General features: G+C 58.0%; 53 protein-coding genes (2 of these 53 only partly in view). 26 read left to right on the top strand and 27 right to left on the bottom strand.

The features are described from left to right. The 4 genes in view from K1W69_RS20910 to K1W69_RS20895 are tightly spaced (at most 46 nt apart) and all read right to left on the bottom strand, a layout consistent with a single transcriptional unit that may run on beyond the window. Window positions 1-260: the 5' portion of an RNA degradosome polyphosphate kinase gene (locus tag K1W69_RS20910; protein WP_220230383.1), read on the bottom strand. Its footprint begins 1,939 nt before the window's first position; the window shows 260 of its 2,199 coding nt (coding positions 1-260); its start codon is at window positions 258-260; its stop codon lies beyond the left edge, outside the window. A gap of 46 nt (window positions 261-306) precedes the next feature. Beyond that, window positions 307-1,029 (bottom strand): DnaA regulatory inactivator HdaA, encoded by a 723-nt coding sequence (gene hdaA / locus K1W69_RS20905; protein WP_220230382.1) that lies wholly within the window; start codon window positions 1,027-1,029, stop codon window positions 307-309. Further along, a complete protein-coding gene (locus K1W69_RS20900; RefSeq protein WP_220230381.1) occupies window positions 1,019-2,155 on the bottom strand; it encodes an AI-2E family transporter in 1,137 nt (378 codons plus the stop codon). Before K1W69_RS20900 ends, hdaA begins: the two co-directional genes overlap by 11 nt. A 12-nt stretch (window positions 2,156-2,167) precedes the next feature. Continuing rightward, on the bottom strand, window positions 2,168-2,704 hold the full coding sequence (locus tag K1W69_RS20895) for a CDP-alcohol phosphatidyltransferase family protein (protein WP_220230380.1): 537 nt from the start codon (window positions 2,702-2,704) through the stop codon (window positions 2,168-2,170). Window positions 2,705-3,102: 398 nt separating this feature from the next. On the opposite strand from K1W69_RS20895, the gene purM reads away from it, so the two are divergent. The 8 genes from purM (at window position 3,103) to K1W69_RS20855 (ending at window position 11,949) form a co-directional block, all read left to right on the top strand. Further along, the gene (purM, locus tag K1W69_RS20890) at window positions 3,103-4,176 is read left to right on the top strand and encodes a phosphoribosylformylglycinamidine cyclo-ligase (RefSeq protein WP_220230379.1); all 1,074 of its coding nucleotides are present in this window, start codon (window positions 3,103-3,105) and stop codon (window positions 4,174-4,176) included. Next, window positions 4,173-4,856 carry a phosphoribosylglycinamide formyltransferase gene (gene purN, locus K1W69_RS20885; RefSeq protein WP_220230378.1) on the top strand — a complete coding sequence of 228 codons (684 nt, stop codon included), beginning with the start codon at window positions 4,173-4,175 and terminating at the stop codon, window positions 4,854-4,856. Before purM ends, purN begins: the two co-directional genes overlap by 4 nt. Window positions 4,857-4,957: 101 nt before the next feature. Continuing rightward, window positions 4,958-5,677: a phosphonate metabolism transcriptional regulator PhnF gene (gene phnF / locus K1W69_RS20880; protein WP_220230377.1), complete on the top strand. Its 720-nt coding sequence runs from the start codon at window positions 4,958-4,960 to the stop codon at window positions 5,675-5,677. A 114-nt stretch (window positions 5,678-5,791) separates the two neighbouring features. Further along, the gene (locus K1W69_RS20875) at window positions 5,792-6,661 is read left to right on the top strand and encodes an endonuclease/exonuclease/phosphatase family protein (protein WP_220230376.1); all 870 of its coding nucleotides are present in this window, start codon (window positions 5,792-5,794) and stop codon (window positions 6,659-6,661) included. A 120-nt stretch (window positions 6,662-6,781) separates the two neighbouring features. Beyond that, window positions 6,782-8,356, top strand: coding sequence for an ABC transporter substrate-binding protein (locus K1W69_RS20870; protein WP_220230375.1), 1,575 nt, complete (start codon window positions 6,782-6,784; stop codon window positions 8,354-8,356). Further along, window positions 8,356-10,209, top strand: a complete 1,854-nt coding sequence (locus K1W69_RS20865) for a dipeptide ABC transporter ATP-binding protein (RefSeq protein WP_220230374.1) — start codon at window positions 8,356-8,358, stop codon at window positions 10,207-10,209. Before K1W69_RS20870 ends, K1W69_RS20865 begins: the two co-directional genes overlap by 1 nt. Further along, on the top strand, window positions 10,206-11,129 hold the full coding sequence (locus tag K1W69_RS20860; protein ID WP_220230373.1) for an ABC transporter permease: 924 nt from the start codon (window positions 10,206-10,208) through the stop codon (window positions 11,127-11,129). The genes K1W69_RS20865 and K1W69_RS20860 overlap by 4 nt, the downstream gene beginning before the upstream one ends. Window positions 11,130-11,142: 13 nt before the next feature. Next, window positions 11,143-11,949, top strand: a complete 807-nt coding sequence (locus K1W69_RS20855; protein WP_370688282.1) for an ABC transporter permease — start codon at window positions 11,143-11,145, stop codon at window positions 11,947-11,949. 1 nt (window position 11,950) lies between these two features. On the opposite strand, the gene K1W69_RS20850 is transcribed toward K1W69_RS20855, so the two are convergent. Beyond that, complete coding sequence (locus K1W69_RS20850) at window positions 11,951-14,062, bottom strand: molybdopterin-containing oxidoreductase family protein (RefSeq protein WP_220230371.1); 2,112 nt, start codon at window positions 14,060-14,062, stop codon at window positions 11,951-11,953. A 67-nt stretch (window positions 14,063-14,129) separates the two neighbouring features. Between K1W69_RS20850 and K1W69_RS20845 the strand changes: the two genes are divergently transcribed. The 8 genes from K1W69_RS20845 (at window position 14,130) to K1W69_RS20810 (ending at window position 20,749) form a co-directional block, all read left to right on the top strand. Then, entirely contained in the window at window positions 14,130-14,993 is an 864-nt protein-coding gene (locus K1W69_RS20845; RefSeq protein ID WP_220230370.1) for a 23S rRNA (adenine(2030)-N(6))-methyltransferase RlmJ, read from the top strand. A 91-nt stretch (window positions 14,994-15,084) separates the two neighbouring features. Further along, window positions 15,085-15,501: a hypothetical protein gene (locus tag K1W69_RS20840; protein WP_220230369.1), complete on the top strand. Its 417-nt coding sequence runs from the start codon at window positions 15,085-15,087 to the stop codon at window positions 15,499-15,501. A gap of 89 nt (window positions 15,502-15,590) precedes the next feature. Continuing rightward, window positions 15,591-16,187 carry a glutathione S-transferase family protein gene (locus tag K1W69_RS20835; RefSeq protein WP_220230368.1) on the top strand — a complete coding sequence of 199 codons (597 nt, stop codon included), beginning with the start codon at window positions 15,591-15,593 and terminating at the stop codon, window positions 16,185-16,187. A 120-nt stretch (window positions 16,188-16,307) separates the two neighbouring features. Beyond that, window positions 16,308-17,255 carry a calcium/sodium antiporter gene (locus K1W69_RS20830; RefSeq protein ID WP_220230367.1) on the top strand — a complete coding sequence of 316 codons (948 nt, stop codon included), beginning with the start codon at window positions 16,308-16,310 and terminating at the stop codon, window positions 17,253-17,255. 88 nt (window positions 17,256-17,343) lie between these two features. Beyond that, a complete protein-coding gene (gene uvrC / locus K1W69_RS20825) occupies window positions 17,344-19,344 on the top strand; it encodes an excinuclease ABC subunit UvrC (protein ID WP_220230366.1) in 2,001 nt (666 codons plus the stop codon). 96 nt (window positions 19,345-19,440) lie between these two features. After that, complete coding sequence (pgsA, locus tag K1W69_RS20820) at window positions 19,441-20,022, top strand: CDP-diacylglycerol--glycerol-3-phosphate 3-phosphatidyltransferase (RefSeq protein ID WP_220230365.1); 582 nt, start codon at window positions 19,441-19,443, stop codon at window positions 20,020-20,022. Between the two features lie 3 nt (window positions 20,023-20,025). Further along, window positions 20,026-20,280, top strand: a complete 255-nt coding sequence (moaD, locus tag K1W69_RS20815; protein WP_220230364.1) for a molybdopterin converting factor subunit 1 — start codon at window positions 20,026-20,028, stop codon at window positions 20,278-20,280. Window positions 20,281-20,287: 7 nt separating this feature from the next. Continuing rightward, window positions 20,288-20,749 carry a molybdenum cofactor biosynthesis protein MoaE gene (locus tag K1W69_RS20810; protein WP_220230363.1) on the top strand — a complete coding sequence of 154 codons (462 nt, stop codon included), beginning with the start codon at window positions 20,288-20,290 and terminating at the stop codon, window positions 20,747-20,749. Window positions 20,750-20,818: 69 nt separating this feature from the next. Here the strand turns inward: K1W69_RS20810 and ndk are convergent, their stop codons facing one another. Both ndk and K1W69_RS20800 read right to left on the bottom strand, forming a co-directional pair. Then, the gene (ndk, locus tag K1W69_RS20805; RefSeq protein WP_220230362.1) at window positions 20,819-21,241 is read right to left on the bottom strand and encodes a nucleoside-diphosphate kinase; all 423 of its coding nucleotides are present in this window, start codon (window positions 21,239-21,241) and stop codon (window positions 20,819-20,821) included. A 92-nt stretch (window positions 21,242-21,333) separates the two neighbouring features. After that, window positions 21,334-22,026: a glutathione S-transferase family protein gene (locus tag K1W69_RS20800; RefSeq protein ID WP_220230361.1), complete on the bottom strand. Its 693-nt coding sequence runs from the start codon at window positions 22,024-22,026 to the stop codon at window positions 21,334-21,336. A gap of 141 nt (window positions 22,027-22,167) precedes the next feature. On the opposite strand from K1W69_RS20800, the gene K1W69_RS20795 reads away from it, so the two are divergent. Next, window positions 22,168-22,680 (top strand): DinB family protein, encoded by a 513-nt coding sequence (locus K1W69_RS20795; RefSeq protein ID WP_220230360.1) that lies wholly within the window; start codon window positions 22,168-22,170, stop codon window positions 22,678-22,680. A gap of 38 nt (window positions 22,681-22,718) precedes the next feature. Then, window positions 22,719-24,602: an ABC-F family ATP-binding cassette domain-containing protein gene (locus tag K1W69_RS20790; RefSeq protein ID WP_220230359.1), complete on the top strand. Its 1,884-nt coding sequence runs from the start codon at window positions 22,719-22,721 to the stop codon at window positions 24,600-24,602. A gap of 13 nt (window positions 24,603-24,615) precedes the next feature. Here K1W69_RS20790 and K1W69_RS20785 read toward each other — a convergent pair whose 3' ends face one another. Together K1W69_RS20785 and K1W69_RS20780 are read right to left on the bottom strand one after the other, a co-directional pair. Beyond that, window positions 24,616-27,321, bottom strand: a complete 2,706-nt coding sequence (locus tag K1W69_RS20785; protein ID WP_220230358.1) for a DUF2339 domain-containing protein — start codon at window positions 27,319-27,321, stop codon at window positions 24,616-24,618. 41 nt (window positions 27,322-27,362) lie between these two features. Beyond that, complete coding sequence (locus tag K1W69_RS20780) at window positions 27,363-27,956, bottom strand: 2-hydroxychromene-2-carboxylate isomerase (RefSeq protein ID WP_220230357.1); 594 nt, start codon at window positions 27,954-27,956, stop codon at window positions 27,363-27,365. A gap of 315 nt (window positions 27,957-28,271) precedes the next feature. Between K1W69_RS20780 and K1W69_RS20775 the strand changes: the two genes are divergently transcribed. Beyond that, window positions 28,272-29,666 (top strand): L,D-transpeptidase family protein, encoded by a 1,395-nt coding sequence (locus tag K1W69_RS20775; RefSeq protein WP_220230356.1) that lies wholly within the window; start codon window positions 28,272-28,274, stop codon window positions 29,664-29,666. A 16-nt stretch (window positions 29,667-29,682) separates the two neighbouring features. On the opposite strand, the gene K1W69_RS20770 is transcribed toward K1W69_RS20775, so the two are convergent. After that, window positions 29,683-30,132 (bottom strand): DNA polymerase III subunit chi, encoded by a 450-nt coding sequence (locus K1W69_RS20770; RefSeq protein WP_220230355.1) that lies wholly within the window; start codon window positions 30,130-30,132, stop codon window positions 29,683-29,685. Window positions 30,133-30,137: 5 nt separating this feature from the next. Beyond that, complete coding sequence (locus K1W69_RS20765) at window positions 30,138-31,631, bottom strand: leucyl aminopeptidase (RefSeq protein ID WP_220230354.1); 1,494 nt, start codon at window positions 31,629-31,631, stop codon at window positions 30,138-30,140. A 308-nt stretch (window positions 31,632-31,939) separates the two neighbouring features. Between K1W69_RS20765 and lptF the strand changes: the two genes are divergently transcribed. The 6 genes from lptF (at window position 31,940) to rsmA (ending at window position 39,648) form a co-directional block, all read left to right on the top strand. Next, window positions 31,940-33,151 carry an LPS export ABC transporter permease LptF gene (lptF, locus tag K1W69_RS20760; RefSeq protein WP_220230353.1) on the top strand — a complete coding sequence of 404 codons (1,212 nt, stop codon included), beginning with the start codon at window positions 31,940-31,942 and terminating at the stop codon, window positions 33,149-33,151. Further along, on the top strand, window positions 33,148-34,233 hold the full coding sequence (gene lptG / locus K1W69_RS20755; protein WP_220230352.1) for an LPS export ABC transporter permease LptG: 1,086 nt from the start codon (window positions 33,148-33,150) through the stop codon (window positions 34,231-34,233). The genes lptF and lptG overlap by 4 nt, the downstream gene beginning before the upstream one ends. A gap of 32 nt (window positions 34,234-34,265) precedes the next feature. Next, entirely contained in the window at window positions 34,266-36,626 is a 2,361-nt protein-coding gene (locus tag K1W69_RS20750) for an LPS-assembly protein LptD (RefSeq protein ID WP_258571243.1), read from the top strand. Window positions 36,627-36,788: 162 nt separating this feature from the next. Then, window positions 36,789-37,736: a SurA N-terminal domain-containing protein gene (locus K1W69_RS20745; RefSeq protein WP_220230350.1), complete on the top strand. Its 948-nt coding sequence runs from the start codon at window positions 36,789-36,791 to the stop codon at window positions 37,734-37,736. Window positions 37,737-37,775: 39 nt separating this feature from the next. Next, window positions 37,776-38,810, top strand: coding sequence for a 4-hydroxythreonine-4-phosphate dehydrogenase PdxA (gene pdxA / locus K1W69_RS20740; protein WP_220230349.1), 1,035 nt, complete (start codon window positions 37,776-37,778; stop codon window positions 38,808-38,810). Next, complete coding sequence (gene rsmA, locus K1W69_RS20735; protein ID WP_220230348.1) at window positions 38,797-39,648, top strand: 16S rRNA (adenine(1518)-N(6)/adenine(1519)-N(6))-dimethyltransferase RsmA; 852 nt, start codon at window positions 38,797-38,799, stop codon at window positions 39,646-39,648. The genes pdxA and rsmA overlap by 14 nt, the downstream gene beginning before the upstream one ends. Here the strand turns inward: rsmA and K1W69_RS20730 are convergent. From K1W69_RS20730 to K1W69_RS20655, 16 genes are all read right to left on the bottom strand, one after another. Then, window positions 39,621-40,427, bottom strand: a complete 807-nt coding sequence (locus tag K1W69_RS20730) for a sulfotransferase family 2 domain-containing protein (RefSeq protein WP_220230347.1) — start codon at window positions 40,425-40,427, stop codon at window positions 39,621-39,623. The genes rsmA and K1W69_RS20730 overlap by 28 nt on opposite strands. A 384-nt stretch (window positions 40,428-40,811) precedes the next feature. Continuing rightward, window positions 40,812-41,423, bottom strand: coding sequence for a guanylate kinase (gene gmk / locus K1W69_RS20725; RefSeq protein WP_220230596.1), 612 nt, complete (start codon window positions 41,421-41,423; stop codon window positions 40,812-40,814). 49 nt (window positions 41,424-41,472) lie between these two features. Further along, entirely contained in the window at window positions 41,473-42,360 is an 888-nt protein-coding gene (locus tag K1W69_RS20720) for a YicC/YloC family endoribonuclease (RefSeq protein ID WP_220230346.1), read from the bottom strand. A gap of 275 nt (window positions 42,361-42,635) precedes the next feature. Continuing rightward, window positions 42,636-43,802: an endolytic transglycosylase MltG gene (mltG, locus tag K1W69_RS20715; protein ID WP_220230345.1), complete on the bottom strand. Its 1,167-nt coding sequence runs from the start codon at window positions 43,800-43,802 to the stop codon at window positions 42,636-42,638. 93 nt (window positions 43,803-43,895) lie between these two features. Then, window positions 43,896-45,158: a beta-ketoacyl-ACP synthase II gene (gene fabF, locus K1W69_RS20710; protein WP_220230344.1), complete on the bottom strand. Its 1,263-nt coding sequence runs from the start codon at window positions 45,156-45,158 to the stop codon at window positions 43,896-43,898. A gap of 183 nt (window positions 45,159-45,341) precedes the next feature. Further along, window positions 45,342-45,578 (bottom strand): acyl carrier protein, encoded by a 237-nt coding sequence (locus tag K1W69_RS20705; protein WP_220230343.1) that lies wholly within the window; start codon window positions 45,576-45,578, stop codon window positions 45,342-45,344. Between the two features lie 263 nt (window positions 45,579-45,841). Continuing rightward, entirely contained in the window at window positions 45,842-46,579 is a 738-nt protein-coding gene (fabG, locus tag K1W69_RS20700) for a 3-oxoacyl-[acyl-carrier-protein] reductase (RefSeq protein ID WP_220230342.1), read from the bottom strand. A gap of 20 nt (window positions 46,580-46,599) precedes the next feature. Then, window positions 46,600-47,535 carry an ACP S-malonyltransferase gene (gene fabD / locus K1W69_RS20695; protein ID WP_220230341.1) on the bottom strand — a complete coding sequence of 312 codons (936 nt, stop codon included), beginning with the start codon at window positions 47,533-47,535 and terminating at the stop codon, window positions 46,600-46,602. Between the two features lie 86 nt (window positions 47,536-47,621). Then, window positions 47,622-48,728 carry a type I glutamate--ammonia ligase gene (locus tag K1W69_RS20690; protein ID WP_220230340.1) on the bottom strand — a complete coding sequence of 369 codons (1,107 nt, stop codon included), beginning with the start codon at window positions 48,726-48,728 and terminating at the stop codon, window positions 47,622-47,624. Window positions 48,729-49,095: 367 nt separating this feature from the next. Continuing rightward, the gene (locus K1W69_RS20685; protein ID WP_220230339.1) at window positions 49,096-50,241 is read right to left on the bottom strand and encodes an iron-containing alcohol dehydrogenase; all 1,146 of its coding nucleotides are present in this window, start codon (window positions 50,239-50,241) and stop codon (window positions 49,096-49,098) included. A 3-nt stretch (window positions 50,242-50,244) separates the two neighbouring features. After that, window positions 50,245-51,624: an aldehyde dehydrogenase family protein gene (locus tag K1W69_RS20680; RefSeq protein ID WP_220230338.1), complete on the bottom strand. Its 1,380-nt coding sequence runs from the start codon at window positions 51,622-51,624 to the stop codon at window positions 50,245-50,247. 1 nt (window position 51,625) lies between these two features. Next, window positions 51,626-52,996 (bottom strand): glutamine synthetase family protein, encoded by a 1,371-nt coding sequence (locus K1W69_RS20675; protein ID WP_220230337.1) that lies wholly within the window; start codon window positions 52,994-52,996, stop codon window positions 51,626-51,628. A gap of 90 nt (window positions 52,997-53,086) precedes the next feature. Beyond that, a complete protein-coding gene (locus tag K1W69_RS20670) occupies window positions 53,087-54,136 on the bottom strand; it encodes a TRAP transporter substrate-binding protein (protein ID WP_220230336.1) in 1,050 nt (349 codons plus the stop codon). A 98-nt stretch (window positions 54,137-54,234) separates the two neighbouring features. Beyond that, on the bottom strand, window positions 54,235-55,557 hold the full coding sequence (locus K1W69_RS20665) for a TRAP transporter large permease (RefSeq protein WP_220230335.1): 1,323 nt from the start codon (window positions 55,555-55,557) through the stop codon (window positions 54,235-54,237). After that, the gene (locus tag K1W69_RS20660) at window positions 55,557-56,063 is read right to left on the bottom strand and encodes a TRAP transporter small permease subunit (RefSeq protein WP_220230334.1); all 507 of its coding nucleotides are present in this window, start codon (window positions 56,061-56,063) and stop codon (window positions 55,557-55,559) included. Before K1W69_RS20660 ends, K1W69_RS20665 begins: the two co-directional genes overlap by 1 nt. Further along, window positions 56,063-56,869: an N-formylglutamate amidohydrolase gene (locus tag K1W69_RS20655; protein ID WP_258571242.1), complete on the bottom strand. Its 807-nt coding sequence runs from the start codon at window positions 56,867-56,869 to the stop codon at window positions 56,063-56,065. Before K1W69_RS20655 ends, K1W69_RS20660 begins: the two co-directional genes overlap by 1 nt. A gap of 139 nt (window positions 56,870-57,008) precedes the next feature. Between K1W69_RS20655 and K1W69_RS20650 the strand changes: the two genes are divergently transcribed. Then, on the top strand, window positions 57,009-57,671 hold the 5' portion of the coding sequence (locus K1W69_RS20650) for a MurR/RpiR family transcriptional regulator (RefSeq protein WP_258571241.1). 204 nt of this gene lie beyond the right edge of the window; only the first 663 of its 867 coding nucleotides appear in the window; its start codon is at window positions 57,009-57,011; its stop codon lies off the right edge, out of view.

Here is a 57,671-nt window from a genome sequence, read left to right as displayed (position 1 = left end):
AGAATCCCCTCGCGAATCTGGGCTTCGAGGCCGGCGACGCGCACCATGAAGAACTCGTCGAGATTGGCGGCGGAGATTGAAAGGAACCGCACCCGCTCCAGAAGCGGATGTCCGCTGTTCTGGGTTTCCTCGAGCACACGGCGATTGAACTGCAACCAGGACAGTTCCCTGTTGATGAACCGCTCTGGACTCTGCATCAGGGACTCGACATCGGCTTCTGCGGATGTGTCGATACCGGCTTGCGTCGGTTTGTCGTCCATATCCTAGCTCCGGGCGGGGATTCCTGATCCGCGCTGCACTATCGGACTATAACACGTCTTCATGATGATCCCGATCTTCCAGTTCCTGCAACACGTCCGCGGCGATGCGTCGGTTTATCCTGCTGCCCCGCGAGAGCGCAAGATTGTCCATCCGGTGCACGATCAGTTGAGCAGCGTCAAGTGACCTTTCCATTCTGTTCACAAGGTACGAGACCACCTTTTCATCCACGCCCAATTGCCTGTCGGCGAACAGCTTGACGATGACTCGAGCGAGGAGTTCGTCGTCAGGTTCTCCGATCTCGACAACGGTTGCGGCTTTCAGTCGCGATCTCAGGTCAGGAAGGTCCAACGGCCATCCGGCAGGCCAGATGCGCGACGTGACAAGCAGCGATGTCCGATGCTGCAACACGGTGTTGATCAGGTGGAAAAGCAGCGTCTGGTCGAAGCCGGTACGGTCTATGTCCTCGATCAGCACCGGTCCGCTTTCCGCCGACTTCAGGTTGTTCTCTTCGCCCGATCTCACCGTGATTTCGACGGCGCACGCCCGATCCCGCCAGATATTGGCGAGATGCGTCTTGCCCGAGCCTGTCGGGCCAGCGAGGATCGTGACCGGTGAAGGCCAGGCAGGCCAGTCGTCAATCAGCCGGATGGCCTGGCTGACAGGATCCGAAACGACAAGATCATCGCGCGACGTGCTGGCGTCGTGGGCGAACCCCAGGGGCAGTTGGTCGTTCGGCCGATCGGCGGATGTATGGTCGCTACGGCTCATCGCCCTGTCTTTCCGTCACCGGCACGGTGAGTTCGACATCCTTGTCCTGTCCACCTTCGTAGAGATCGCTTTGCAGATACCGTTTCAGTGCGAAACGAACCAGAACAGCCGTCGCAGCTGCCGCAGGCACGGCGATCATCAGCCCAACGAACCCGAACAGCGAACCGAAGGCGAAGAGCGCAAACATGAGCCAAACCGGGTGGAGGTTGACGCTCTTGCCGACGAGTTTCGGCTGCAGAATATTGCCTTCCAGAAACTGTCCGGAGAAGAAAACCAGGAGCACAATCCCAATCGAGACGTAGTCCGGCCAGAACTGGACGACAGCGACGCCGGCTGCAAGCAATAGACCAACGAACGAGCCGACATAGGGAATGAAGCTTATGACGCCGGCGAACAAGCCGATCAGAAGGCCGAAATTCAGCCCTGCGAGCGTCAGGCCAATACCGTAATACAGTCCGAGAATGATACAGACGCTGCCTTGGCCGCGCACGAAACCGGCGATCGCCTTGTTCATGTCGCGGAGAATTTCACGCACGTCGTCAAGATGATTGCGCGGTATCCAGCTATCGACCGTATCAACCATCCTGTCCCAATCGAGAAGCAGGTAGAAAGCAACGACTGGGGTGACGACCAGCAGGGACGCAATGTTGATCAGCGCCATGCCCGAATTCCAGATCTGCAGCAGGATCTCTCCCACGAAGCCGGCGCCCTGAGACAACAGGGCGCCGACCGATGATTTCAGATCCGGCAGCTCCATCCCGATCCAGTTTTTCACCCATCCAAGTTCGGCCGGGGAAATCAGTTGCTGCAATCTTGAAAGATACTCGGGCAGACCGGCGATGAACTGGTTGGCCTGACTGACCAGCAGTGGAATGACAACGATGATCGCGACGACGAAGAGCACAACAAAGGCAGCAAGGATCAAGAGCGTCGCGACAAGGCGCGACAAGCCCAACTTTTCCAGTCGATCCGCCACCGGATCAAGAAAATAGGCGAGCGCCATTCCGGCCACGAAGGGGAGCAGTATATCGCTGAATACGTAAAGAAAGAGCCCGAACGCCAACAGGACGCACAGCCAGAACACAATCTGCCAGCGCAAGGAGGTCCTGAATGTCTCGGTCGTCATAGGTTCGCTCCGTCACTCCACATCTGTCATATGATGAATCCAGACGCGGAGATAGGCTCCGGCGGATAAAATGGTCAGAAGCGTTACGACATAGACAAGAATTGTCTGCAGGTCGCCAAAGCGAACCTCGAAGGCAAGCTCCGCTAGAACGATGGCTGCGAGTGCGATCTGAAAAGCCGTGTTGGCTTTGGAAACCAGCAATGGATTAACCGTGATCGGATGCGTCATCAGGCTGGACAGAACGACGGCGATCATGATCAGCACATCGCGCGACACCACCAGAACCACCAGCCAGTGCGGCAGGTAGTTGAGGATCGCCAGCATGATGAAGACGCTGATCAGAAGCAATTTGTCGGCGATCGGATCGAGATAGCTTCCCAGTTCCGATTGCTGATTGAACTGCCGGGCAATGAATCCATCTATTCCGTCGGACAATCCTGCCAGGACGAAGATGACGAAGGCCGGCACCATCTCGCCCTGCAGAAGCGCATAGATGACGCCCGGGACCATGAGGAAACGGCAAAAGGTGATGATATTGGGAATGGTCATCGGATCAGAATACTCTGTGGAACCGGCGACGCCTGGCTCCTCTCCTCCATGAGAATCGTCATCGTCCTCGACATGACTTAGGGCCTATTCCGGTGGATTATAAGACTGATCTTCCTCCGGAACACGATCCCCCGTGAAATGCGCCGGCGAAATTATATGCGTTTCGCCGTCATGAACCGAGTCGGAGGTTTGCAATGTGGCTCTGTATGCCTGTTCATGCTTTGCATTCGACTAAAAAAACACGGCAAAACAATGTTTTACGGGTGGCTTCGAAAATACCGGCATTTGCTTGGTCGAGCGCCACGTCGGGATGCTAATGTTGGAATAGGACGATTGGCGTCTTGCACGATGATCCGCGCCGTGCAATCTCGCCGAAAAGCGACTACCCGGACAGGAACATGACGGACGCCAGAAAGAACAGCCTCACCTACAGCGACGCCGGTGTCGACATCGACGCCGGCAATTCGCTGGTTGAACGTATCAAACCGCTTGTGCGCTCAACAAGGCGTCCCGGAGCAGACGGCGAAATCGGCGGATTTGGCGGCCTGTTCGATCTCAAGGCCGCAGGCTTCGAGGACCCTGTCCTTGTCGCCGCAAATGACGGCGTCGGCACGAAACTGAGGATCGCCATCGAAAGCGGCAGGCTGGACACAGTCGGGATCGACCTGGTCGCCATGTGTGTCAATGACTTGATCGTGCAAGGCGCCGAACCGCTGTTCTTTCTTGACTATCTTTCGACCGGCAAGCTGGATCCGGAAGAAGGCGAAGCTATCGTCGCAGGCATTGCCGACGGATGCCGCCAGGCGGGCTGCGCGCTGATTGGCGGAGAAACCGCCGAAATGCCAGGGATGTATGCGGACAAGGATTTTGATCTGGCCGGTTTCGCCGTCGGCGCGGCCGAGCGCGGCCGGCTGCTCCCGTCGGGCGCAGTCCAGTCAGGCGACGTCATACTGGGCCTGGCGTCTTCCGGCGTGCATTCGAATGGATTTTCGCTTGTCCGCAAGATTGTCGAAATAGCGGGACTGTCCTGGGACGACCCAGCGCCTTTTGCACCGGACATCAGCCTGTCGGAAGCGCTGCTGACCCCGACGCGCATATATGTCAGATCCCTGTTGGAAACGCTGCGCTTCACCGATCGCATCAAGGCGCTGGCGCACATCACCGGGGGTGGCTTCCCGGAAAACATTCCGCGTGTTGTGCCGGCCGGCCTCGCCGCCGAAATCGATCTCGAAGCCCTCGCGCCTCCACCCGTGTTCTCCTGGCTTTCTTCTACCGGCGGAATCGAACCTGCTGAAATGTTGCGCACCTTCAATTGCGGCGTCGGCATGATCGCAATCGCCGCTCCTGAAGACGTCGCCGCGTTGACGGCTTCGCTCGGAACCAACGGCGAAACGGCCCAACAGATCGGTGTGATTGTCGAACGCGATCCGTCCGAACCCGGCGTGCGTTATCGAGGCGCGCTGGGTCTATGACCGGAAAGTCCGTCAAGCGGGTCGCCGTATTCATTTCGGGCCGCGGCAGCAATCTGGGAGCGCTGATCGCTGCCAGCGCGGCACAGGATTGTCCCTACCGGATCGTCGCCGTCCTTTCGGATAACCCGGAAGCAGGCGGTCTGGCTCTGGCGGCGCGAGAAAACATCGAGACATTCGCCATACCGCGCTCCGGTTTCGGATCGCGCAGCGCACACGAAGCGGCCGTGCTCGATGCTCTGAGTTCCATCGAACCTGACATTATTTGCCTCGCTGGATATATGCGCCTCCTCTCCGCCGAATTTGTCGGACAGTGGAAGGGGCGCATCCTGAATATCCACCCTTCCCTCTTGCCGAATCTGCCTGGGCTCGAAACACACAAACGCGCGCTTTCACTCGGCATGCGGATCCACGGATGCACCGTGCATTTCGTCAATGAGGGGATGGATGACGGCCCGATCATTGGACAAGCCGCCGTTGTGGTGCGACCGGACGACGACGAGAATGCGCTCGCAGCACGGGTTCTAAAGGCGGAACATCGGCTATACCCGGAAATGCTCCGGCTGGCGGCCACCGACCGGATCCGAATGAGCAGCGGCGGCGAAACAATTTTTGACGACGCCTCTGCGCCGGATTGCGACGATGTCGTCCTGATCTCGCCCATTGAAGGCACGAAGCGATGAACTTCAGCTGAGCCGCTCACACGCATCACCACGGCCCTGGCTGTCATGGATATGTTAAGAAACCAGATTACTGCTCATTCATCCGAATGAATGGGCGGGCGATGTTGCGAGACAAATGGAAAACGGTAAGGGCCGCTATCGACGAAGATATCGCCAGTGGCAAATTCGTCCAGGGCGACCGCATCCCAACCGAAACCGAGTTGGCTGAAATATATTGCGCCGGCCGTCACTCGGTCAGACGCGCCGTCGCCGAACTGGCCAAAGAAGGCAAGCTCAGCGTCGAACAGGGCCGTGGCACCTATGTCGAAGCGGTTCCGCGCATCGTCTACGCTATTGGTAAACGCACACGCGTACACCGCAATCTCCTGCCACAGGGCATCAAGGTTACCGGAGAACTTCTCGATGCCGAGATGACCGATCCAAGCGATGGGCTCCGACAAGTATTACGGCTTGAGGACGGCGAGCCAGCCATCTCATCGCGACGCATCACCTATGCGGACGGCTTGCCTATCGGCTTTGGCGTCGCATGGCGATCGTCCATCCGTTTTCCTGATTTCGTCGAGCGGCAGAGCCTTCTCCTGTCGGCAACCGAGACCTACAAAACCTATGGCATCACCGACTATTTCAGGGCCGAAACCACCATAGAAAGTCGCCCGGCCCAGCCAGAAGAGGCCGAGTTATTGCGGCAGCATCCTGATATGCCGGTGATGATCCTGCACTCGGTCGATACGCTGATCGACGGAACTCCGATCTGTTACTCCGAGACGGTCTGGTCCACGGCCCGGGTCAGGTTCACCATTTCGGCGACCAACGACGATTAAGACGCCAGGTCGCGACAGTTCTACACCGGTCGCCGACCGGACTTCATCAGAAACCGTCACTGACTTAACCGCGCCTCGACTGGAGAAGCGGCGCCCCAAAGACAAGGAGTCAACATGCTCTGCGCGACCTACAACATCCAGTATGGCAAGGGTAAAGACGACCGCTACGATCTAGAGCGTATCGTAGCTGAATTGGGAAATCCGGACCTCATCGCCCTCCAGGAGGTGGATACGTTTGTTGATCGCTCGGGCATGATCGACCAGGCAGCGGAGATCGCCGCGCTGCTACCGCACATGTATTGGGTCTATGGCCCTGGTGTCGACGCTGACGCCTCCACCTTCGTCGAAGGTCGCGTCGTCAATCGCCGGCGACAATTCGGAAACATGGTGATCTCACGCTGGCCGATCCTTGCATCAGCCAACCACCTCCTTCCGAAGACGGCCTTGCATGGCCAGGTGCACTCCCGTCGGGCAATGCTCGAAACCGTGATAAAGACACCCATTGGTCCGCTGCGCTTCGCCTCGGTGCATTTCGATCATATCGGGCCGCAAACAAGACTGCCGCAAATCGAAGCGGCGAAAAAGATACTGCTCGATGGACCGGCGACCGGTGCAACCTGGGGCGGTCCCTTCGACGCGGGATGGTTCGACAATCCAGCCCCTCCAATGCCGGATGACATCATCCTGATGGGCGACTTCAATTTTTCGCCCGATAGCGTGGAATATGACCTCTTTATCGGCGAGATGACCGAACACCACGGCCGTGTCGGCGAACTGAGGGGTTTCGTGGACGCCTGGGTGGCCGCAGGTCATGCAGAAGAGCACGGCGTCACCATATCCTTCAACAGCTTCGGAAAACGGATCGACCATTGCTTCGCCACACCAAGGCTCGCGAGGATGGTCAGACGCGCCTGGATAGACAATGACGCGCAAGGGTCTGACCACCAGCCGGTCTTCTTCGAATTCGCTGACACAACCGCGTAAAGGAAACTTCATGCAGGTGTCACGCCTCTGTTATGTCTCGAGACAAACATCCGGATGTTTCCAGTTCGCGTCTGATCAGCGAACTCCATTCTCTCCTCTTCACGCCCATTAGGAGCTCCGATGTCTCACCTTATCCGTCCTACGCGCCGCGGCTTTATGACCGGCGCGGCCGCTCTCGCCGGCGCCGCCACATTGCGCTTCCCGACCCCTGCCCTGGCCCAGTCCGATCGCCCCGATCTGGTTATCGCCGTGCAGGGTCTCGTCGACAACCTCGAACCGATCGCGGCCATTTCGAATGTCGGCATGCGCGTCGTCAACGCCATGTATGACACGCTTCTCTACCGCAACTTTCTTGCCAATCCCGATGGTTCGGGCGCGGTGATCGAACCCGGTCTTGCGACCAACGTTGAGCGCCTTAACGACCATACCGTTCGCGTTACGCTGCGCGACGACGTGGTTTTCCACAATGGCGAGCCGATGACCGCTCAGGACGTGGCCTTCTCGTTCGGCTACGACCGGATGTTCGGCCCCGAACCGCTCACCCCGCGCGCCGCCTATTTCCGACCCGATCTCGCTGAAGTCAGCGTCATTGACGACTCGACGGTCGAGTTCGTTACCAACGGACCAGACTACGCAATGGAAAAACGGCTCGCATCCTGGATCGGCTGGGTAGTGCCTGAAGGGTATTTCAGAGACAAGGGGCTCGATGGTTTCGGCACCGCGCCCATCGGCACCGGCCCCTACAAGTTGAAGGAATTTCTGCGCGGCGACCGCGTCGTGCTGGAAGCCAATGACGACTACTGGCGTGGCCGCCCGACCGCCCGCACGGTGACCTTTGTCGTTGTCCCCGAAACCGCGACCCGCGTTGCTGGTCTGATTTCTGGCGAATACCACATCGCCTGTGCGCTGAATCCGGACAATATTCCGCTTTTGCAACGCTACGAGGAAGTCGAGGGCCGCGGCGCACAAATCGAAAACACCCATCTCGTGGTTCACAATCAGGTCGACAATGTTCTGGCTGACAAGCGAGTCCGCCGCGCGATGCACAAGTGTATCGATCGCGACGCCCTCAATACCGCTCTGTGGGCTGGCCTCGCCGGCGTGACCAACGGCTTTCAGCTTCCAATGCAGGGAGAGGCATACGATCCGGGTCGCGCGCCGTACCGGCAGGATATCGAGGGCGCTAAAGCGCTGCTCGCAGAAGCCGGATACTCGGGCGAACCGATCACCTATCGCACGCTCAACGACTATTACGTCAATTCCGTCGCCGCCGCCCAGGCCATGCAGCAATGGTGGCAGGAAGCCGGTCTCAATGTCGAAATCGAGATCAAGGAAAACTGGGGACAGGTCACCGGCGACGGTCTGATGAGCCGCAACTGGTCGAACGGTTTCCCGCTGACCGACCCAGTCACACCGCTGACGACCGACTGGCACGAAGGCTCCAACGTTCAGAAAAACTACGGATGGAAGGCGCCGGAGGAATTCAACGCCTTGCTCGGTAAAATCCGTTCGATGCCGAACAGTCCGGAACGCAGCGCCGCGTTCCAGCGCGCACTGGATATTTTCGACGATGAAGCGCCCGGCACGCCGCTTTATCGGCCGTACGAACTCTACGGCATTCAGTCCTCGATTGGCTGGAGCCCCGTCACGTTCGAATGGATGGAGCTGCGGCCGCATAATCTTGCGTTCGATTGATGCAGATCCCAACGCTATCGTCAGCGGCCTTAACGGCCGCTGACACACCTCAACTCTCAATCGAAGGGCTATCCGTTGCGCACCGGTCTGCGCCCCAGACCCAGCAGGTTTCGGACGTATCTCTCATATTGCCGGCCGGCGGCGCGCTCGGCATAGTGGGTGAATCCGGATCGGGAAAGAGCCTCACCTGTCTGTCGATCATGGATCTGTTGCCTGGCGCGCTAAAACAAAGCGCGGGAGTGGTTCGGCTGCACGGAAAGCCGCTTGCGCCCGGTCGCAAGGGCATACGCGGCCGGCGCATCGCAATGATATTCCAGGACCCGGGCGCAACGATGAACCCCTTGCGGCGGATCGGGCCCTTTCTTTCCGGTCTTGTCAAGCTGCACCGTGGGCTGACAGGGGCCGCCGCCGAAGCGGAAGCCGTGCGCCTTCTCGACTCCGTGCGCATGCCGGCGGCGCGAGCGCGTCTGCGCGCCTATCCGCACGAACTCTCCGGCGGGCAGAACCAGCGCGTGATGATCGCTGGCGCTCTGGCTGGTGACCCTGAAATCCTGCTCGCCGATGAGCCAACCACGGCGCTGGACGTAACGACCCAGGCGCAAATCCTCGACCTTCTGGCAGAACTGAGAGCCGAACGCGGCATGGGCCTCGTGCTCGTCAGTCACGATTTCGGCGTCATCGCGGAAGCCGCCGACCATGTCGCCGTCATGCGCGCTGGCCGCGTGGTTGAGAAAGCGCCGGCCGACCGCCTGTTTTCGTTTCCGCAACACCCTTATACGGCTTCTCTGCTTGCATCCATACCTCCGGAACTGGGTCGCGCATCAGCTTTAACGTCGCGCAAAAATCCGCCGTGCAATCGCCCATCGAACGCGACGAAGGCAATCGGCCTTAAGGCGCGCGGCCTTTCCCGTCTATTCGAAGCCCGCGGCCGCGTCCGAGTCCACGCACTCAATGGCATTGACCTGACCGTACAACCGGGCGAAATGCTGGGGGTCGTCGGGGAATCGGGATGCGGCAAATCCACCTTCGGCCGACTGCTCGTCGGCTTGGACAAACCGAGCTCTGGCGACATTCGCGCTGGTGGAAAGCCACTCGTTATTGAAGACGGCGAAGCCTTCCGCAACTCGCGCCGTCAGCTACAAATGGTCTGGCAGGACCCCTTGTCCGTGCTCAATCCCCGTTTGTCGATCGGGCATCAGATCATTGAGGTTTTGCAGACGCATCGAATCACAGACGATACACAAAGTCGGATGCTTGAATTGCTCCAGGCGGTCAATCTGAAAGCAGAGCATGCGTCGCGATACGCCCATCAGCTTTCCGGAGGCCAGCGGCAACGCGCCGTCATCGCTCGAGCGCTCGCGGTAGAACCGCAGATCGTTGTGTTTGACGAACCCGTTTCCGCCCTCGACCTTTCCGTGCAGGCGCAGGTCATCGAAATGATCGCCGATATTCGCGATCGCTTCAACCTTACCGGTATATTCATCAGCCACGACATTCGGGTTGTCCGCTACGTCTCGGATCGTATTGCGGTCATGTATCTCGGACGGATTGTGGAAATCGGGCCAGCAGACGACATATACCACGCTCCGAAGCATCCCTATACGCAGGCCTTGCTTTCCGCTGTCCTCAGCACTGATCCGAAGCGTCGCAAATCCAGGAGTATTCTGCGCGGCGATCCGCCCGACCCAGCCCAAATGCCATCCGGTTGCCCCTTCCACCCACGCTGCCCCAGGGCCGCGGCCCGATGCAGGGTCGAGACGCCGGCGCTTCAGGCAGGAGCGGACAGCCGTTTCACGGCATGCCATGCGGTAGATGTCGAAACATCTGGCCGGCATTGGGAGGCCGCAGCGTGATCCGTTTCATCTTCATCCGCACGATACGCGCGATCCTGACTGCATTGACCGTCGTGACCACAACTTTCGTTGTTCTGCGCGTGACCGGCGACCCTGTCCAGTCATTGCTGCCGGTAGAGACAACGCCGCCCGAAATCATCGAACTTTATCGGCGCATGTGGAACCTCGACCAGCCGCTCTGGCAGCAATATGTCGGCTATTGGCAGGGCATATTCCACGGCACGATGGGACGGTCGTTCGTCGATGGACGAGATGTGGTCGGCATTATTGCCGAACGCATTCCGATCACGCTTGAATTGATGGGCTGGACCTTCGTTGCGATGCTGGCGATTGGCCTTCCTGCAGGCATTGCCGCCGCCCTGAACCGTGGAAGCTGGATTGACCGGCTGGTCATGGCCGCAGCAGTCGCAGGGCACGCGCTGCCCGGCTACGTTATGGGCATCCTTATGATCTGGCTGTTCGCCGTCGAATTGCGCTGGCTGCCCTCCTCCGGTTACGGCACGCCGCAGCATCTGATCATGCCCGTCATAACGCTCGCGACCGCCTACGGCGCCGTCATCGCCCGTTTCACCAGGGCTGCAGTGCTGGAAGTATTAGGCCAGCCGCATGTTCTGGCAGCGAGATCCCAGGGCTGGGCCGGACACACCATCATGCGCCGAGAAGTACTTCCGAACGCTGCGATACCGCTCGTCACGATAATCGGCCTTTTTCTTGGCGGGCTGATCGGCGGTTCGGTGATCGTCGAATGGATCTTCGCCTGGCCGGGCATCGGCCGCCTGCTCGTCACATCGGTCGCCGGCCGCGATCTCGCAATTGTCCAGGCGCTCGTCTTGCTTTTCTCCGCCACAATGATTTTCGCAAACCTTATGGTCGACCTCGCATATGCATTTCTCAATCCGGCAATCCGCGTCCGCGGTTAGGCAAAGTTCTCCGGTGCTAGTCGCCGCATGCGTCTGGCTCGGACTTATGGTCTTTGTCGCTGTTTTCGCGCCATGGATTGCGCCCTACGGCTATGCCGAACAGGATCTGCTCCTGCGCCTGCAGCCGCCGAGTTTTGCAGGCGGTCCGCCAGGACACTGGCTGGGTACTGACCATCTCGGTCGGGATGTCTTCAGCCGGGCGATCTATTCTATCCGAATATCCATGGCGGTCGCCTTCTTCGGAGCGTTGATAGGGGCAGTTGTCGGTACTTCGCTCGGCGCGCTCGCAGCTCACAGACGCGGCCTCGTCGAGGAAATCGTGATGGGGCTGGTCGATGTCCAGGCAGCGCTGCCTTTCCTGATCTTCGCCCTTCTTGTGATCGCGTTTTTCGGCAACGATCTTTTTCTGTTCGTTCTCGTTGTCGGCTTTCAGGGCTGGGAGCGTTACGCAAGGCTGGCGCGCGGCCTTGTTCTGGACGCAAAGACGCGTGGCTACGCCGCAGCGGCCCGTTCCATGGGGTTACCTCTTTGGAGGGTCTATTTCGTTCATATCGGGCCCAATATCGCTGGCGCCATGGCCGTCCAGTTCACTCTGAACCTGCCAGAGACAATCATTCTGGAGGCAGGCCTGTCATTCCTGGGACTGGGCATACAGCCGCCGCTGACGTCGCTTGGCCTCATGCTCAATGACAGCCGCAACTACATCTTGTTGCACTGGTGGCTGCCTGCAGTGCCCGGCGCGTTGATTTTCATCACGGCGCTGTCAATGAGCCTCATCGGCGACGGACTGCGCGATTGGCTCGACCGCTCCCAGAGATAGCTCAGTTGCCCGTCTTGCGAAGCCACACGTGGTTATCGTGGAAGGCCGCGCCGCCGTAGGGCGCAATGCAGTCGGCGCCGGTCAACACGTTGATTCCCTCGCCGTCCAGGAAGCTCTTGTTCGGCCACAGACCTTCGGAAATCAGCACCCCTTGCTTCAATCCCTCGGTCACCTTTGCATGAAGCCGGACTTCTCCACGCTCGTTTCCAAGCGTGACGATGTCGCCGTCAGAAATTCCCAGCTCTTCGGCGTCATGGGGTTCGACAAGAACTTCGGGCCGCCCCTCCCGCTTCCGCGATGACGGCGTTTCAGAAAAGGTCGAGTTCAGGAAGGAGCGAGCCGGCGACGTCGCCAGTCGAAACGGAAACGCATCGCTGGTTTCCTCGATCGTCTCGAAATGATCGGGAAATTCGGGCAGGTCCCGATAGGGTCCGAGCGCTCCGAGAGACTTCGGCGGCCGGTTGGGGGCCGGCGAACCGGACCAGTCCGGACGGAAACGGAATTTGCCGTCCGGCCAGTTGAAGCCGTTGAGGTAATGCGACATCTCGAAATCCGGCTGGCAATCGAGCCAGTGCTCCCGTTCCAGGGTTGCGAGATCGCTCCGGTCGCTGGCGCGCAGCATGTTGTCGATCAGTTCATTCGCCGTCTTGTGGAAAGCCGGATCCGCATCCACGCCAAGACGACGCGCCAGACCGTTGAGGACATCGAGATTCGGGCGCGGGCCTTCCGGCGGATCCACCAGTTTCGGACCGAGGACGATGTGCTGGTTTCCGCCCGACTTGTAGATATCGTCATGTTCCAGAAACATTGTCGCCGGCAACACCACATCAGCCATATCGGCGGTTTCCGTCATGAATTGTTCGTGGACGAACGTGAAAAGATCTTCGCGCGCAAAGCCGCGTCGGACCAGACGCTGTTCCGGCGCGACATTCACCGGGTTGGTGTTCTGGATAAGCAACGCCGTCACCGGCGGGCCATGTCGCAGCGCCTCGGGGTCTCCCGTCAGCACCCGGCCGATCTGGGACTGGTCGAGATAACGCACACTGTCATCCCGCATACCAAGTCCTGTGACTTCGGCGGTGTTCAAGCCGTATATTCCGCCATTGTTATGAAAGGCGCCACCGCCTTCGTGCTTCCAGGCGCCGGTAACGGACGCAATGCACATGGCGGCGTGCATGTTCACGGTGCCGTTGCGCTGGCGCGTGAAACCGTAACCCAGTCGCAAATAGGTGCGCGGCGTTTCGCCAACCAGTCGCGCGAAGGCTTCAATCTCCTCTGCGGCCAGCCCGGTGATAGCCGAAGCCCAGACAGGATCGCGGGTTTTCAGATGCGCCTCAAGGCCGGCCGGATCATCCGTGTACCGCTCCAGGTAGTCCCGATCGGCAAGGCCGTCCCTGAAAAGGACATGCATGACGGCGCAAGCCAGAGCGCCGTCCGTGCCAGGACGCAGGATCAGCTTCATGTCCGCCTGCTGTGCGGTAGCATTGTCGTAGATGTCGATGACGACGATTTTCGCGCCGCGCTTCTTGCGAGCGCGCGTTGCGTGGGTCATTACATTGACCTGCGTCGCGACCGCATTCGTGCCCCAAATCACCACGCAATCCGATTTCGCCATCTCCCTCGGGTCAGGTCCGGCAAGAAGCCCTGTGCCCAACACGATGCCCGTCCAGGCAGCATTGGTGCAAATGCTGTCGAACTGCCCGGAATATTTGGCGGCGTGCCTCAGGCGGTGGATTGAATCGCGCTGCACCAGCCCCATGGTTCCGGCGAAATAATATGGCCATACGGTTTCGGAGCCGTGTGTCTGTGCGGCGCGAATGAATTGTTCGGCGACCAGGTCCAGAGCGTCGTCCCACTCCATCTCCTGCCACTCGCCAGTTCCCTTTTCGCCCTTTCGCCGCATCGGTTTGAGCAACCGGTCGGGGTGGTAGAGCCGTTCCGCGTAGCGCGCAACCTTGGCGCAGATGACCCCGGCGGTATAGGTCTGCTCCCGATCGCCGCGCAGACGGGTCACCGTGTTGCCGTCCGCAATATCGACCTCGAGGGCGCATGTTGAGGGACAGTCGTGCGGACAGGCAGAATATCCGGTCCTCATCTGTGCATGTTCATTCATGGATATTATTTTCTTCCGATCGGATCGCTCCTATAGACTACTGGTCACTGACCAACGAGGCAATGACGTGAACTACCGGCATATCTATCACGCGGGCAATTTTGCGGATGTATTGAAGCACAGCGTCCTTGTTCGCATCATTCTCTACCTGCAAAGAAAGGACCGCGCATTCCGGATGATCGACACCCATGCCGGCCCGGGGCTCTACGATCTCGGCAGCGAGCAGGCAGGAAAGACCGATGAATGGCGGTCAGGAATCGGCAGGCTTCTGGATTTCACTTTCGACAGGCGGATGGCGGATCTGCTGTCTCCTTATCTTTCGGCTGTCCGCAAGTGCAATCCGGACGGAGAAATGACATGGTATCCCGGTTCGCCGAAGCTTGCGCGACTGCTACTGCGTCAGCAGGACAGGCTCTCGGCAATTGAACTGCATCCGCAGGACGCGAAGCTACTGACAAGACTGTTCGACGGGGATTTCCAGGTTCGTGTGACGCAACTGGACGGCTGGCTGGCGCTTGGCTCGCATGTGCCGCCGAAGGAAAAGCGCGGGCTCGTGCTCGTCGATCCGCCATTTGAAATTCCGGGCGAGTTCGATCGGATGGCCGACGGCCTGGCGCGAGCGCACCGCCGCTGGCCGGGCGGCGTCTACTGTCTGTGGTATCCGGTCAAGCAAACCGCGGAAATCGATGCTTTCCACAAGAAGCTGAAGACGCTCGACATTCCGAAAATACTGTGCGCGAGCATGCAGGTCGGCAATCCCAAAGACCATGCGGGGCTCGCAGGCAGCGGCCTCATTGTCGTCAATCCGCCTTATGTGCTTGAAGAGGAACTCGCGGTCATGCTTCCCGCGCTGACGCGATGTCTTGCGCAGTCGGAGGCGGCGTCACATGAACTCTTCTGGATTGCATCCGAAGCGGCAATGGAATTTTAAGCTCGTCATGTTTTGCTTCAGTCTTGACGGTCGTCACCGTCTCGACCATCTTCTGATGCATTCTCATTTCCACATTCGGGGGACCTGTCGTATGTCTCTGAAACGCCTTCTGCTCGCCGCCGTTACCCTTGCGTCCGTTTCCACGGGCCTGCTGCCGCTGACCGTTTCTTCCGCCAGGGCGGAGATCGCTTGCGAAAGCTCGCTCGTCCTATGGTCAGTTTCCCGCAAATTTCACACCTATGATCGCAATGTCATCAAATCAGGCTTGCGTATCGAGGAGCTTTATGACGCCCATCCGGTCTACTCGACCAATCACACAAGCGATACGCTGATACCGCGGCAATATTGCAAGGCGCGCGCGATGATGAGCGACGGCCGAGATCGCACCGTCTGGTACGTCATCGAATACGGGCAGGGCTTCGCCGGCGTCAGCTACCGGGTCGATTCGTGCATTCCGGGTTTCGACCCATGGCATGTTTACGGCGCCGACTGCTTTACCGTCAGATAATCAAGAAAAAACTGCGACCGGGATCGACCGTCGTCCTGTCGCCGACGGGTGGTTGTTGACGCCATCCCAACCAGAACAGGAAACGCCACATGAAAATTCTCTATTCCCCTACTTCACCCTATTCCTCAAAGGTGCGGATGGCGGCCAATTATTGCGATTTGGCGTTCACGGAAGAACTGGTGGACGTCTATTCCGATCCCAGCCAGTTGCTTGAGGTCAATCCCCTCGGCAAGATTCCGACGCTCCTCGAAGAGGATGGCGTCGCCGTGTATGACAGCCGCGCCATCATGCAGTATCTGGATCGCAAGAGCGGCCGCAAGCTGTTCCCGCGCAACCCCGCCAAGCGCTCCGAAGCCGAAAAACTGGAAGCGCTTTGCGACGGTGTCATGGATGCATTGCTGGCGATTCGTTTCGAGCCGATGTTCCATGCGCCCGAGAAAATCGAACAGGCCTGGATCGACAGGCAATGGTCGAAAGTGGTCCGTGCTCTGGACCACCTCAACGCAAATCTGCCGAGAACGTCGAAGAACCTGCATGGCGGCCATTTCGCCCTGGCTGCTCTGGTCGCCTATCTCGGTCTTCGCTTCGAGGGCGAATGGGAGCGCGGCCGCTCCAAACTGAAAAACTGGCCAGACAAATTCAGCCGCTTCTTTCCCGAGTTCGAGAAACTGAAACCGCAGGTTTGAAGATGCTGCGGCCAATTCGGCCGCGCATTCATTGAGTTTTCAAGCTTCGTACCTATATCCGGGGTGCTCAGCCCTTTCACAACAAACTCATCAGCAAACCGAGCAGAAAACAGTCAGTCGATGTTCAGCATACTTATTCTTGTCGCCGGACTCGCACTGCTCATTTTCGCCGGGGACCTGCTCGTGCGCGGGGCCGTGGCCTTTGCCGAAAAGATCGGAATCAGCCCTCTCATCATTGGGCTGACGATCGTCGCTTTCGGAACATCGGCGCCGGAACTCTTCGTCTCTCTCAAGGCTGCCATGAATGGCATTTACGGCATCGCTATCGGCAATGTGGTTGGCTCGAACATTACCAATGTGTTGCTGGTGCTTGGCATCCCCGCGCTAATCATGCCCGTCGCCTGCCGTGAAAAAGGCCTTGGCTTCAGCCTTGTCATGATGTCGGCCATGACCATCGTGCTGATGATCATGATGGCGATGGGGCGGCTCGGACATATCGATGGTTTGATATTGCTGGCCATGCTCGGCGTTTTTCTCGCCTGGCAGTTCAAGCGGGCGCATTCCGATATGAACAACCACGAGATGGTTGAAGACTATCATTCGGAACTCCAGAAATTGCCGGTCGAGAATTCCCGCATTGCGGCCTACACGCTGTCCGGTCTGATCGGCTTGCCCATCGGCGCGTCGCTGACCGTGCACGGAGCCGTCGATATCGCCCAGTGGATGGGCGTGTCCGACACTGTGATCGGTCTGACCATCGTTGCTATCGGCACATCCCTGCCCGAACTTGTCACCACCTTCATGGCGGCGTGGCGGCGCAGCGGCGCGGTCGCCATCGGCAATGTCGTCGGCTCCAACATCTTCAACGTCGGCGCGATTCTCGGCATTACCAGCCTGGTCCACCCGTTGCGGGTGCCAGTGAGGATCGTCTATCTGGACATGTGGATACTCGCCCTCTCCACTATCCTGCTCCTCGCGCTGGCTTTCATTTCCAGACCGATTGGCAAGCTGGGAGGCATGGCCCTTGTCGCCGCCTACTGTCTCTACTTCGCGGTCATCCTGTATTGAAGCGGAAGCGAATGGCGGTTTGACAGCCCTGCGGTGACGGACCACATACTGGCCGGAAAATGGCCGAAGGCCGATTCGAGACAGTGGAATGACGCCTGAAGAAGACACGGCCGCAGAAAGCGGACCAAACGAACAGATATCCGACGAACCGGCAATCAACGCGACGACCTGGGAAGGCGCCGGCGCGCTCGCCTCCGATCTTGCCGGGCCTGAGCGCATTCAGGAATTCGTCAAGATCCTTCCCAATGCGCCAGGCGTTTATCGCATGCTCAACGGCGATGGCGACATACTTTACGTCGGCAAGGCGCGGAGCCTGAAGAAGCGCGTTTCAAACTACGCGCAGGGTCGCGGCCACACCAATCGAATCTCCAGTATGGTGCGCGACACAGCGAACATGGAGTTTATCACCACCCGCACGGAAACCGAGGCGCTGCTTCTTGAAGCGAACCTGATCAAGCGGTTCAAACCCCGCTACAATGTGCTTCTGCGCGACGACAAATCATTTCCCTACATCTTGCTGACCGGCGATCACGAAGCCGCCGGCATTTACAAACATCGCGGCGCCCGCTCACGTCAGGGCTCCTATTTCGGGCCTTTTGCTTCGGCCCAGGCGGTTGACCGAACCATCAATGCGCTGCAGCGGGCGTTCCTCATCCGCACATGCACGAATGCGATGTATGAGACCCGGACGCGGCCCTGTCTCCTCTACCAGATCAAGCGTTGCTCGGCGCCCTGCACGGGCGAAATCGATCTCGAATCCTATCGAAAGCTCGTGGACGAGGCGACGGATTTTCTTTCGGGCAAGAGCCAGAAGGTGAAGGGCACCCTGGGCGAAGCGATGCAGCAAGCTTCCGAAGAACTCGATTTCGAGCGCGCGGCGGTTTATCGCGACCGGTTGGCGGCTCTATCGCATGTTCAAAGCCACCAGGGCATCAATCCGCAGACGGTGGAGGAGGCCGATGTTTTCGCTATCCACCAGGATGGCGGCCTCAACTGCATCCAGGTCTTTTTCTTCCGCACCGGACAGAACTGGGGCAACCGCGCCTATTTTCCGAAGGCCGACCCCGCGCTTCCGATGGAGGAGGTGCTCGGCGCCTTCCTCGCGCAGTTCTACGACGACAAGCCCTGTCCGAAACAGATCCTCGTGTCGCACGCCATTCCGGAAAGCGATTTGCTGGTCGAGGCACTGTCAATGCGCGCGGGCCGCAAGGTCTCGATCTCCGTACCGCATCGCGGAGAAAAACGCGATCTCGTACAGCAGGTGGCCACCAACGCCCGTGAAGCCCATGGTAGACGACTTTCTGAAACATCCACGCAAGGCAATCTTCTGAAGGCGATGGCGAGCACCTTCGGTCTCGCCCGTCCGCCGAGCCGCATCGAGGTCTACGACAATTCCCACATCATGGGCGCCAACGCCGTCGGCGGCATGATAGTCGCCGGCGCGGAAGGATTTGCGAAGAACCAGTACCGCAAGTTCAACATCAAGTCCGAAGAGATCACGCCCGGCGATGATTTCGGGATGATGCGGGAGGTTCTTCACCGGCGCATCGCCCGCCTGATCAAGGAACATGAAAGACCGCAAACGAAAGATGCGGACGACGACTCGCACGACGTTGCAGAAATTCCGGCGTGGCCCGACGTTTTGCTGATCGACGGCGGCCAAGGGCAACTCTCCGCTGTTCAGGGCATTCTGGAGGAACTCGGCGTTAGCGATGAGATCACCGCAATCGGCGTCGCAAAGGGCGTTGATCGCGAAGCTGGTCGGGAACGTTTCTTCATGAAGGGACGCCAGGCCTTCTCGCTGCCGCCGAGAGATCCGGTTCTGTATTTCATTCAGCGCATGCGCGACGAGGCGCACCGCTATGCAATCGGCGCGCATCGCGCTCGACGGAGCAAGGAGATTACGCGCAACCCGCTCGACGAGATCGCAGGAATCGGCCCGGCGAGAAAACGCTCTCTGCTGCACCATTTCGGCACGGCGAAAGCCGTCTCGCGCGCAGGCGTCGAGGATCTGGTGGCGGTTGAAGGGATTTCGCAGGCCACGGCTCAGATGATTTACGATCATTTTCATGAGGATCGCCGCAATTAAGGCAATCTTCGCTTTATAGAAATCATTTGATCGTCGGTGTTGACGCGAAGCGCGGCGCCCTATTTTTATGACGGTGACATTCTCCCGGATTTCTCCATGGCGTCCCATACGTATAAATTACCTAATCTGCTTACCTACGGTCGCATTCTCGCCGTTCCTTTGATCGTGCTGTGTTTCTTCATGGAAGGTCGGCTGCATGGCTCCGACTTCGCGCGCTGGAGCGCGCTTGCGTTGTATCTGATCGCTTCGATCACCGATTTCTTTGACGGATATCTCGCCCGTGTCTGGAACCAGACGTCGCCAATCGGCCGTATGCTCGATCCCATTGCCGACAAGCTGCTGGTCTCATCGATTCTTCTGCTTCTGGCTGCGGACGGGACTATTGCCGGATGGACCATCTGGGCTGCGATCATCATTCTCTGCCGGGAAATCCTGGTGTCCGGCTTGCGCGAATATCTGGCGGAACTGAAGGTTTCGGTTCCCGTGACCTGGATCGCCAAATGGAAAACCACACTCCAGATGATCGCGATCGGCTTCCTCCTGGCGGGCCCTGCTGGAGACAAGATCATCCCCTATGTGACCGAGACCGGCATTGCACTGCTCTGGATCGCCGCGATCATCACCATGTATACCGGATACGATTATTTCCAGGCAGGCCTGAAACATGTGGTGGACTAGACGATGGTGAAACTTGTCTATTTCGCGTGGGTTCGCGAGCGCATCGGCAAGAGTGAGGAAGAGATCGTTCTGCCGGACAGCGTAACAACAATCGACGACCTTCTCGACCACCTGAAGCAACGCGGCGAGGAATATCGCAACGCGCTTGAGCATTCCGACGTGATCCGGGTCGCCCTTGATCACCGGCACAGCCAGCATGACGCCGCAATCGGCGGCGCCAGCGAGATCGCGCTTTTTCCGCCCATGACCGGTGGGTAACCCTGTCATGAAACCGACGATACGGGTTCAGTCAGAAGATTTCGACATTGCTGCGGAAATCCAGGCCCTGACGGCCGGAAACCCTGACGTCGGCGCCGTCGTGACATTTACCGGCGTATGCCGCGACGAGGCCGGCCGGCTGGCTGCGCTCGAACTCGAACATTATCCCGGCATGGCGGAGCAGGAAATCAGCCGCATCGCGACACGGGCGGACGGGCGGTGGCCGCTGACGGGTCTCGCCGCGATCCACCGCTTTGGCCGAATCCGTCCAGGCGAGAATATCGTTCTGGTGGTCGCCGCGTCCAAACATCGTCAAGCCGCATTCGAGGCTGCCAGTTTCATGATGGATTTCATGAAGAGCCGCGCCCCGTTCTGGAAGAAAGAGATATTTCTCGACGGAACAGACGGCGGCTGGGTCGACGCGCGTTCCACGGACGAAGACGCGCTGGATCGCTGGTCGCAGAAGTAAAAAAGGGACAAAGAAAAACCGCCTGACCGAGGTCAGACGGTGATTCATCAATTCTTCGCAAGCAGATGATCAGCCGACGATTTCGGTGCCCGAGAACCAGTATGAGATCTCTTCGGCTGCGGTTTCCGGCGCATCCGAGCCGTGGACCGAATTTTCGCCGATCGAAAGGGCATAGGTCTTACGGATCGTACCTTCGGCGGCGTCTGCCGGATTAGTCGCGCCCATGACTTCGCGGTTCTTTGCAATCGCATTTTCACCTTCGAGAACCTGGACGATGGTCGGACCTGAAGACATGAACTCGGTCAACTCACCAAAGAAGGGGCGCTCCTTGTGCACGGCGTAGAAGCCTTCAGCTTCGCGCAGGCTCATCCAGACGCGCTTTGAGGCTACGACGCGAAGACCTGCCTCTTCGAGCATCTTCGTTATCGCGCCTGTGAGGTTGCGCTTTGTCGCGTCGGGTTTGATCATCGAAAATGTGCGTTCGATCGCCATGTCTTTTCCTTGCAAATGTTGGCTGAGATTTGCGCGCTCTATAGCGGCGCGCCGGCGACAAGACAAGGCCCGGCGCGCTCGCGCGGCAGATTTCAGGCGGCAGCGGGCACAGACCGTCCAAGACCGTCATAGAGGTCGAGCAGCGACTGAAACCAGTCGTTAACGGGATCATCCGTATCGAGCAACTCTACCGGAGAGCAGATGCGCGACCATTGGAACGCGCCAAAGACGATATAGTCGCAAAAGAGCGGGCTTTCGCCGCCGATGAAAGGTTGGCGCTTCAGCATCAACCTTAGTGGATCCAGTCGTCCCTTCAGGCTGTCGAAGCGCTCTTGTGTCGCCTGCCTGCACTCTTCGAGCGACATGCCAAAACGCTCTTCCCTGCTCTGCCTGAAATAGGTCTGGTCGTCCGGCGCAAGCATCTGGTGTATCTCTTGCACGATATGTCCGATGATCACGGCGTTAATCTGCGTCGCTGTCCACGCTTCCACGAAGCGCGCCATGGACTTGCCGCCCTCGCCGCCGAACAGGGACGGACGATCAGGATAAGCCTCGTCGAGATACAGAGCGATGTCGAAGGAATCGACGACAACTCGTTCTCCGTCGCGGATAATCGGCACAGTCTTGCCGGCTCCACCCTCGACCTTTGGGACGCCGGTAAACGGTACCGGCTCACGTCGATAATCCAGCCCTTTGTGGGCCAGAGACATAAGCGTCTTCCAACAATGCGGACTGAATGGCCGGGACGCATCGCCGCCAACAAGTTCGTACACTATGATCGTCATCAGCACCTCCATTTAGACGGGTCGCGGCATTCTGCTGTTTTTCGATATCATTTCAATTCTCATGGCCATGCCGTCTTTGCAGTCATTCGCGGTTGCGGTATGAGTGCGGCCCAATTCGATACAGCAACGGAATGCGCGGACATGAAAGAACATTATGAAATGTTTGCAGCCTACAACAGATGGGCCAACGACCGAATCTGCGCAGCTATCGACGGCGTGTCGGACGAAGACTATGTTCGGGATTGCGGCGCATTCTTCAAGTCCCTGCATGGAACTCTGAATCATCTAATGGTCGCCGACCGGATCTGGATGCAGCGCTTCACCCAGGAAGGCGACGCGCCGAAGAGTCTTGACGCCATTCTGTTCGATGATTTTGACACGCTGCGGCAAGCGCGCATCCTGGAAGACAGACGCATCATCTCCTGGATCGCTTCGCTGGATGAAGAAGCGCTCAAAGGCGATTTCACCTACACGCCGGTATCGAACCCTGTGGAGGCGACACAGCGGCTGGCCCCCACCCTCGCGCATTTCTTCAATCACCAGACCCATCACCGCGGACATTTGCACATGACCCTCTCGGTGCTCGGTCACGAACCACCGCCGCTTGATCTCATCTATTACCAGCGGACCGAGGAAGGGGCGCGCTTCAAGTAATAGCGTCCCCACTTAACCGCGCAAATCTCGAAACTGCAATGCTGACAATTACCGACCTGTCCGTACGTATAGCTGGCCGACTGCTGATCGACCAGGCCTCCGTAACGCTGCCCACCGGCTCGAAAGCCGGACTGGTGGGCCGTAACGGTACCGGGAAATCTACGCTCTTCCGCGTCATATCCGGCGACCTCGCCTCGGAAACAGGCTCGGTTTCCATTCCGAAAAACTGCCGGATTGGCCAGGTGGCCCAGGAAGCGCCGGGGACGGAACAGCCTCTCATCGAGATCGTGCTCAGCGCAGATACGGAACGGCTTGCGCTGATGCGCGAGGCGGAAATAGCGACCGACCCGCACCGGATCGCCGAAATCCATACGCGGCTGGTCGATATCGACGCCCATTCGGCTGAAGCACGAGCCGCCAGCATTCTCGCCGGCCTCGGTTTCGACGAAGCGGCGCAACAAAGACCCGCTTCCAGTTTTTCCGGCGGCTGGCGCATGCGCGTTGCCCTCGCCTCGGTGCTGTTCGCTGAACCCGATCTCCTGCTGCTCGATGAGCCAACCAACTATCTGGACCTCGAGGGAACTCTCTGGCTGGAAGATTATGTGCGGCGATATCCGCACACGGTGCTGATTATCAGCCATGACCGGGACCTGCTCAACAATGCCGTGAACTCCATCGTCCATCTGGAACAGAAGAAGCTTGTCTTCTACCGCGGGCCTTACGACCAGTTCGAGCGCCAGCGCGCCGAAGCCCGTGAACTGCAGACGAAGATGCGGGCGAAGGTTGAGGCAAAACGCAAGCACATGGAATCTTTCGTCGAGCGTTTCCGCTACAAGGCGTCGAAGGCCAGGCAGGCGCAATCGCGTTTGAAGGCGCTGGAACGCATGGGAACTGTCGCCGCCGTCATTGAGGAGCATACTCAGGGGTTCAGCTTTCCGGAGCCAGACAAACAGGCGTCGTCTCCGATCATTCTCCTGGAACGGGCGTCGGTCGGCTACGAGACAGGGAAACCGATACTGGCCGGCCTTGATCTGCGAATCGATCATGACGACCGCATCGCCCTTCTTGGCGCCAACGGAAACGGCAAATCCACATTTGCAAAGCTGATTTCCGATCGTCTGGACCTCGACACAGGCTCCATGGTGCGCGCGCCCAACCTGAAAGTCGGTTACTTCGCGCAGCATCAGCTCGACGATCTTGTGCCGTCGGAAAGCGCGGTCGATCATGTCCGCGCCCGGATGCCAGACGCGCCGGAAGCGAAAGTGCGCGCCCGGGTCTCGCAGATGGGGCTTTCAACGGAGAAGATGGGAACGGCGGCTCGCGACCTGTCCGGAGGCGAAAAGGCGCGCCTGCTCATGGGGCTCGCCGCCTTCGATCATCCAAATCTCATTATTCTCGATGAACCAACCAACCATCTCGATATCGACAGCCGCACGGCACTTGTCGAAGCGCTGAACGACTATGACGGCGCAGTCATTGTGATTTCGCACGACCGCCATTTGCTCGAAGCGACCGTTGATCGGCTATGGCTGGTCAATCACGGAACGGTGCGCCCCTATGAAGGCGATCTCGACGACTACCGCACGCTGATCCTCAAAGGTGATAAGACAGATACCGACCCGGAGATTTCCGACCCCGGTTTGTCCAAATCGGAGCAGCGCAAGGCTGCGGCGGATCGCCGGAAGCAGTTGGCGCCGTTGCGGAGAAAGATCAAGGAAATCGAATCCTTGACCGAAAGACTTGAGATCCAGATTCAGAAACTCGACGCCGAGCTTGCCGAACCGACGATCTATGACCGGTCGCCCGGCCTCGCAGCCGACAAGGCGCGAGAGCGCAATCAGGCGCAGCGCAGCCTTTCCAGGGCGGAGGAGGAATGGCTGGAGCTTTCAGCCGAGTATGATGAGGCGATGGCGGCCGAATGACCGCAGCGCCGCCCTATTCGGAACTCCGCAACAGGCGTTGATAGACAAGGCCGATGCCGACCAGCACGACGCCCAGACCAATGAATGACAGGGCCCGGAGGAATCCGGTCAGGGCCGCCATATCGAACAGGAACACTTTCGCGATAACAGCGACAATGATGACCCCGGAAATGATGCGTAGATAGCGCATGCCTGTGGCGAGCCCGGCAAGCAACGTGATGATGCCGATGAGCAGCCAGGCGGCAGAGTACATATATAACTCGCCGTCGCCAGTCTCTCCCACCGTGAGCCGGCCCGGATGGAAACCGTGTCGGATCGTCAGAGAAATCCACGCGAAGAAAAGCACACCAGACAGTGCGACTGCGGATCGGCTGTAATAGGGATGGCGTCGACCAAGACTGAAGAAGCCCAATGCGCCGTATGGAAGCGCCGTCAGCAAATAAGCGAACAACAGCACATTGAAGAACAGACTCTGGCCGATCCATTCACCTGTAACAAGCGGATTGTAGACGAAGAGCAACCCCAGACCGGCGATCGCCATGCCAACGGCGCCCAGGACTTCCGAAAGACGCTGAAGGGTAACGCTCGCGGCTGTGCGCGGCAGGCGTAGCAGCGCCAGCGCCATGCCGCCGCCAATCACCGCGAGCATGGCGGCTTCGGCGAGTGTATCGATTGCTGTGAAAAGGCTGTCCGGGTCGATCGCATGCAACCCGAGAAGCGCCAGCGTCACGGTGACAGCGAGCGTAGCGATCGCCTCCATGATTTCGAGCCAGATATCGCGACCGCGAAGCCCTATAAGATAGGCTGTCGCGACAAAGCCGGCCGCCGGCGCGCCGTAGCCGAGCAACAGCCAGTTGAAGACCGGTGTCGCGCCAAGATCGTCTCCCACGATCGCCGGATCCCAGGCAACCCGAGCCGCCCACAACGCCGCCGCCAAAATGGAGACCACCCGCAGCGAAACCAGCGGATAACGGACATAGACGACAGCAACAATCAGCGCCATCAGACCAAGCGCAACGGTTAGCGCCCCGCGATCGAGCATCATGCACAGACCAAGCGTAAAGGCGGAGAGAGAGGCTATGAGCCACACCGCGATCGCTCCGTCACGTCCATACGTCTCCGCAGGCAATCGTCGCTTCAGAAAGTCAGCAAGCCCGAAAAGCGCAACGCTCAGCACGATTGCAAGCAGGCCAAAGCGGAAGGAAATCTGCAGGACGTCCATTCGCGCATAGGCGACGGCGACGACGAGAACCGGCAGAAATGCCCCGCCGATGGCGACGGGTATTCTCGCCGTCGAAAACAGAGAGCCCCGCATACCCATAAGGACGGCAAGTATCCCCAGCCCTGCTCCAAGCAAGGCGTAGGTGGACAAGAGTTTCTGCTGGAAGCCCGGCAGCATATCAAGCGCCGGCGCGGCGTCCGGCGCCGGCTGCAGACGCCATTCTGTCAGGCTTTCAAGCGCAATGTCCCAACCGCTATATCCGAGAGCCACGATCACAACCGCTACTGGGGCGACGTAGCGTGAGGCCGTCCATTCCTGCGCTACCAACATCGGCGCGCCAAGCATGAGGACAAGTATCACTACATTGAGCGTATCGGCGTGGTCCGGCGTCAGCCCGAGCAGCGGCAGCAAAGCAAGAGACAGGAGCGGCCACGCCGCGTGATCGGGGCTGGTGATCGCGTCGACCGAACGATCATAAAGGCTGACGACGAATACAAAGCATATAATCGCCCACGAAATGACGGCGTAGGCGGCTACCACCGGCCGATAACCGTCCTCCGCAGAAAACAGCAGAACCATGCCCCAGAACACCATGCCGAGCGCGGCGACGATCGCCATCCAGCGCCAGAATTTCAGGCGGGCGACGCCGAACGCCGAGATCGAGACCGCCAGCGCATAGGCGGACAGTCCGATTGTGCTTGGATTGTCGGTCGCGACCAGGAAAGGAACCAGAAAGCTTGCGAGAATACCGAACCCCGCCAGCAATGGACCGTGCAGCAAGGCGGCCGCCATGGTCAGCAGCGTGACGGTCGTCAGGCCAGCGAATGCGATGAAGGGAGACAGAAAACCGTACAAGGCATAGGCCGCGAAGATGGTCGCGAAGGCGGCGAGCGTTCCGACGGCAGTCAGGATTGAAGGAATGTTGGCTGACTCAAATCGGGCGAAAGACCACTGATTGCCGGCCCGACGCGTCCACTCGCCTGCTCCCGCCATGGCGATGGCGAACAATGCTCCAAGAAGCACTCGGGCGCCGGGCCCCAAAAGCCCCTGCTCTATCGAGTATCTAACGAGGAAGACGCCGCCGAGCGCCAAGGCAATTCCGCCGATCCAAACGGCCCATTTCGCTCCGAAGATTTCTTCGAAGTTCCTGTCTGGCTTCGTCTCCTGAGCGGCAGACGGTGCGTCGGGCGGTTTCTCAGGCTTCGATTCCTCCGCCGTATGGACACTGGCCTCCTGCGGCTGGGGGATGAATTCCTCCGGCTCGGGCTCCAAGGCATCGTTGGTGTGGCTATCGGTTGGCGGCTTGGCTGCTCTTTCTGCCGCGACCCGCGCCAAGGCGCCTTGTCCGACGTCCGGCAGCGCGCCGAACTGGGCTTTGAATGCGTCGAACTCGCGCCGCAAAGTCCGCACGCGGAAGAAGGCGACTGTACCGAGTATCGGACCGATCAGGACAAAGGCGAGAACGATGAAAATCGGTACGACATAATCCAAATCCATCGGTCATTACCCTTTCAGCGTTCCGCGAGACCTTTCCGATGTTATCTGGCGGCGGCTTCCACGACCCAGTCGAGACGATCCTGCCCCCAGTGCATCTCACCGTCGACAAAGAAAGTCGGCGCTCCGAAGGCGCCGCGCTCAGCCGCTTCCTGGGTATTTATCCGCAATTCGTCCTTGATCGCCTGGTCCTGCGCCAGATTGGCGATTTCCTGGGCCGGAAGGTCAACCTTCTCCATAAGCTCCATGACGACTTCGGGACGTCCGAGGTCGCCGCCCTCCGCCCAGGAAGCATCGAACATCACGTCCATGTATGATTTCACGTAATCCGGATTGAGCTTTTCAGCTGCAATCACACCGCGCATGGCCAGAATTGTATTGAGCGGAAAGGCCGGATTGACGGAAAACGGTATGCCAAATTTCTCGGCCGTCCGACTGAGATCTTCGAACATCCAGCGCCCCTTGGCCGGGACATGGGCGGGCGTTGTGTTCCCGACTGCCTTGAACAGACCGCCGAGCAGCATCGGCTTCCACACGATGTGTCCGCCCGCTTTCTCCAGCATTGCCGGAAGTCGTTTATAGGCCAAATAGGACGCGCTGCTTACGAAGTCGTAATAGAACTCAACCGGCTTGCTCATTATGATTTGCCTCCCCTGTAACAAGCGCCTGCGATGGGCGTTCGGACAGGTTTATGGAATGTTTGAAGGCAAAGCAATGCGAAGATAACGGCAGGAACAAGACCTAAACGGCCGAGAAACATAAGCTTACTAGAAACCTCAATTCACGCGAAGTTGAGATACATCTGGCATAAGTTTTTCCTGTTATTCGCTTGATTTACTGAAAACTAATGCAACTATTCTAATAAGGTTATGTTCGGCCTTGCAAAGACGGGGCAATGCGCGCCGGTCGAGGTAGTCTGTTTTGGTGGATGCGGTTTTTTGTAGGGGGTTGCCGTGAGAATTGATTTTTTTGTCCGAGGCGTGGCGCTCGCACCAGTCGCGGGAATGATGGCGTATCTTTCCGTTGGTGTTCACGAATCCTGGGCGAATGCTCGCTCGGGAATCGAAAAAGACGTCATCGAATGGTCTCATCCCGACAATCGTTCCGACGAACCTATCCTTTTGATCGTTTCGTTGGACAAGCAGACGATCAGGGTCTTCTCGGGCGACAAGCTTGTGAAAACCTCGAACGTCTCTTCCGGAAAAGACGGTCACCGGACGCCTACGGGCGTATTCAGCATTCTGGAAAAACGCCGTCATCACAAGTCGAACATCTACAGCCAGGCGCCAATGCCCTACATGCAGCGCCTGACATGGTCCGGCGTCGCGCTTCACGAGTCTGACAGCGTTCCCGATCAGCCTGCGTCACATGGCTGCGTGCGACTGCCGGGAAAATTTGCACGTCAGCTCTTCGGTTACACGGATATTGGAGCGCATGTCGTTATCGTCGGTGAAGAGAAATCACCTTTTCCAATCACGCACGACAATCTCTTCTATCCGCCCGTCGAACCTGCGGCCGAGGTTGCTGGAGATCCGCAGGAAAAAGCGAATATGTCCTCGCTGGTCGAACAGGCTTCCCTTCATATGATCGGTTCAGAGGCAAACGCGCATTTTGAGGCCGACGTTGGTTCGGACTATTCGCTGAGATCCGGCATCGACGTCAGGGATCCCGGCGAGGCGGCGCAAAGGGAACCGGAATTCGCGCAAGAAGATCCCGATCCTGTGCGAATTCTTATTACCCGGCGAACCGGACGCGAACTCGTACGCGACATCCAGGTGATGCTCAATGAATTGGGCTTCAATGCGGGAAAGGAAGACGGCTGGATGGGACCTGCTACCAGTCGCGCCATCATCCGCTTTGAAAAGAGCCAGGAACTCGATGCGACCGGAACGCTTTCCATGGATATAGCAAGGAAACTGCACGAAGCCTCGGGCCGCGGCTCTTTCAAGAGCGGCCACGTCTATGTCCGCCGCAACTTCAAATCAGTGTTCGACGCTCCGGTAGATATAACCGAACCGGAAAGACCGTTGGGCGCGCATTTTCTGACCGCCCTTGCCGAAACACCGGGCGACGACATGATATATTGGCAAAGCCTCTCCCTTCCCGACCAGCCGAAAAAGTCGATTTTGTCCGAGATCGTCTTTTCCGAGGATGGTAAAACATCCGTGTCGTCGGATACCGCGGAAGCGCTAGACCGTATCGTCATGCCGCCGACAATTCGTGAGCAGATCAACGGCATGATCGTCGCCGGCTCGTCACTGGCGATATCCGATGAGGGCCTCAGTCGCGAAACGACAGACCGCGGCACGGACTTCGTCCTCGTCACGCGCCCACCGGAAGCGAATTAAAGCGAGAGGCCGCCGCTTAGGCTTTGCGCTCCCAGCGCCTGTCCGGGGTTTGCTGCCAGTAGGTCAAATCATGGCCTGCGCCCTTCAGCTGCTTCCATTGCCCGCGGGCAGCCTCAAGTTGTTCCTGGTCGTGGCCATCGAACATGAAAACGGCCCGGTCGTAAGAAACGAGATCCGGCGGTTCCGCGCCGTCGACCAGAAACCGCACACTTGCGTTGTTGGCGTTGGAATGGCTGTTGCACAGCAGCACCGGCTGCATATTCGCGTGTTCCGCTGATTCGACGCCATGCGGCAGAAAACTGTCGTCTCGCCAGGTCCAGAGGAGTTGGTCGAGCGCATCCCGCCTTTCATCCGATCCCGTCTGAACGACAACGCGCCAACCGCGCCCGAGACTCTTCTCGAGCAGCGGCGGCAGGGCTTCCTCCAGGCGGGACTCCGTCAGATGATAGAAAAGCAGTTCCGCCAAATGTTCTAGCTTTCGTAATTGGCTCTTACCAGTTCATCCAGAAGCCGCACGCCATAGCCAGATCCCCAGGAGCGGTTGATCTCCGTATTGGGCGATCCCATGGCGGTGCCGGCGACATCAAGATGAGCCCAGGGAACATCGTTGACAAAACGCTGAAGGAACTGCGCGGCGGTAATCGCTCCTGCCGAGCGCCCTCCGGTATTCTTCATGTCGGCAAACTTGGAATCGATGAGTTTATCGTAATCGGGGCCGAGCGGCATGCGCCAGACACGCTCCTCCGTCGACAAACCTGCCTGCGTCAACCGCTCGCTCAATTCGTCGTTGTTGGAGAACAGACCTGCATGATGGTGGCCGAGCGCCACAATGACGGCGCCGGTCAAGGTCGCGAGATTGATCATGAATTCCGGCTTGAAGCGATCCTGACAGTACCACAGCGCGTCGCACAGGACGAGCCGGCCTTCGGCGTCCGTATTGATGATTTCGATGGTCTGGCCGGACATCGAGGTAACTATGTCGCCTGGTCTCTGCGCGTTTCCATCCGGCATGTTCTCGACCAGTCCGAGAATGCCGATGGCATTGGTTTTCGCCTTGCGCGCGGCAAGCGCATGCATCAGACCGATCACGGCTGCGGCGCCGCCCATGTCGCCCTTCATGTCCTCCATGCCGGCGCCGGGTTTGAGCGAAATACCGCCCGTATCGAACACAACGCCCTTGCCGATAAAGGCGATGGGTTTTTGCTTTTCCTTGCCGCCCTTCCACTGCATGATTGCAAGCCGCGGCGGTCGAACGGAGCCTTGGGCGACGCCGAGCAGCGCAGCCATGCCAAGCTTTTTCATTTCCTTTTCGGTGAGGATTTCAACCTCGACGCCGAGTTCTGCCAACGCCGCGGCCTTGTCCGCGAATTCGACCGGCCCAAGGATATTCGGCGGCTCGTTGACCAGGTTTCTGGCGAGCGCCACGCCCTGTTCGATCGCCTTGAGGTCTTCAAAGGCCTTCTTTGCGACGGAAGCGGCCCGCGTGACGATCGTCACCGAATATTTCTTCGGCGACTTGTCTTTCCCGTTGCCCTTCTTTCGTGTCTTGTAGACGTCGAAATTATAGGCGCGAAGCAACATGCCCATGGCCATGTTCGCGACGACCTCGCCCGAAATGTCCATATCCGGCATGTCGGTGTAGACCGTCACCTTCTCACTGTTCCTGAACTGGGCGAACGCCACGCCGCCCAGCTTCAGCCAGTCGTGGCTCTCCACCTTTCCCGGATCTCCAATTCCAAGGAGGCTGAAACGGTCGGCTTTGCTGGCTTCCGGCGCCATGACCTCCAGCGTCGCCAGGGGTTTGCCCTCAAAGGCGGAGATGGTCATCGCCTTCTTCGAAACGTCGGCCGGATCCACTTCGCTGGCGTTTGTGACAAGTCCGCCCCCTTTTGCACAGAGCATAACCGCCAGTCCGCCATTGAGCTTTGCCGATTTCGAGAAGGTGATATTCACTTGCTTGGTCATAATTTCTCCAATGATGGTTCGCTCATGAATATATTCCGAACCACGTAGACCGCAACGAGCGCCGGGATCGATTTGTCATGTTGTTGACGTTTTCACAGACAATAAGCAAGGCCTGCACGCCCGACCGTGTCACACAGGCGCCACACAGGAGCCAATTCCGTGTGCACAATTGCATGAAATACAAGAAATCCGGAGTTTTGGGCTTAACCATTTGTTTACTATGTGTATTGGTCGCTCATTAGGTATAGTTCCCTATAGTGGCGATGATCTGAGAAAAGAGAAGCGGCGGGATCCGGAAGCCGGACTGCATGAATCTGATTGAACGCTATATATTCCGCAGGGTCCTACTGCTGACAGTCGCCACCCTCCTCGTCACCACGGCGATCGCTATGATCACGCAGGTTCTGATCCATGTGAACCTGATGAGTTCGACCGGTCAGTCGCTAATGACCTTTCTTCGGCTTGCAGGTTTGCTGATTCCGTCCATGCTGGTTGTGGTCACGCCGTTCGCATTGATGCTCGGCGCTTCGCAGACGCTCAGCACAATGAACGGTGACTCCGAGTTGCCGGTAATAGAGGCGTCCGGCGGCTCCAGGATGCTGACTGCAAAACCGATCCTGATACTCGCCATGCTGATGTCTCTGGCTTCGCTTGCGACCAGCCTCTATGCCGAGCCTTGGGCCAACCGAAATCTCAGGAACCTTCTGGTCGAGGCGCGGACAGATCTGCTCTCGGTCGCTGTCCAGTCGGGCATATTTCACAAGCTGCAGAACAACCTGTACGTCCATGTGGCCGACAAGCTAGCCGGCGGGTCGCTTGGCGGCATCTTCCTCTCAGACGAGAGAGATCCGGCGACAGAACTGGTCTACTACGCGAAATACGGCGCCTTCATCGAAAGCGAAGGCAAGAACTTCCTGGTGATGTCGGACGGTGAACTGCACAGGAAAATCAAGGCAGACGGCAACGTGTCAGTCATCAAGTTCGCCACATACGCCTTTGATCTCAGTCTGATCGGCGACAGTCAGTCCAGCGCCGCCTTCTACTATCCCAAGGAACGGACCACGGCGTATCTGTTCAATCCCGATCCCAACGACGCGATTTATCAGAGAAGGCCGCAGAACTATTATTCGGAAATAAACAGACGGTTCTCGGAATGGCTCTATCCGGTTCTCTTTGCCCTGATCACGATCTATTTTCTCGGCAAGGCGCATTCCCACAGGAGCGAACAGATCTGGAGCATGATCTTCGCCGCGGCGATCGGCTTCTTCCTGCGTGGGTTGGGATATTTTGTCACAGACAAATCCGGCAGGGATGTCATCTACATGATCCTTTGCTACGCGATTCCGGCGGGGGGCATCGTGACCTTCGGATCCCTGATCCTGACCAACATAACCTTTCGCACACCGCAATTCCTCATTGACGGCGCAACCAGCCTTGCGGCGTTTGCGATGCGGATCGCGCGTCCCCTGCTCGTCCGGTTTCGGCTCATCGACAGCTATGGCGGGAGGAGCGCGTCATGATGGGCCTCACGCTTTGGCGTTATCTCTTTCGACGCTACCTTGTCGTAACCGGCTGGTTCGTTCTTGGAATGGTCGCTTTGATCTTCCTCGTTGATTTCACAGAATTCGCCAGCCGCATATCGGGACATGAAAATTACACCATCGGCCTTGGCATAAAGCTTTCGATTCTAAGGCTACCCGGAATCATCCAGGTCACGGCGCCTTTCGTCATTCTGTTCTCTGCAATGACGCTGCTTCTGATGCTCAATAGACGCTACGAACTGGTCGTCGCCCGCTCGACCGGCGTATCAGCCTGGCAGTTTCTATCGCCGCTGTGCGTGGCGAGCCTGCTCATCGGCGTGTTTCTGATCACCGCAATCAACCCGCTTTCCGCAAGGGCCCTTGCGATCGTGCACGGATACGAGGTTTCCCTCGGCATGCAGCGCGGAACAGTCGGCGAAATCGAACGCACGCCGTGGCTGCGTCAGCGCACCAATGAGGGCGTCACGATCATAGGAGCTGAAACCATTGCAGAGCGCGGCCTGCTGCTGGGCGGCGCAAAGTTCATTCGGTTCAACGAGGCAGGCGATATTATTGAGAGACTGGACGCCGAGACGGCTGAACTTCAGGATGGTCAATGGGTCCTGTCCAACGTCAAACGCGTCTCAGGTCCGGGGCCGGCGGAAATCAAGAGCGCCGTAATCCAAACCAATCTCAATCCAAGAGCCGTGGAAGAATCACTTGCCGCGCCCGAAGCTGTTTCCTTCTTCGAACTGCCCGACAAAATCGAGGTGGCGCGCTCATTCGGTCTGGGCGCGAATGCATTCGCCATGCAGTATCAATCCCTGCTTGCGCTACCATTACTTCTCGTTGCAATGACCCTGATCGCCGCAACCGTTTCACTCAAATTTATACGGTTCGGACAATCGGTCGGGATCATTTTGGCTGGCATCTTGGCCGGGTTTCTGCTTTATGTCGTATCTGTTCTGGCGAAAGCTTTCGGAACGGCGGGGACAGTGCCACCTTTTGTTGCAGCATGGCTGCCTGTTATCGTTGCGATGGCGCTTGGAGTAACAGTTCTTCTCCACAAGGAGGATGGGTAGTGGATTTGTCGAGAAGCCGCGAAAGGAAGAGTATGCGTATCGTCGGCTTGGTTACCGCGCTGTCCGCTATTCTGGGGGGCTCGGTCGCAATACATCCGGCTATCGCGCAGAGTCCACCCAATTCCGGTTCCGGTCTCAACATCAATGTGTCTCCCGACGCCCGTCTTATCCTGACGGCCAATGAACTCGTCTACGACTACGACAATCAGATCATTACTGCTTCGGGCAATGTCCAGATCGACTACGACAAATACAAGATGGTCGCCCGACGACTGGTCTACGATCAGAATTCCGGACGACTGAAAGCTTATGGCGATATCGAACTGATCGAGCCGAGCGGCAATGTCATCTACGCCCAGGAACTCGACGTCACGGATGATTTCGCCGACGGGTTTGTCAATGCGCTGCGAATCGAAACTCCCGACGACACGTATATCGTGGCAGACAGCGCACAGAGGATCGGCGGCGATCAGGCTGTCTTCAACAACGGCGTCTACACTGCTTGCGAAGTGTGCCAAGACAAGCCGAAAAGCGACAAGGCGCCCTTGTGGCAGGTCAAGGCGCGGCGAGTTATCCAGAATGGCCAGACACAGACGATCACCCTGCAGCACGCACGGTTCGAACTGTTCGGAATGCCTATCGCCTATATTCCAACGCTGCAGGTGCCTGATCACACAGTCGAACGCAAATCCGGATTTCTCACGCCAAATTTCCAGTTCAGCAGTGAACTCGGTTTCGGGCTAACTGTCCCCTATTTTCTGGTGACGGGACCGCGAAGCGACGTCACCATCCAGGTAACCGGCTATACACAGCAGGGTTTCCTGGGCCAGGCAGAGTTTCGAAGGCAATTCGACAATGGCGCGCATGTGCTGACGGCTGCCGGAATCTATCAGCTCAACAGCGGAGCCTTTGAAGAGGGAACCGTTGACGCTGAGAATGACGCGCGCGGCATGATTGCTTCAAAGGGCGACTTCCGAATCAATCCACGTTGGATTTTTGGATGGAACGTCATGCTCCAGAGCGACAAGAGCTTCTCGAACACATACGGGATCGAGGGTTATCGTAACCGCACTGTGCCGTCCACTGTGTATCTGACGGGGCTTGAAGGGCGAAACTTCTTTGATTTGCGCGCCTTCTACTACGACGTTCAGTCGATAAATCCGCAGAACATAGCGGAAGAGCAGCAGCCGATTGTTCACCCTTCGCTCGACTACCACAAGACATTCGATCAGCCTATGGCAGGCGGGGAGCTTAGCTTCGACGCCAATATTCTGAGCCTGACGCGCCGCGAAGCAGAAGAATATCCCTTCTATGACGCCTATCGCGGCGTGAAAGGAACAAATACGCGTCTGACAACCGAACTCGACTGGCGCCGGACGTTCTACACCGATATCGGTCTTCTGCTTACGCCCATCCTCGGTCTGCGCGGCGACGTAAATTTTCTCGATGTTGACCCGCCGCTGACCTACCCTGGCCCGTTCGTCAACTCCAACACCGTCGGCCGCTACATGGCGACCGCCGGTCTTGAGGCGCGCTATCCAATTCTGTTCTCGACGGAGCACAGCTCGCATATCGTGGAGCCAATTGCACAGATTTTCGTGCGGCCCGACGAGCAATATGCAGGCGGCCTGCCGAACGAGGACGCGCAAAGCTTTATTTTTGACGCCACGAACCTGTTTGAACAGGACAAGTTCTCCGGGTATGACCGCATAGAAGGCGGAACAAGGGCCAATCTCGGCATTCGTTACACAGGAACGTTTGACAACGGCATGTCGCTGCGCGGCGTGTTTGGTCAATCCTTCCAGCTTGCCGGCCTGAACTCCTTCGCAACCGACGACCTCGTGAATGTCGGCTCCTCTTCCGGCCTTGAAACGGCGCGTTCCGACTATGTCGGCGGAATCGGACTTGATCTGCCGAACGGTCTCACATTCACTACTCAGGGGCGTTTCGACGAAGCCGATTTCAGCCTTCAGCGCGTCGACGTTGGTGGATCCTATTCTGGACGCAATTTCAGCACGGCTATCTCCTACACCTCGGTTGTCCCGCAACCTGGTTACGGTACGGACACCTATCGTCATGAATTCAAGGGAGCTGCGTCGATGCGGTTCGCCGAAAATTGGCGGGCCTTCGGCGCCATCGAATGGGATCTCGAAAACGATATCATCACCAACAATACCTTGGGCTTCGGCTATGACGACGAATGCACGGCCATTTCACTGGCCTATACTCAGACGCGTGATGATAACGAAGCGGTCGACTGGAGCATTGGAGTAAAAATCAGCCTGAGAACGCTGGGTGACTTCAATTTCGGCAGAGGAGAAGATGTCGGCTATGACAGCAAACTGTGGGACAATGACGACATCGGTTCGTCTCCGTTCACCACGGTCTACTGACGGAAAAATCGCAAAACCGGTAGTCCGAGCAACGCCGCCGGGCGTTTAAATTTGAACATTTTGGACCTTCATGTGTCTTTATTGTGCCAAAACGTTGTGTAATTGACACATAATACCGGATCACGCGTACACTGACACACCAGATTAAACAGGAAACGGACAATGACAATCGGTCTCAAAAGGGAGATATCGGCCGGAGGGATTCGCCTGGCGCTCCTCATCGCCGTAGTTGCGGCGTCGCTTTTCCATGGCGGAACCGCAATCGCCAACAAGATCGCAATCGTGGTGAATGACAGGGTTATTACGACGCTAGATCTGCAGCGTCGGTCAAAGCTCCTGCAATTGCAGAGGCAAAAGGGCAATTTGAAAGAAAAAGCCAAGGAGCAGATGATCGAACAGGCGCTCAAATTGAGCGAGGCCGATCGGCTTGGTTACAACATCAGCGACGCGCAGGTTAATGCAGCATTCACCCGTTTCGCCAAGGGCAACAAGATGTCCGACAAGCAGATGGAAAAGGCTCTCGACCAAACCGGTGTTGGAGCGGACCATTTCAAGGAATTTATCAAGACCCAAATGACCTGGCCTAAATTGGTCGAGGCAAGATTCTCTACTTCCGGGGGGCGTATGTCGACGGAAGAACTGGTCAAGAATATGCTTGAGCGTGGAGGCGAAAAACCCACCACAACCGAATATATCCTTCAACAGGTCATTTTTGTTGTTCCGCAATCCAAGCGCAGCGCCATCCTGAACCGGCGGAAGAAAGAGGCTTCCAATATGCGCAGCCGGTTTGTGGGGTGCGATTCGAGCCATGAGTTCGCCAAGGGTCTACTGGATGTTTCTGTGCGCGACCTTGGGCGCGTCATGCAGCCGGAATTGCCGAAGAACTGGAAAGCTGCGGTCGAAAAGACACCGGAAGGCGGCACAACTCCGGTTCAGGTGACAGAACAGGGCGTGGAATTCATCGCCGTGTGCCGCGCGAGACAAGTGTCCGACGACCTTGCCGCCGAGATGGTGTTTCGCAGCGAAAAACAGGATAGTGGCGAGAGCAACGCCAACAGCGAGAAGTTCCTGAAGGAGTTGCAGGAAAAGGCGCGCATATCCTATCACTGACCGGTGACCCGACGGCCCCGTTCAATCGGGTGAGGATCGATGAAAGCGACATCCCTGCCCCTTGTCGTTACAATGGGCGATCCCGCCGGGATCGGACCTGACATAACGATCGATCTATGGCGTCGCCGCGCGCAGCTCGACCTGCCGCCTTTTGCCGTACTCGGCTCTCCCACATTGTTGGCGGAGCGCGCAAAACTGCTGAATGCGGAAATTGCAGTTAGCGAAATAGACCAGGTGTCCGACGTTCTGTCGCAGGCCGAGGCGTTGCCAGTACTGCCTCTCGAAAATCAAGTTTTAGCTAAACCCGGCAAACCTGACCGAAACAATGCAGAAGCAATTCTGGAAGCGATCCGGCGCGCCGTTGATCTGACGATGTCCGGCAAGGCCGCAGCGATTGTCACCAACCCGATAGCCAAGGCGATCCTCTACGACGCCGGATTTGGATTTCCCGGCCATACGGAATACCTGGCGGAACTCGCAAAACAGCACACAGACGAAGCGCATATGCCAGTGATGATGCTGGCCGGCCCAGATCTGAATGTCGTACCGGTGACCATTCATATCCCGCTACGAAAAGTGCCAGAGCAATTGACGACCGATCTTATCGTCGAGACAGGCCTGACAACGTCGTGCGATCTGGAATCCCGCTTTGGAATATCCAAACCGCGCATCGCCGTCGCCGGTCTCAATCCGCATGCCGGAGAATCCGGATCGTTCGGATCCGAGGATCTCGCGATCATCGCACCTGCCATAGCGGAAATGCGCGCCCAGGGCGTGAATGCATTCGGCCCCCTTCCCGCTGACACTATGTTTCATGCAGAGGCGCGGCGCGACTATGACGCTGCGCTCTGCATGTATCATGATCAGGCGCTTATTCCGGCCAAGGCGCTGGCGTTCAACGATACCGTCAACACGACGCTGGGGCTGCCGTTCATCCGAACCTCTCCCGATCATGGAACGGCTTTCGATATTGCCGGCTCCGGCAAGGCGCATTCGGGTAGCCTTCTTGCAGCCATGAAACTTGCCGCCCGCATGGCGGCGCACCAGCGAAAGCAGCGCCATGTCGGCGATTGACGATCTGCCGCCGCTGCGCGACGTCATAGCGCGTCACGGGCTCGACGCGCGCAAATCTCTTGGTCAGAACTTTCTGCTCGATCTCAATCTGACGGCGAAAATCGCCCGAGCAGCCGGCCCACTTGAAGGTCGCACGGTCATTGAGGTCGGTCCTGGCCCCGGCGGCCTGACGCGCGCCTTGCTTGCCGAAGGCGCCGACCGTGTGATCGCGATCGAAAGGGACAGCCGCTGTCTTCCAGCGCTTGCCGAGATTGCGAACCGCTATCCCGGCCGACTGCGCGTCATTGAAGGCGATGCGCTGGAATTTCGGCAGCAGGACCTCGATGCCTGCAAGGTAAAGATCGTCGCGAACCTGCCTTACAATATCGGCACTCGCCTGCTTGTCGACTGGCTAACCGCCGAGCCCTGGCCGCCATACTATGAGTCGCTCACGCTGATGTTCCAACGCGAAGTGGCGCAGCGTATCATCGCCGAAGCCGGCGCAAGCGCTTATGGCAGGCTGTCGGTGCTTGCCAGCTGGCGTTGTCAGACCCGCCTGCTTTTCGACGTCCCCGCCCAGGCTTTTACGCCGCCACCGAAAGTCACCTCGTCCATAGTCCAGCTTCATCCAAGGGACAAACCGCTGCAATGCGATGTCTCTGCGCTGGAACGGGTAACGCAGGCTGCTTTCGGTCAGCGGCGCAAGATGCTTCGCCAAAGCCTGAAAGCGCTTGGCGGAGAGACGCTTCTTACGCAATCCGGCATCGATCCGCAAAGGAGAGCCGAAACCCTATCGGTGGAGGAATTCTGCACTCTTGCGTCTGCCACAGGTCAAGCTTGCAAAGTCCATCTTTCCTGAGTCTGCAAAGCGTTCTGATATATTACCGCATCTTCTTTGTAATATTGATCAATGAATGATATTATTTCTGTAGGCATTTCATTTATATATATTTTATGATCGAACTCTGTGTACATTATATTTGTTGCTATTTTTTTAATAAATAATGGTATTATTTTTGATCTTCGAATTTTTACATATATCTTGTCGTTTTTATCTGCCAATGACTTCCGAAGACCGAACCTTTTTATACGTGTTTGATTGACTGGGGCTCCTATCTTCAGCTTCCGATGAACACTGTCTCCGATCCCGGCGACTAGAAGGTCAAGGCGGTGCAAAGGCAGTACGACGTCAACTACCCGCTTGTCGTCAAGATCCAGGTATCGGGATTGCTTCTCAAAATGTATCCTCTCTGGATCGCAGAATCCGTTCAAAGTTTGCAGATAGTTACAGACCTTTTCGCATTGCCGGATAACATCCCTACTAGCCATTGTCGTAATGTCGGTTCCGGAAAACATTCTTTGATTTTGAGACAGAGCGGAGAAAAAGCGTTCTCGTGGATCACGCACCAGAGCGAACGCTTTGTATTGTTCAATCTTTGAGAATTCCTTGGCGAAATGTTCTCTTAAAACTTCCAGAGGAATATGTGCGTAATCGAGTCTTCCCAACGCTGGATGCTCATGTATGCCCACGATGGGCAAATCTGTCTCATTATAGCTGCTTATGACATGTTTAACGGTGCTACCTCCGCATTTGGGTATGTGAACAAATGCAAAGCCGTAAGTGTCACTGATGATCATTTTTGATATTTTTCCCGGGGTTTCTTACAACTGTTTTTGCTGGGCGCCCAAGAATCCGTCAGCCTGGATTTGTGTCCCGCAAAAACGCATATCTTGTGCTAAATCCTGACACTCATTGAAGCAATAGCGTTGTCGGATTTAGTATGGCCGAACGCTCCTAATAAGCCCGCAAAGTAGATCAAAAACGTATCCAGCGTTGATCAACACATGTCTGGAAGTTTTTCGCTAAATGAGTTTTGCAACCAAATGTTTCCGGACACGCCGAATGGCATGGAAACAACGGCCGCCGCCATGCTCAGCCGCATTTATTACTGCAAATACGGCAATTATTACTGCAAAGAATAAATACAGGCGCTCGACGTTTAACGTCCCAAACTGCAGGGCTCAGCTGGGCTTTTCTTCAAGAAGCCCGGAAACAAAATCGAACAGTCCTGGCCGACGATCTCGGCGCAGACGTTCAGCCTGGACAATCGCCTTCACCGAGGAATAGGCCTGGTCGAGATCGTCATTGACCACCACGAAATCATAGTCCATCCAGTGACGTATTTCCTCGCACGCATTGGCGAGACGTCTTTCGATCACTTCATCCGTATCCTCGGCGCGCCTCTTCAGCCGCGAACGCAATTCGCCAAGCGAGGGCGGCAGGATAAAGATGGAAACCACGTCAGCCGCCATCTTGTCCAGCAATTGTTGAGCGCCCTGCCAATCGATGTCGAAGAGCATGTCGCGGCCTGCGGCCAACGCAATTTCAGCCGGTTCCCGAGGAGTTCCGTAGAAGTTTCCGTGAACTTCCGCCCATTCGAGCAACGCGTCCGTGTCCCGCATTCTCGCAAATTCCGATTCAGAGACAAAACGGTAATGGACGCCGTCTATCTCGCTGCCGCGTCGCTGACGCGTGGTAACGCTGATGGACAGCTTCAAATCGGCATCGTGTTCGAGAAGAGTGCGGGCAATCGTCGATTTGCCAGCGCCGGAGGGGGAGGAAAGGACAAGCATCAAACCACGACGCTTGATACCGGTGCTGCTCCGATCGGTTGTCACAGCGCTACTCCAGATTCTGAATTTGCTCGCGAAACTGATCAATGATCACCTTCAGTTCCAGCCCGATCGCAGTGACTGACGCGGCGTTGGACTTGGAGCAGATCGTGTTGGCTTCGCGGTTGAACTCTTGCGCCAGGAAATCGAGCTTGCGCCCTACAGGTCCTGTCTCCTCAAGCAGGCGCCTGCAGGCCTCGACATGAGCGTAAAGCCGGTCGATCTCCTCACGAAGATCAGCCTTCGATGCAAGCATAGCCGCTTCCTGGTGAATGCGGTTCATATCGAGTTCGGCGCCGCTATTCAGCAGAAGCGACACCTGTTCCGCCAGCCTCTTGCCAATCGCCGCCTGAGTTCGCGACGGATCTTCGTCTACACGAACCGCAAGCGAATGAATTTCGGTGACCTTTGCTTCCACATATGCGGCGATTTTCCCGCCCTCGGCAAGCCGCGCCGCCCGCAGATCGCTGATTGCGAGGTTTAGCCCCTCGAGGATTGCGCCCTGCTCCGCTGCGAGAGTTTCTGAATCGAGATCGGGTTCCTTGAGTTCGAGCACGCCGCGAATATTGAGAAGACCGTCCCAACGCGGCGGCGCAGCCTCTATCCTGTCGCCCAGGCTCTCAATCATCCTGACGATGGCGTCTAACGCTTCCTGATTGATGACAGCCTGAACAGCCTGACCTTCACGCGTGAGCGTCAAAGTCGCCTGAATATTCCCGCGCTGGAACCCGTTCTTCAACGCTTCACGAACCATCGGCTCCAGCCGATCATAGCCGACGGGAAGGCGTATTCGGCAATCCAGCCCCTTACCATTGACGGACCGCACCTCCCAGGACCAGCGGAGCGTTCCACAGACGCCTTCCTGTCGGGCGAAGCCGGTCATCGATTGTATCGTCATGGCTCTACCAGTTATGCGGCGCTTCAGAGCCAGCGCCGGCGCCTGCATTCCGAATCGTTATTCTTTATTTCTCCGAGGCCACTTTACGAGGTTCGGGAGGCAAGCAACAGCTACGCACCCCTTCAGCAGCGGCTAAAACCCCAGCTTTCATAAAGAATTCCCACCACACGCGGAGCCCTTAAGAGGTACCGAACAGAGACGAACTGCAGGCTAAAAGATCCTGCACCGCGGGACAGCCGGCGTTTTGCTTGAACGCCGGGACGGAGGGAATGCAATTACTGCCCATCTCCGGCGGTCGCTTCCGCTTCTTTCGCCTGCTCGGCTTCAATCCGGCGCCAGCGCCTGACATTTGCATTGTGTTGTTCAAGCGTTTCAGAGAATGCATGCCCGCCCGAGCCGTCCGCCACGAAGTAGAGATTGCCCGTCTTCGACGGGTTCGCGACAGCCTCAAGCGCAGCCCTGCCGGGATTTGCGATCGGCGTCGGCGGCAGACCATTGATCTGATAAGTGTTGTAGGGCGTTACTTTTTCTATATCCGACTGATAGATCGGCCTGTCGGATGGCTTTCCGGCTCCGCCGAAGATGCCATAGATTATCGTCGGGTCGGATTGCAGGCGCATGCCGCGATCAAGCCTGTTCAGGAATACTGACGCCACCATTGAACGCTCATCCGCGCGGCCCGTCTCTTTCTCGACGATAGAAGCGAGCGTCACGAATTCTTCCTTTGTGCTGATCGGCAGGTCATCGCTGCGCCGGCTCCAGATTTCGTCGATCAGCGCCGTCTGGGACTTGTGCATCTGCTCAAGAACCTCGCGACGGGTGGTGCCGCGGGTGAACTTGTATGTTTCTGGGCGCAGATAGCCTTCGGGCGGCAGTTCTTTCGGAAGATCGCCGGTCAACTGGCTGTTTTCACTGAGCCTCTGAATGATTTGTTGAACCGTCAGGCCTTCGGGAACTGTGACGCTATACAGAATGGATTTGCCGGACCGGAGGAGATCCATGATTTCCCGCATCGAAGACCCGGCCTTGATCTGATACTCGCCAGCCTTCAGGGAATCGTCCGGCATGTATGTCCGCACTCCGAGCTGGAAAATCAGTGAATTGGAGATGATGTCGCGTCGCGCCAAAAGATCGGCGATCTCCTTGACGCTTGAACCCTGACGGACAAGGAACTCTGTATTCCGGCCGAGCGGGCCGCTTTCATCAAATTTCAGCTTGCCATAATAGACCGCAATCGCCGCGCCGATCAGCAGCACGACGACAAGGGTCATCAGAAAGTTCAGGAAAACGACGAACTGGCTACGCGCGCGCCTGGAACGTTTCGGCGGCTGTGGCGCTTCTTCCGGCTTCAACGACTGGCTTGCGGTGCGTGGAAGGACTGGTCCGCCGTCAATTGTGGGCCCATAGCCGGCGCCTCGTCCTGAACTTCTGCCGTCGTTCACCTTGAAACCTCTAAATTGGGAATCACCACACTGTTACAGCACGCAATAAAATACAGGATTGTGGCAATTGATGGCTGATCCGCACGTCGTTTGTTAACCTGCATAACGCCGTAACACAAGCGAGGCGTTGGTGCCGCCGAAGCCGAAAGAATTCGACAAAGCAACATTGATCTCGCGTTTCCGCGCGACCTTCGGAACGAGATCGATCTCGGTCTCAACCGCCGGATTGTCGAGATTCAGCGTCGGAGGCGCGATATTGTCCCGTATCGCCAGTGTGCAGAAAATCGCCTCGACCGCGCCCGCCGCGCCCAGCAGATGTCCAATGGCCGATTTTGTCGACGACATGGAAATGCCGGAGGCCGCCTTGCCCACAACGCGCTCGACCGCTCCAAGTTCGATCGTGTCAGCCATTGTCGACGTACCATGGGCGTTTATGTAGTCGATGTCGGAGGCTTCTATGCCGGCGCGCTTCAACGCGCTCGACATGCACCGATAGGCGCCCTCGCCGTCCTCGGCCGGCGCGGTGATGTGAAATGCGTCGCCTGAAAGGCCGTAGCCGATGACTTCCGCATAGATCTTTGCGCCGCGCGCCTTTGCGTGCTCCAGCTCCTCGAGTACGACGACGCCAGCGCCCTCGCCCATTACGAAACCGTCCCTGTCGATATCGTAAGGCCGCGAGGCGCGCTGTGGTTCATCGTTGTAATCGGTAGATAGCGCCTTGCAAGCGGCGAATCCGGCAAGCGCGATACGGCAGATGGGCGATTCCGCCCCGCCCGCCACCATCACGTCGGCGTCACCGAGCGCGATCAGTCGGCTGGCATCGCCGATCGCGTGCGCGCCCGTAGAACACGCGGTGACCACCGAATGGTTCGGCCCGCGCAGCTTGTGCTTGATGGAAACCTGACCAGAGGCGAGGTTGATCAGCCGACCTGGAATGAAGAATGGAGAGACCCGGCGCGGCCCCCTGTCGCGTAGTGTGTAGCCGGCTTCAATAATGCCCTGAAGGCCGCCGATCCCGGAGCCGATCAGCACGCCCGTTGCAATCTGATCATCGTCCGATTGCGGAAACCAGTCGGCGTCGGCAAGTGCCTGGTCCGCCGCCGCCATCGCATAAACGATGAACGGATCGACCTTTCGCTGCTCCTTCGGCTCCATATATTTGTCGGGATCATAAGTGCCGTTCGAACCGTCGCCCTTGGGGATCGAACAAGCAATCTTCGCCGGCAGGTCGTCAACCTCGAACGCTTCAATCTTCGCGGCAGCGTTTTCGGAGGCCAGGAGCCTGCGCCAGCTGACCTCCGTGCCATCGCCAAGAGGGGAAACCATTCCGGTTCCCGTAATTACAACACGACGCATGTGTTGCCCTCCCTATGTCTTACATTACGCTCTGATGAACGCGTATCAGCCGCGGCGCGGCGCCAGTTATTACGGCTGACAAGACAATACAGCCCGGAAAAACCGGGCTGTGGCGCAAAGCCTTCAGATCATGATCAAATTTTCGGATTTGACTTGCTGTCAGGCTGTGCACCGCCGATCCGGTTAATTTTGGGACTTCTCGATATACTTGATCGCGTCGCCAACAGTCAGGATAGTGTCGGCGGCGTCGTCCGGAATTTCGACACCGAACTCTTCTTCGAAAGCCATGACCAGTTCAACAGTATCCAGGGAATCGGCGCCAAGATCATCGATGAAGCTTGCCCCTTCCGTCACTTTCTCGGCGTCAACGCCAAGATGCTCGACTACAATATTCTTAACGCGTTCTGCGGTATCGCTCATGTCGGTATCCTCGACCCCTATACGTTTTGCTATGCCTTGGATAGCGGCATGCATTCACTCATTCAAGCTCAAAGCACCTTATAATTCGGCGCATGAGCACCGTCAAAATACAAGCCTTTGATTTCCCCAGAAATCCGGGATATCGCCCGCGCCGTTACGGGCGCAAACAACACTGGATGCGGCCCTTAACACGGTTTCTTCCGGGCGCAAAGCCCAAACTGAAACCTTTCATGCGCAGGCAGCGATCGCGGCGTCGCGTCATATCATATCATCGCCATGCCGCCATTGATGTGCAGCGTCTGCCCGGTGATGTAGCTTGCCTCGTTCGACGCAAGGAACAGGACTCCAGCCGCCACTTCGGCGCCGTCGCCGATGCGCCTCATGGGAATTGCTCCCATGATTGCGTCTTTCTGTTTGTCATTCAGTTTGTCGGTCATCGCCGACTGGATGAACCCCGGCGCCACGCAATTGACGGTGATGTTGCGCGGAGCAATTTCCTGCGCTAGCGACTTGGAAAAGCCGATCAGCCCCGCCTTTGACGCGCAATAATTGGCCTGGCCGGGATTGCCTGTGACACCTACGACCGAAGTGATGTTGATGATCCGGCCGTGGCGACGGCGCATCATCGGATGCGTCAACTCCCTGGTCAGCTGGAATACGGCGGTCAGGTTTACGCCAATGACCGCGTTCCAGTCTTCGTCTGACATGCGCACAAACAGGCCATCCCGCGTTATGCCTGCGTTGTTGACGAGAATATCGACGCCCTCGAGTTGCTCCTCGGCCTTTTTGCCAAGAGCCTTCACTTCGTCGGCGCTTGAGAGATTGGCGGGAAACACATGCACATTATCGCCGAGCTCAGAAGCAAGCGCGTCCAGCTTTTCGACCCGCGTGCCATGCAGCCCGACAATCGCGCCGGCCTTGTGAAGACTGCGGGCGATCTCCTCGCCAATACCGCCGGACGCCCCGGTCACGAGAGCCTTGCGGCCGCTCAGATCAAACATGGATCAAACTCCGATTTCATTTATTGATTTGCAAGTTCCGCAATATCCTGCGGCGTATTGACGGGCTTCGCCGTCATGTCAGGCGCAATGCGACGCGCCAATCCGGTCAATACTTTGCCGGCGCCGATCTCGAAAATTTCGGTTACGCTATTGGCGTCCAGCCAGCCGACGCTTTCGCGCCAGCGCACCTGACCTGTCACCTGTCTGACCAGCAGATCGGCGATTTCCGCCGGATCAGTCACCGGACCGGCCGCCACATTGGCGACGAGCGGGACGCAGGGCGCCTGAATGTCGACCTCGGCCAGAGCCGTCTTCATGGCGTCCGCAGCCGGCGCCATCAGGGCGGAGTGAAACGGCGCGGACACCGGCAGCAGCCTTGCGCGCTTGGCGCCCATCTCGCTCGCCTGCTGCGCCGCCGCCTCTATGTTGGCCTTCGAGCCGGATATGACAAGTTGGCCTGCTCCATTGTCATTGGCTATCTGGCAGACGCCGCCTGTGGAGTTATCGTTGCATATCGTATCGACCTGGTCGCGTTCGAGACCGATGATTGCGGCCATCGCGCCTTCGCCAACCGGCACTGCGGCCTGCATGGCCTCTCCGCGAATGCGAAGAAGCCGCGCGGTGTCGGCAATCGAAAAAGCGCCTGCGGCGGCCAGTGCCGAATATTCGCCGAGCGAATGACCGGCGACATAGGCTACCTTGTCCTTCAGGACAAAACCCTCCGATTCCAGCGCGCGGACAATCGACAGCGAGACCGCCATCAGCGCCGGCTGGGTGTTGGCTGTCAGCGTCAGATCTTCGTCAGACCCCTCCCAGATGATTGTGGAGAGCTTCTGACCCAACGCATCGTCGACCTCCTCGAAAACCGCCCGTGCAGCAGGAAAGGCGTCAGCCAGTTCCTTGCCCATGCCGACAACCTGGCTGCCTTGTCCGGGAAACGTAAATGCCCAACTCATCCCAAATGCCTTTCATCGATGCCGCAGTGGGATCGCCTAACACCATCGAACGAAGGGCAAGTCAAGGGGCAGATCACTATCAAAGGTCAGTAGGCCTGTGCGTATTTCTCGCATATTTCCGTGTTCGTCAGGCCGTTCATGATGTCGATCTCGCATCGCTTGTGCGCAAGATAAACGTCGATAAAGGTTTCGCCGAAAGCAGCTTTCGCCCAGTCGCTGGCTTCCAAACGGTCAAGAGCTGCGACCAGACTGGTCGGCAGTCGGGCGCATCCGATATCCGCAAGCTGCTCTGGCGTCATATCGTTGGGGTCGCTCTCGGTGATTTCCGGCGTAGCCATGCCTTCGTCGAGACCGTTCAGGCCGGCGTTCAGAAGCGCCGCCATAACCAGGTACGGGCTCGCTGCCGCGTCCGACACGCGATATTCGAAATGGAACTTCCCCGCGACATCTTCCTCGTCTTGCGGCGTGAAAACCGGGCAGATGCGCACAGCCGCCTCACGGTCGCGATAGCCGAAATTGTCGCAGGTCGGGCTCCAGCGATGCGGAGTCATACGGATGTAGGAGGCAACGGCCGGCGCCGTCATCGATATGAATTCCGGCAGGCGCCGCACGACGCCGGCAATGAAAGCGCCAGCCCTGTCGGATACGCCGTGAGGCTTTGTTTTATCGAAGTCGACGGGATTGCCGTCGACGTCATGCAACGAAAAGTGCAGATGGGCGCCGTTTCCGACGCCGTCCGGATCAAGGATCGGCGCGAAACTCGCCCGCTCTCCAAGACCATTCGCAACGGCGCGTGTCATTTCCCGCAATACGACGGCGTCGTCACAAGCGCCAATCGCATCGTTGGGGCCGATTGTAACCTCGCACTGTCCGGGACCGTATTCCGGCATGAAGGTGTCGAGTTTCAGACCGACGCGATCAAGGACCGCCATCAGCCTGTCAGGAAACCCGCCCATCCGGCGAAAGGCGCGCAGCGCATAGCCGAGACCCGGCTGCGGCTGGCCACCCGAGTAGTGGAATTCGTGCTCAAACGCCGCCTTTAGAATAAGCCCGTGGACATTTTCCAGCCGTTCGGCGGCGGCTTTCGCCTGACCGCGCAGACAGCATTCCCAAGGCTCGTCCTCCAAAGTCATTACATCGCCGATCACAAAACACTCGTTAACCCCGTATTCCGGGATCGCAAGGTCGATCATCGTCGAGTAATCCGGCCTGATCAGAAGATCCCCCCCGCGGACCCCACGGACTTTCAGCAATGGGACCGAAAGAAATTATCTGCACGCATGTTCCGGTCCATCCGACGCCTGTTTCCGTCCGTAGAACCTTCGCCCGCAACGGCATCGCCTTGCCGCGCAACTGACCCGATATGTCGCTGGCCACAACCATCATCAGGTCGGTGTTCTCGCGGTTGTCCGTCATCGCTCCGTCCTCCAACCCGAATGAAATCTGAGGTTGCATCCTTCATCCCAGATAAGAGGGATCGAGTAAAGCAGACAAAGCCGCGGCAGAGACAATTCCCGCGGATATCAGCAGTTTAATGACAGACAGGACGAACTCTCTTGATCAGAGACAGTCCCGGTACAGTTGGGCGGTGTTTTCCCGGGTCATTTCGACCGGATTGCTGCCAGCCGTCGGGTCGACGATCGCCATTTCGGTCAGTTCGTCGATTCGATCTTCGGATACGCCCATCTCCACCAGCCCGCTCGGGACGCCGAGTTTCGCGCGCAAGTCGACGACATAATCGTAGAAGCCGTCAAAACCGCCCGCGACGCCCAGATATGCGGCGGCCCGCTCGATCTTGTCCTCTATCACCGAACGATTGAATTTGAGCACCGGGGGCATAACGACGGCGTTGGTCATGCCGTGGTGGGTGTTGTAAACCGCTCCAACGGGATGAGACAGCGCATGGATCGCGCCCAGCCCTTTCTGGAATGCTACGGCGCCCATGGCCGCAGCGCTCATCATGTTGGCGCGGGCGTCCAGATTGTTCGGCTCTGCAAACACGACTGGCAGGTTTTCCTTCACCAGCCGCATCCCCTCCAGCGCTATTCCCTGGCTCATCGGGTGATAAAATGTTGACGAATAGGCCTCCAGACAATGGGCGAATGCGTCCATGCCAGTGCCGACGGTAATCGCCTGCGGCATGCCGCAGGTCAGTTCCGGGTCGCAAATTACCGCGGACGGCAGCATCTTCGGATGGAAAATGATCTTCTTCACATGGGTTTGGGAGTTCGTCAGAACCCCTGCCCGCCCAACTTCCGAACCGGTGCCAGCGGTGGTGGGGACTGCGATGTTCGGGGCGATCGCATCGGCGTCGGCGCGCGTCCACCAGTCGCCGATGTCCTCCAGAGCCCAGACCGGGATAGACTGCCCCGCCATGAGAGCGATGCATTTGCCGAGATCGAGACCCGAGCCGCCGCCGAATGCGACGACGCCATCGTGTCCGCCAGCCTTGTAGACTTCAATGCCGGCGGCGAGATTAACATCCGTGGGATTGGGATCGACGTCGGAGAATATGGCGCGTCCGAGACCCGCCTTCTCCAGAAGATCAAGCGCCTGGGCGGTGATCGGCAGGTTGGCCAGGCCACGGTCGGTCACCAGTAGCGGTCGCTTAATTCCGGCCGCAGCGCAGGCGTCGCCAAGTTCGGCGATACGTCCGGCGCCAAAGCGTATCGGATTGGGGTAGCTCCAGTTTGCAACCAAATTCATCGTTCAGGCTTTCTTCAAATGGTAGGATTTCGGGCGCGTCAGATTCTGGTATCCAATAGCTGAAAGCGCGCCGCCTTTGCCGGTGTTCTTGCAGCCGGTCCAGCACAGACCGGGATCGAGATAGTCCGCTCGGTTCATGAAAACGGTTCCGGTTTCAATGCGCGCGCCGATACGGGCGGCGCGTTCCGGATCACGCGTCCAAAGCGACGCCGTCAGGCCGAATTCGCTGTCATTCATCAGCGACACGGCTTCGTCGTCATCAGCAACCTTCATAATGCCGACAACGGGTCCGAAGCTCTCTTCCCGCATAACGCGCATATCATGGTTCACGTCGACGAGTATCTGCGGCATGAGATAGGCGCCGCCGTCCTGGGGGAAGAGTTGCGGGTCGATCAGCGCCCGGGCGCCTGCTTCAATCGCTTCGGCGGTCTGGGCGCGAACCTCATCGGCAAATCGCAGCGTCGCCATCGGGCCGAGCGTCGTCGTCTCTTCAAGCGGGTTGCCCAATGTGTAGCCACTGACGATGGCGACCGCTTTTTCAACAAAGGCGTCGAAAAGCGAGGCGGCGACATAGATGCGCTCGATGCCGCAGCAGCACTGACCGGAATTGAACATTGCGCCGTCGATAAGCGTCTCTGCAGCCGCTTCGACGTCTGCGTCTTCCATCACATAGCCTGGATCCTTGCCACCGAGTTCCAGACCAAGATTGGTGAAAGTTCCGGCCGCAGCCTGCTCTATGGCCCGACCGCCGCCCACCGACCCGGTGAAGTTCACAAACCCGAAGCTCTTTGCCGCGATCAGGCTTTCTGTTGTCTCATGATCCAGAAACACGTTCTGAAATACGTCTTCTGGCACGCCGGCCTCTGCGAAGGCTCTCGCCATTCTTTCGCCTACGAGAAGGGTCTGCGTGGAGTGTTTCAATAACACCGCATTGCCCGCAATCAGCGCCGGGGCAACCGTATTGATCGCCGTCATGTAGGGATAATTCCACGGCGCAATCACCAGAACAACGCCATGCGGCTCGCGAAGGATACGGCGCTCGAAATTGTCGCTATCTTCCACGACGATCGGCTTTAAAGCCTCCTCGGCGATGTCCGCCATGTAGCTCGCACGTTCTTCGAAGCCGCGGAACTCGCCGCCATAACGCACTGGGCGTCCCATCATCCAGGCAAGTTCCGGTACGATCTCTTCATTCATCTCGCCAACGCGGGCGACGCCTGCGCGCACCAGCGCGATCCTCTCGGACAACGGCTTCGCGGCCCAGGCTTTCTGCGCCTCGGTCGCCCTGTTCACGGCCTCTTTCGCCTCGGAGAGCGACAAAACCGGCCGCTCGGCATAGACCGTTCCGTCGATCGGCGATACGCATTGTAGTGTCTTGGTCATATCAAGCTCTTTCGAAGCCGCGCGCGACTTCCCAGTCGGTAACCTTGCGGTCGTATTCTTCCTGTTCCCATTCGGCGGCGCGCACGTAATGGTCGATCACCGCATCGCCAAACGCCGCCCTCAACATGTCGGATTCGTCCAATGCGCGCATGGCGCTGCGCAGGGTGCGCGGCACGGACCGCGCCTTTTCAGACATATAGGCGTCGCCCTTGAACTCATCCTCGAGACTGCGCTTGTTCTCGATGCCGTCGAGGCCTGCGGCCAGGAGGGCCGACATGGCGAGATAGGGATTGAGATCGGCCCCGCCGATACGGCATTCGACGCGCACCGCCTTGCTGCTCTCGCCGCATAACCGGAAACCGGCCGTCCGGTTGTCTGTGCTCCAGATCGCTCTGGTCGGCGCGAAGGTGCCCTCGGCGAACCGCTTGTAGGAATTGATATAGGGCGCCAGAAACCAGGTGATCGCCCCGGCGTTGTGCAAAAGGCCAGCCAGATAATGCTGCATTAGCTCCGACATGCCGTAGGGGCCATCCGGATCGTAAAACAGCGCAGTCTTGCCATCGTCGGACCAGAGCGATTGATGGATATGGCAGGAATTGCCGGCCGACTGCGTATGCCACTTGGCCAGGAACGTCAGGGCCTTGCCCTTTGCCCAGGCGATTTCCTTGCTGCCGTTCTTTATGAAAACGTGTGAGTCGGCGATATCGAGCGCATCGGAATATCTGACGTTGATTTCTTCCTGGCCAGCGCACGCTTCGCCCTTGGTGCACTCGATCGCGATGCCGGCGCCGTAGAGGCCATTGCGTATCGACCGCATGACTTCTTCTTCCTTGGTGGTCTGGAAGACCGCGTAATCCTGATTGTACTTGCCGATGGTGGTGAGGCTGCGATAGCCGCCTGCTTGCGCCTCCTCAAAGCTCTGGTCGAACAGGAACAACTCCAGTTCCGGCGCCATATAGGCCATCATGCCCATGTCCTTAAGGCGCGCGACCTGCTTCTTCAGCAAGGCGCGTGGCGCATGCGGAACTTCCTCATGCGTATGATGATCCATCACGTCGCACAGCACATAAGCGGTTTTTTCAAGCCAGGGCGTGCGCCGCAGAGTCGTCATGTCTGGCGTCATTGTATAGTCGCCATAGCCGCGCTCCCAACTCGCAGAAGCGTATCCGCTAACGGTCTCCATCTCGAGATCCGTGGCCAGCAGATAGTTGCAGCTGTGTGTTTCCTTGAAGGCGTGTTTTACGAAGTTGTCGGCGTGGAACCGTTTGCCCATTAACCGGCCCTGCATATCGACCTGCACGGCGACGACCGTGTCGATCTCACCGCTTGCGACCGCGTTTTCGAGCTCCTTGAAGCTAAGATTGCCGGGCATATGTTCAGCCTTCCGGAATGTGTTCTGTTATCAGTAAATTGCCGCCGGTTTCGCAGAAAACGATTCCGGCGACAACAGCTTTCTCAAATGCTAGCCGTAGCGGTAGGGCGGACCCGCCTTCTGCATGGTTTCGCGGTATTTCTTGAGGATCTCGACGACCTTCGCGTTACGCGGGCTCTCGGCCGCGATTTCGTCCCAGAATTTCAAGGCCTCGTCTTCGACGGTGGTCCATTCCTCTTCCGGAATCGACGTCAATTCGAGCTTGCCTCCGGTCGTGCGGTAATGCGCCTCACCCCACCAGTACCAGTATTGGCGGTGATAATGAGAGCTGTTGATGCAAAGCATGTAGAGCGTCTGCAGGTTCTCCGGCAGTTCGTTCCAACGTTCCTCATTGACGAAATAGGAACCCGCCCAAGCGCCGGAAATGTTGTTGGTTAGGTAGTAGTTGGTCACATCGGCCCATCCGACCGTGTAGTCCTCGGTGATGCCCGACCAGGCAATGCCGTCAAGCTCGCCTGTCTGAACGGCGACCTCGATGTCTTCCCACGGCAGCGTCACCGGCACCACGCCGAAGCGCTGCAGGAAGCGGCCGGCGGTCGGGAATGTGAATACGCGTTTGCCCTTCAGGTCTTCCAGGCTCCTGATCGGATCAACAGTCGCGAAGTTGCACGGGTCCCAGGCGCCAGCGCTCAGCCATTTCACGCCCTCAACTTCCGAATAAGCCTCTTCCCAGATTTCCTTCAGCCCGTACTCATTGAAGAGCACCGGCACATCAAGGCTGTATCGTGACGCGAACGGGAAATATCCGCCGAACACCGAAACATCGACCGGCGCTGCAATCGAGTCGTCGTCGCTCTGCACGGCGTCTATCGTGCCACGCTGCATGGCGCGAAACAGTTCGCCCGTCGGGACAAGCTGGTCGGCGAAGTAGAGTTCGATTTCCATCTGGCCCGCCGCGACCTTGTTGAACTGGTCGATGGACGGCTTGATCACGTGTTCGGCGAGCGCCGGACCAGCATAGGTCTGGAGCCGCCACTTGATGGGCGCCTGCGCCTTGACATGAGGAGCAGCGAGCGTGGCGCTGCCGGCGGCGGCCGTGAACAGGCCTGCTTTTTTCAGAAAATTACGTCTGTTGGTCATAGGTATTCTCCCGTTTCGAGATGCGCGAACCTTTCCGTCGCACCTCCTGTTCAATTGTTCCCTTCTATTGTGTTCGGCGGCGCGATCTCCTTTTGCGGTTAGCGGGCATAGACGTGTTGCGGCAGCCAAAGGGCGATTTGGGGAAAGACCATGACGATCACCAGCGCCAGCAGCATCACAAAAACAAAGGGCACGATGGACCGGTAAATGTCGGTCAGCGAAATTTCCGGCGGAGCCATCGCCCGCATCAGGAAAAGATTATATCCGAAGGGAGGCGTCATGTAGGCGATCTGGCTGGTTATCGTGTAGAGCACGCCGTACCAGATAAGATCGAAACCAAGTGCATCGACCAGCGGAATGTAAAGCGGCGCGACGATCACAAGCATGGCCGTATCGTCGAGAAATGTCCCCATCAGCAGGAAGGAAAGCTGCATCAGGATGAGGATCTCCCAAGGGCCGAGACCAAGTTGCCCGACAAAAAAGCCCTCGATTGCGCGCACTGCGCCCAAACCATCGAACACCGCGCCGAAACACAGAGCCGCCAGAATAATCCACATGAACATGCAGCTCACACCCAGCGTCTTGCGCAGGGTCTCTTCCATCACATGCGCGGTCAGCCGTCGTTTCACAATGGCGGCGGCCGTCGCCGCAAGCGCTCCAACGGCGGAACTCTCGACGAGGCTCGTCACACCCATCAGAAACAGTCCGGTCATGCAGAAGAATATCAGAATTGGCAGAATGCCGGCTCGCAGCAGCTTCAGCTTCTCGCGCATCGGAATGTCGCGTTCTTCCTCCGAGAGCGGCGGGCCCAGTTCCGGCTGGATGCGGCAGCGAATGACGATATAGACGATGAACAGACCTGCCATCATCAAGCCGGGAAAAACGCCTGCCAGCCACAACTGCCCGACCGGCTCTCGGGCGATCATGCCATAAAGCACCAGAACAACGCTCGGCGGCACGAGAATGCCGAGCGAACTGCCGGCCTGCACGACCCCGGTGATCATGATCTTGTCATAGCCACGGCGCAGCAGTTCCGGTAGCGCAATGGTGGCTCCAATCGCCATGCCGGCCACGCTCAGCCCGTTCATTGCGGAAATCGCCACCATCAGAACCACCGTGCCGATCGCAAGACCGCCGCTCAGCGGTCCAAACCAGACATGAAACATCCTGTAGAGATCATCGGCGATACCGGATTCAGAAAGCATGTAGCCCATGTAGATGAAGAGCGGTAGCGTCAGCAGCGGATACCACTTCATCAGCTTGACGCCGGCTGAAAACGCGATCTCCGACCCGCCATCGCCCCAAAGCAGCAGCGATGCGATCACCGCCACGGCGCCGATCGCCCCAAAAACGCGTTGGCCGGTAAGAAGCATCACCATCATGGAGGCGAACATGAGGATGGCGATCATCTCATAGCTCATCACAGATCAACCCCGCGCACCTTGCCGATGCTCCGGAACATCGAGGCGATTGCCTGAAGCAGCATCATTAGAATGCCGAGGCACATGACGATCTTGATCGGGGCCATATAGGGTCGCCAGGCGGAATAGCTCCTTTCACCGTACTCGATGGCGTAGGCGGTGCTGTTGTATCCGCCGTACAGCAGGACGCCGAGATAGAAGATCAACAACAGTACGGTGAAGCAGTCGACCCAGGCTTTCGTCTTGTCGGACCAGGCGCCATACAGGAGATCCATGCGCACATGGTCGCCCATCTGCAGGGAATAGGCCCCTCCAAGTATGTAGTAGCCGACCATGAGGAACTGCGCAGTTTCAAGCGTCCAGAGCGGCGGAATGAAAAACGTCTTGGTGAAGGATGAATAGAGGAGTACGCCCATCATCGCGAAGATGAGATACATGGCGAAACGCCCGATAATGCGGTTGAACCGGTCAACGATCCGGATATAGCCGACGATGAAGCCGGGCATCAGGAAGCCCTCGCAGGCGAGGATTCTGTTTGGTGAACGGGTTGCTCGAGCGCGGCCATCAACATGGCGACCAGTTCGTTGGCTGCTCGATTCTGACCAGCTTCGTCTGCAATAAGGTCATTTCGCACCTCGATCATGACGTTAAGCAGGTCGCGCGGCGCGGCGTGAATGTCGATCGTATGCATGACCCCCTGCCCCGGCCCATAGGGCTCGTTGCGGCGGGTCACTTTGTCTGTGAAACGCGAGGCGTGATCGAGCATCGCGTCGGCCAGGCGAGCGTCCCAGTCATGCAGTATGCCGAGTTCCACCTCCCGCATTACGCCATGATAGACCGGGGTAAAACTGTGAATGGTCACGATGACCGGATGCCGCCCAGCATGCGTCCGTTGCTCTATCGTGTCGGCGACCGTTTCGTGAAACGGCGTGTATATTTCGATGATGCGCCGTTGCTGTTCGAGTTCGGACAGACGGTGATTGCCGGGCACCTCGTATATTTCGCTGATCGCCGGCATGGCGTCATGTGCTCCCGGCGCGCGGTTGCAGTCGAAGACGAGACGCGAAAAATTCTGGGAAATAAGCGTCGCGTCCAGGATATCAGCCATCGCCATCGCCACCTCGATGGCGCCGGGGTCCCACGCGATATGGCTTTGCAGAACTTCCGGTTCGAGACCCAACATGCCGAGGGCGGCCGGAATCCGGTTCGAAGCATGTTCACACACAAGCAGGATGTCGCTGTCGCCGCTGGGATTGGCGACGGAAACCGGTCCGCCATCCGCGACAGTCAGAAGTGACGCATGAGAGGTCAATGCCATTATCCCCTGTTCTGTAAAAATCTGTACAGAAATTCCGGTCTCGTCAATAGGAACCTGAAATTTTCATTACAAATTTGTGGCGCGCTGTGGAACGACGCGATAGCATGTCCCAATGGAGGAAAATACGCAGACGATGGACAAGCCGGTACTTGAACTCATCAGAGACAGATACGACGCTCTGACGCGCACGGAACGCCGGCTGGCCGACGCGCTTCTGGAAAACTACCCCGTCGCCGGCCTAACCAGTATGACAAGGCTCGCAGAAAGCGCCGGCGTGTCCACGCCATCCGTCCTGCGCATGGCCCAGAAGCTGGGTTTTTCCGGTTTTCCCGACCTGCAGGCTTCGCTCCGCGCGGAGCTGGAGGCGACAATCTCCAATCCGATCGCCAAACATGACAGCTGGGCAGAACACGCGCCGAACACCCATATCCTCAACCGCTTCGCCGATGCGGTGATGCAGAACATGCGCGAGACGCTGGGCGCGCTCGATCCAGAGGACTTCGACGCCGTGCGGACACGATTGGCCGACCGCAGGCGCAATATCCTCATCGCCGGCGGCCGCATTACGCATGCGTTGGCGCAATATATGTTCACCCATATGCAGGTGATCCGCGAAAACGTGACGCTGCTGCCTCCGAACGCCAATACCTGGCCGCATTTCGTTCTCAACATTCGAGAAGGCGACGTGCTCGTCGCATTCGATATTCGCCGTTACGAGAACGATACGCTGAAACTGGCCGAAATGGCCCGTTCGAAAGGCGCGTCCATTATCCTCTTCACCGACCGCTGGGGCTCC

It is taken from the genome of Flavimaribacter sediminis (assembly GCF_019492055.1).
Lineage (GTDB): Bacteria > Pseudomonadota > Alphaproteobacteria > Rhizobiales > Rhizobiaceae > Flavimaribacter > Flavimaribacter sediminis.
This window is presented reverse-complemented; position numbering and strand designations above follow the sequence as displayed.

Excerpts from the sequence above, each read along its gene's own strand:
- hdaA (WP_220230382.1), bottom strand. The coding sequence starts at position 1,029 with ATGAGCCGTAGCGACCATACATCCGCCGATCGGCCGAACGACCAACTG.
- K1W69_RS20900 (WP_220230381.1), bottom strand. The coding sequence starts at position 2,155 with ATGACGACCGAGACATTCAGGACCTCCTTGCGCTGGCAGATTGTGTTC.
- K1W69_RS20895 (WP_220230380.1), bottom strand. The coding sequence starts at position 2,704 with ATGACCATTCCCAATATCATCACCTTTTGCCGTTTCCTCATGGTCCCG.
- purM (WP_220230379.1), top strand. The coding sequence starts at position 3,103 with ATGACGGACGCCAGAAAGAACAGCCTCACCTACAGCGACGCCGGTGTC.
- purN (WP_220230378.1), top strand. The coding sequence starts at position 4,173 with ATGACCGGAAAGTCCGTCAAGCGGGTCGCCGTATTCATTTCGGGCCGC.
- phnF (WP_220230377.1), top strand. The coding sequence starts at position 4,958 with ATGTTGCGAGACAAATGGAAAACGGTAAGGGCCGCTATCGACGAAGAT.
- K1W69_RS20875 (WP_220230376.1), top strand. The coding sequence starts at position 5,792 with ATGCTCTGCGCGACCTACAACATCCAGTATGGCAAGGGTAAAGACGAC.
- K1W69_RS20870 (WP_220230375.1), top strand. The coding sequence starts at position 6,782 with ATGTCTCACCTTATCCGTCCTACGCGCCGCGGCTTTATGACCGGCGCG.
- K1W69_RS20865 (WP_220230374.1), top strand. The coding sequence starts at position 8,356 with ATGCAGATCCCAACGCTATCGTCAGCGGCCTTAACGGCCGCTGACACA.
- K1W69_RS20850 (WP_220230371.1), bottom strand. The coding sequence starts at position 14,062 with ATGAATGAACATGCACAGATGAGGACCGGATATTCTGCCTGTCCGCAC.
- K1W69_RS20840 (WP_220230369.1), top strand. The coding sequence starts at position 15,085 with ATGTCTCTGAAACGCCTTCTGCTCGCCGCCGTTACCCTTGCGTCCGTT.
- K1W69_RS20835 (WP_220230368.1), top strand. The coding sequence starts at position 15,591 with ATGAAAATTCTCTATTCCCCTACTTCACCCTATTCCTCAAAGGTGCGG.
- K1W69_RS20830 (WP_220230367.1), top strand. The coding sequence starts at position 16,308 with ATGTTCAGCATACTTATTCTTGTCGCCGGACTCGCACTGCTCATTTTC.
- uvrC (WP_220230366.1), top strand. The coding sequence starts at position 17,344 with ATGACGCCTGAAGAAGACACGGCCGCAGAAAGCGGACCAAACGAACAG.
- pgsA (WP_220230365.1), top strand. The coding sequence starts at position 19,441 with ATGGCGTCCCATACGTATAAATTACCTAATCTGCTTACCTACGGTCGC.
- moaD (WP_220230364.1), top strand. The coding sequence starts at position 20,026 with ATGGTGAAACTTGTCTATTTCGCGTGGGTTCGCGAGCGCATCGGCAAG.
- K1W69_RS20810 (WP_220230363.1), top strand. The coding sequence starts at position 20,288 with ATGAAACCGACGATACGGGTTCAGTCAGAAGATTTCGACATTGCTGCG.
- ndk (WP_220230362.1), bottom strand. The coding sequence starts at position 21,241 with ATGGCGATCGAACGCACATTTTCGATGATCAAACCCGACGCGACAAAG.
- K1W69_RS20800 (WP_220230361.1), bottom strand. The coding sequence starts at position 22,026 with ATGACGATCATAGTGTACGAACTTGTTGGCGGCGATGCGTCCCGGCCA.
- K1W69_RS20795 (WP_220230360.1), top strand. The coding sequence starts at position 22,168 with ATGAAAGAACATTATGAAATGTTTGCAGCCTACAACAGATGGGCCAAC.
- K1W69_RS20790 (WP_220230359.1), top strand. The coding sequence starts at position 22,719 with ATGCTGACAATTACCGACCTGTCCGTACGTATAGCTGGCCGACTGCTG.
- K1W69_RS20785 (WP_220230358.1), bottom strand. The coding sequence starts at position 27,321 with ATGGATTTGGATTATGTCGTACCGATTTTCATCGTTCTCGCCTTTGTC.
- K1W69_RS20780 (WP_220230357.1), bottom strand. The coding sequence starts at position 27,956 with ATGAGCAAGCCGGTTGAGTTCTATTACGACTTCGTAAGCAGCGCGTCC.
- K1W69_RS20765 (WP_220230354.1), bottom strand. The coding sequence starts at position 31,631 with ATGACCAAGCAAGTGAATATCACCTTCTCGAAATCGGCAAAGCTCAAT.
- lptF (WP_220230353.1), top strand. The coding sequence starts at position 31,940 with ATGAATCTGATTGAACGCTATATATTCCGCAGGGTCCTACTGCTGACA.
- lptG (WP_220230352.1), top strand. The coding sequence starts at position 33,148 with ATGATGGGCCTCACGCTTTGGCGTTATCTCTTTCGACGCTACCTTGTC.
- K1W69_RS20750 (WP_258571243.1), top strand. The coding sequence starts at position 34,266 with ATGCGTATCGTCGGCTTGGTTACCGCGCTGTCCGCTATTCTGGGGGGC.
- K1W69_RS20745 (WP_220230350.1), top strand. The coding sequence starts at position 36,789 with ATGACAATCGGTCTCAAAAGGGAGATATCGGCCGGAGGGATTCGCCTG.
- pdxA (WP_220230349.1), top strand. The coding sequence starts at position 37,776 with ATGAAAGCGACATCCCTGCCCCTTGTCGTTACAATGGGCGATCCCGCC.
- rsmA (WP_220230348.1), top strand. The coding sequence starts at position 38,797 with ATGTCGGCGATTGACGATCTGCCGCCGCTGCGCGACGTCATAGCGCGT.
- K1W69_RS20730 (WP_220230347.1), bottom strand. The coding sequence starts at position 40,427 with ATGATCATCAGTGACACTTACGGCTTTGCATTTGTTCACATACCCAAA.
- gmk (WP_220230596.1), bottom strand. The coding sequence starts at position 41,423 with ATGCTTGTCCTTTCCTCCCCCTCCGGCGCTGGCAAATCGACGATTGCC.
- K1W69_RS20720 (WP_220230346.1), bottom strand. The coding sequence starts at position 42,360 with ATGACGATACAATCGATGACCGGCTTCGCCCGACAGGAAGGCGTCTGT.
- fabF (WP_220230344.1), bottom strand. The coding sequence starts at position 45,158 with ATGCGTCGTGTTGTAATTACGGGAACCGGAATGGTTTCCCCTCTTGGC.
- K1W69_RS20705 (WP_220230343.1), bottom strand. The coding sequence starts at position 45,578 with ATGAGCGATACCGCAGAACGCGTTAAGAATATTGTAGTCGAGCATCTT.
- fabG (WP_220230342.1), bottom strand. The coding sequence starts at position 46,579 with ATGTTTGATCTGAGCGGCCGCAAGGCTCTCGTGACCGGGGCGTCCGGC.
- fabD (WP_220230341.1), bottom strand. The coding sequence starts at position 47,535 with ATGAGTTGGGCATTTACGTTTCCCGGACAAGGCAGCCAGGTTGTCGGC.
- K1W69_RS20690 (WP_220230340.1), bottom strand. The coding sequence starts at position 48,728 with ATGATCGACCTTGCGATCCCGGAATACGGGGTTAACGAGTGTTTTGTG.
- K1W69_RS20685 (WP_220230339.1), bottom strand. The coding sequence starts at position 50,241 with ATGAATTTGGTTGCAAACTGGAGCTACCCCAATCCGATACGCTTTGGC.
- K1W69_RS20680 (WP_220230338.1), bottom strand. The coding sequence starts at position 51,624 with ATGACCAAGACACTACAATGCGTATCGCCGATCGACGGAACGGTCTAT.
- K1W69_RS20675 (WP_220230337.1), bottom strand. The coding sequence starts at position 52,996 with ATGCCCGGCAATCTTAGCTTCAAGGAGCTCGAAAACGCGGTCGCAAGC.
- K1W69_RS20670 (WP_220230336.1), bottom strand. The coding sequence starts at position 54,136 with ATGACCAACAGACGTAATTTTCTGAAAAAAGCAGGCCTGTTCACGGCC.
- K1W69_RS20665 (WP_220230335.1), bottom strand. The coding sequence starts at position 55,557 with ATGAGCTATGAGATGATCGCCATCCTCATGTTCGCCTCCATGATGGTG.
- K1W69_RS20660 (WP_220230334.1), bottom strand. The coding sequence starts at position 56,063 with ATGCCCGGCTTCATCGTCGGCTATATCCGGATCGTTGACCGGTTCAAC.